The 41,775-nt window shown below is 42.1% G+C and carries 64 protein-coding genes and 1 other RNA gene; 52 read left to right on the top strand and 13 right to left on the bottom strand.

Translation table 11 applies throughout. The features are described 5' to 3' along the window. Positions 1 to 139 precede the first annotated feature (139 nt). From NIE32_RS13135 to NIE32_RS13120, 4 genes are all read right to left on the bottom strand, one after another. The gene (locus NIE32_RS13135) at positions 140 to 1,315 is read right to left on the bottom strand and encodes a tyrosine-type recombinase/integrase (RefSeq protein WP_253077353.1); all 1,176 of its coding nucleotides are present in this window, start codon (positions 1,313 to 1,315) and stop codon (positions 140 to 142) included. Between the two features lie 85 nt (positions 1,316 to 1,400). Further along, positions 1,401 to 2,039, bottom strand: coding sequence for a DUF4352 domain-containing protein (locus NIE32_RS13130; RefSeq protein ID WP_253077352.1), 639 nt, complete (start codon positions 2,037 to 2,039; stop codon positions 1,401 to 1,403). A gap of 89 nt (positions 2,040 to 2,128) precedes the next feature. After that, positions 2,129 to 2,542 carry an ImmA/IrrE family metallo-endopeptidase gene (locus tag NIE32_RS13125; RefSeq protein WP_253077351.1) on the bottom strand — a complete coding sequence of 138 codons (414 nt, stop codon included), beginning with the start codon at positions 2,540 to 2,542 and terminating at the stop codon, positions 2,129 to 2,131. Between the two features lie 5 nt (positions 2,543 to 2,547). Next, positions 2,548 to 2,976 (bottom strand): helix-turn-helix domain-containing protein, encoded by a 429-nt coding sequence (locus tag NIE32_RS13120; RefSeq protein WP_253077350.1) that lies wholly within the window; start codon positions 2,974 to 2,976, stop codon positions 2,548 to 2,550. A gap of 151 nt (positions 2,977 to 3,127) precedes the next feature. Here NIE32_RS13120 and NIE32_RS13115 point away from each other — a divergent pair, with 151 nt between their 5' ends. The 51 genes from NIE32_RS13115 (at position 3,128) to NIE32_RS12865 (ending at position 37,097) form a co-directional block, all read left to right on the top strand. Beyond that, positions 3,128 to 3,361, top strand: a complete 234-nt coding sequence (locus NIE32_RS13115; protein WP_253077349.1) for a helix-turn-helix domain-containing protein — start codon at positions 3,128 to 3,130, stop codon at positions 3,359 to 3,361. Continuing rightward, a complete protein-coding gene (locus NIE32_RS13110; protein WP_253077348.1) occupies positions 3,361 to 4,161 on the top strand; it encodes a BRO family protein in 801 nt (266 codons plus the stop codon). Before NIE32_RS13115 ends, NIE32_RS13110 begins: the two co-directional genes overlap by 1 nt. Beyond that, positions 4,158 to 4,346 (top strand): hypothetical protein, encoded by a 189-nt coding sequence (locus NIE32_RS13105; RefSeq protein WP_253077347.1) that lies wholly within the window; start codon positions 4,158 to 4,160, stop codon positions 4,344 to 4,346. Before NIE32_RS13110 ends, NIE32_RS13105 begins: the two co-directional genes overlap by 4 nt. Beyond that, the gene (locus NIE32_RS13100; protein ID WP_253077346.1) at positions 4,339 to 4,524 is read left to right on the top strand and encodes a helix-turn-helix domain-containing protein; all 186 of its coding nucleotides are present in this window, start codon (positions 4,339 to 4,341) and stop codon (positions 4,522 to 4,524) included. Before NIE32_RS13105 ends, NIE32_RS13100 begins: the two co-directional genes overlap by 8 nt. 135 nt (positions 4,525 to 4,659) lie before the next feature. Further along, positions 4,660 to 5,154: a helix-turn-helix domain-containing protein gene (locus tag NIE32_RS13095; protein ID WP_253077345.1), complete on the top strand. Its 495-nt coding sequence runs from the start codon at positions 4,660 to 4,662 to the stop codon at positions 5,152 to 5,154. Beyond that, positions 5,151 to 5,456: a hypothetical protein gene (locus tag NIE32_RS13090; protein ID WP_253077344.1), complete on the top strand. Its 306-nt coding sequence runs from the start codon at positions 5,151 to 5,153 to the stop codon at positions 5,454 to 5,456. Before NIE32_RS13095 ends, NIE32_RS13090 begins: the two co-directional genes overlap by 4 nt. Positions 5,457 to 5,791: 335 nt before the next feature. Then, positions 5,792 to 5,859: hammerhead ribozyme type II (locus NIE32_RS13085), an RNA gene on the top strand. A 233-nt stretch (positions 5,860 to 6,092) separates the two neighbouring features. Next, entirely contained in the window at positions 6,093 to 6,251 is a 159-nt protein-coding gene (locus NIE32_RS13080) for a hypothetical protein (protein WP_253077343.1), read from the top strand. A 12-nt stretch (positions 6,252 to 6,263) separates the two neighbouring features. Beyond that, complete coding sequence (locus NIE32_RS13075; protein ID WP_253077342.1) at positions 6,264 to 6,434, top strand: YjzJ family protein; 171 nt, start codon at positions 6,264 to 6,266, stop codon at positions 6,432 to 6,434. A gap of 80 nt (positions 6,435 to 6,514) precedes the next feature. Next, positions 6,515 to 6,991: a siphovirus Gp157 family protein gene (locus NIE32_RS13070; RefSeq protein ID WP_253077355.1), complete on the top strand. Its 477-nt coding sequence runs from the start codon at positions 6,515 to 6,517 to the stop codon at positions 6,989 to 6,991. 17 nt (positions 6,992 to 7,008) lie between these two features. Then, on the top strand, positions 7,009 to 7,947 hold the full coding sequence (locus tag NIE32_RS14395) for an exodeoxyribonuclease X C-terminal domain-containing protein (RefSeq protein WP_381450822.1): 939 nt from the start codon (positions 7,009 to 7,011) through the stop codon (positions 7,945 to 7,947). 160 nt (positions 7,948 to 8,107) lie between these two features. Then, positions 8,108 to 8,437: an HNH endonuclease gene (locus tag NIE32_RS13060; protein ID WP_253077341.1), complete on the top strand. Its 330-nt coding sequence runs from the start codon at positions 8,108 to 8,110 to the stop codon at positions 8,435 to 8,437. Positions 8,438 to 8,441: 4 nt separating this feature from the next. Further along, a complete protein-coding gene (locus NIE32_RS13055) occupies positions 8,442 to 9,314 on the top strand; it encodes a phage replisome organizer N-terminal domain-containing protein (protein ID WP_253077340.1) in 873 nt (290 codons plus the stop codon). Beyond that, positions 9,265 to 10,128 carry an ATP-binding protein gene (locus tag NIE32_RS13050; RefSeq protein WP_253077339.1) on the top strand — a complete coding sequence of 288 codons (864 nt, stop codon included), beginning with the start codon at positions 9,265 to 9,267 and terminating at the stop codon, positions 10,126 to 10,128. The genes NIE32_RS13055 and NIE32_RS13050 overlap by 50 nt, the downstream gene beginning before the upstream one ends. 146 nt (positions 10,129 to 10,274) lie before the next feature. Next, positions 10,275 to 10,556 (top strand): hypothetical protein, encoded by a 282-nt coding sequence (locus NIE32_RS13045; RefSeq protein ID WP_253077338.1) that lies wholly within the window; start codon positions 10,275 to 10,277, stop codon positions 10,554 to 10,556. Next, positions 10,553 to 10,828 carry a hypothetical protein gene (locus NIE32_RS13040; protein ID WP_253077337.1) on the top strand — a complete coding sequence of 92 codons (276 nt, stop codon included), beginning with the start codon at positions 10,553 to 10,555 and terminating at the stop codon, positions 10,826 to 10,828. Before NIE32_RS13045 ends, NIE32_RS13040 begins: the two co-directional genes overlap by 4 nt. Continuing rightward, complete coding sequence (locus tag NIE32_RS13035; RefSeq protein WP_253077336.1) at positions 10,821 to 11,195, top strand: hypothetical protein; 375 nt, start codon at positions 10,821 to 10,823, stop codon at positions 11,193 to 11,195. Before NIE32_RS13040 ends, NIE32_RS13035 begins: the two co-directional genes overlap by 8 nt. Further along, a complete protein-coding gene (locus NIE32_RS13030; protein WP_253077335.1) occupies positions 11,192 to 11,683 on the top strand; it encodes a dUTP diphosphatase in 492 nt (163 codons plus the stop codon). Before NIE32_RS13035 ends, NIE32_RS13030 begins: the two co-directional genes overlap by 4 nt. Then, positions 11,683 to 11,997, top strand: coding sequence for a hypothetical protein (locus tag NIE32_RS13025; protein WP_253077334.1), 315 nt, complete (start codon positions 11,683 to 11,685; stop codon positions 11,995 to 11,997). The genes NIE32_RS13030 and NIE32_RS13025 overlap by 1 nt, the downstream gene beginning before the upstream one ends. After that, entirely contained in the window at positions 11,994 to 12,437 is a 444-nt protein-coding gene (locus tag NIE32_RS13020; protein ID WP_253077333.1) for a RusA family crossover junction endodeoxyribonuclease, read from the top strand. Before NIE32_RS13025 ends, NIE32_RS13020 begins: the two co-directional genes overlap by 4 nt. Next, entirely contained in the window at positions 12,418 to 12,591 is a 174-nt protein-coding gene (locus tag NIE32_RS13015) for a hypothetical protein (protein WP_253077332.1), read from the top strand. Before NIE32_RS13020 ends, NIE32_RS13015 begins: the two co-directional genes overlap by 20 nt. 31 nt (positions 12,592 to 12,622) lie before the next feature. Then, positions 12,623 to 12,760: a hypothetical protein gene (locus tag NIE32_RS13010; RefSeq protein WP_253077331.1), complete on the top strand. Its 138-nt coding sequence runs from the start codon at positions 12,623 to 12,625 to the stop codon at positions 12,758 to 12,760. A gap of 36 nt (positions 12,761 to 12,796) precedes the next feature. Continuing rightward, entirely contained in the window at positions 12,797 to 12,967 is a 171-nt protein-coding gene (locus NIE32_RS13005; protein WP_253077330.1) for a hypothetical protein, read from the top strand. A gap of 62 nt (positions 12,968 to 13,029) precedes the next feature. Next, positions 13,030 to 13,488, top strand: coding sequence for an ArpU family phage packaging/lysis transcriptional regulator (locus NIE32_RS13000; RefSeq protein ID WP_253077329.1), 459 nt, complete (start codon positions 13,030 to 13,032; stop codon positions 13,486 to 13,488). Continuing rightward, entirely contained in the window at positions 13,485 to 13,859 is a 375-nt protein-coding gene (locus tag NIE32_RS12995; RefSeq protein WP_253077328.1) for a hypothetical protein, read from the top strand. The genes NIE32_RS13000 and NIE32_RS12995 overlap by 4 nt, the downstream gene beginning before the upstream one ends. Before the next feature lie 273 nt (positions 13,860 to 14,132). Further along, positions 14,133 to 14,375: a hypothetical protein gene (locus NIE32_RS12990; RefSeq protein ID WP_253077327.1), complete on the top strand. Its 243-nt coding sequence runs from the start codon at positions 14,133 to 14,135 to the stop codon at positions 14,373 to 14,375. A gap of 39 nt (positions 14,376 to 14,414) precedes the next feature. After that, on the top strand, positions 14,415 to 14,873 hold the full coding sequence (locus tag NIE32_RS12985) for a transposase (RefSeq protein WP_253077326.1): 459 nt from the start codon (positions 14,415 to 14,417) through the stop codon (positions 14,871 to 14,873). Next, complete coding sequence (terL, locus tag NIE32_RS12980; RefSeq protein WP_253077325.1) at positions 14,857 to 16,293, top strand: phage terminase large subunit; 1,437 nt, start codon at positions 14,857 to 14,859, stop codon at positions 16,291 to 16,293. Before NIE32_RS12985 ends, terL begins: the two co-directional genes overlap by 17 nt. Before the next feature lie 3 nt (positions 16,294 to 16,296). Next, a complete protein-coding gene (locus NIE32_RS12975; protein WP_253077324.1) occupies positions 16,297 to 18,120 on the top strand; it encodes a phage portal protein in 1,824 nt (607 codons plus the stop codon). Continuing rightward, complete coding sequence (locus tag NIE32_RS12970; protein WP_253077323.1) at positions 18,048 to 19,088, top strand: putative phage head morphogenesis protein; 1,041 nt, start codon at positions 18,048 to 18,050, stop codon at positions 19,086 to 19,088. Before NIE32_RS12975 ends, NIE32_RS12970 begins: the two co-directional genes overlap by 73 nt. 11 nt (positions 19,089 to 19,099) lie before the next feature. Further along, positions 19,100 to 19,354 (top strand): hypothetical protein, encoded by a 255-nt coding sequence (locus NIE32_RS12965; protein WP_253077322.1) that lies wholly within the window; start codon positions 19,100 to 19,102, stop codon positions 19,352 to 19,354. A 39-nt stretch (positions 19,355 to 19,393) separates the two neighbouring features. Beyond that, complete coding sequence (locus tag NIE32_RS12960; RefSeq protein WP_253077321.1) at positions 19,394 to 19,648, top strand: Gp49 family protein; 255 nt, start codon at positions 19,394 to 19,396, stop codon at positions 19,646 to 19,648. A gap of 76 nt (positions 19,649 to 19,724) precedes the next feature. Continuing rightward, on the top strand, positions 19,725 to 20,126 hold the full coding sequence (locus tag NIE32_RS12955; protein ID WP_253077320.1) for an XkdF-like putative serine protease domain-containing protein: 402 nt from the start codon (positions 19,725 to 19,727) through the stop codon (positions 20,124 to 20,126). 2 nt (positions 20,127 to 20,128) lie between these two features. After that, on the top strand, positions 20,129 to 21,634 hold the full coding sequence (locus NIE32_RS12950; protein WP_253077319.1) for a DUF6582 domain-containing protein: 1,506 nt from the start codon (positions 20,129 to 20,131) through the stop codon (positions 21,632 to 21,634). 13 nt (positions 21,635 to 21,647) lie between these two features. Next, complete coding sequence (locus NIE32_RS12945) at positions 21,648 to 23,192, top strand: hypothetical protein (RefSeq protein ID WP_253077318.1); 1,545 nt, start codon at positions 21,648 to 21,650, stop codon at positions 23,190 to 23,192. Positions 23,193 to 23,410: 218 nt separating this feature from the next. After that, the gene (locus tag NIE32_RS12940) at positions 23,411 to 24,205 is read left to right on the top strand and encodes a head-tail connector protein (RefSeq protein ID WP_253077317.1); all 795 of its coding nucleotides are present in this window, start codon (positions 23,411 to 23,413) and stop codon (positions 24,203 to 24,205) included. Then, positions 24,202 to 24,711, top strand: a complete 510-nt coding sequence (locus NIE32_RS12935) for a hypothetical protein (RefSeq protein WP_253077316.1) — start codon at positions 24,202 to 24,204, stop codon at positions 24,709 to 24,711. Before NIE32_RS12940 ends, NIE32_RS12935 begins: the two co-directional genes overlap by 4 nt. Continuing rightward, positions 24,698 to 25,123, top strand: coding sequence for a hypothetical protein (locus NIE32_RS12930; protein ID WP_253077315.1), 426 nt, complete (start codon positions 24,698 to 24,700; stop codon positions 25,121 to 25,123). Before NIE32_RS12935 ends, NIE32_RS12930 begins: the two co-directional genes overlap by 14 nt. Continuing rightward, a complete protein-coding gene (locus tag NIE32_RS12925; protein WP_253077314.1) occupies positions 25,120 to 25,359 on the top strand; it encodes a hypothetical protein in 240 nt (79 codons plus the stop codon). The genes NIE32_RS12930 and NIE32_RS12925 overlap by 4 nt, the downstream gene beginning before the upstream one ends. A gap of 63 nt (positions 25,360 to 25,422) precedes the next feature. After that, positions 25,423 to 25,938, top strand: coding sequence for a hypothetical protein (locus NIE32_RS12920; RefSeq protein WP_253077313.1), 516 nt, complete (start codon positions 25,423 to 25,425; stop codon positions 25,936 to 25,938). Beyond that, complete coding sequence (locus NIE32_RS12915; protein ID WP_253077312.1) at positions 25,935 to 26,318, top strand: hypothetical protein; 384 nt, start codon at positions 25,935 to 25,937, stop codon at positions 26,316 to 26,318. Before NIE32_RS12920 ends, NIE32_RS12915 begins: the two co-directional genes overlap by 4 nt. An 11-nt stretch (positions 26,319 to 26,329) precedes the next feature. Beyond that, positions 26,330 to 26,512 carry a hypothetical protein gene (locus NIE32_RS12910; protein ID WP_253077311.1) on the top strand — a complete coding sequence of 61 codons (183 nt, stop codon included), beginning with the start codon at positions 26,330 to 26,332 and terminating at the stop codon, positions 26,510 to 26,512. Between the two features lie 3 nt (positions 26,513 to 26,515). Continuing rightward, positions 26,516 to 28,885 carry a phage tail protein gene (locus tag NIE32_RS12905; RefSeq protein WP_253077310.1) on the top strand — a complete coding sequence of 790 codons (2,370 nt, stop codon included), beginning with the start codon at positions 26,516 to 26,518 and terminating at the stop codon, positions 28,883 to 28,885. Continuing rightward, positions 28,882 to 29,640: a distal tail protein Dit gene (locus NIE32_RS12900; protein ID WP_253077309.1), complete on the top strand. Its 759-nt coding sequence runs from the start codon at positions 28,882 to 28,884 to the stop codon at positions 29,638 to 29,640. The genes NIE32_RS12905 and NIE32_RS12900 overlap by 4 nt, the downstream gene beginning before the upstream one ends. After that, positions 29,640 to 31,259: a phage tail protein gene (locus tag NIE32_RS12895; protein WP_253077308.1), complete on the top strand. Its 1,620-nt coding sequence runs from the start codon at positions 29,640 to 29,642 to the stop codon at positions 31,257 to 31,259. Before NIE32_RS12900 ends, NIE32_RS12895 begins: the two co-directional genes overlap by 1 nt. A 5-nt stretch (positions 31,260 to 31,264) precedes the next feature. After that, positions 31,265 to 33,226 carry an SGNH/GDSL hydrolase family protein gene (locus tag NIE32_RS12890; RefSeq protein ID WP_253077307.1) on the top strand — a complete coding sequence of 654 codons (1,962 nt, stop codon included), beginning with the start codon at positions 31,265 to 31,267 and terminating at the stop codon, positions 33,224 to 33,226. A 24-nt stretch (positions 33,227 to 33,250) separates the two neighbouring features. After that, positions 33,251 to 33,541, top strand: coding sequence for a hypothetical protein (locus NIE32_RS12885; protein ID WP_253077306.1), 291 nt, complete (start codon positions 33,251 to 33,253; stop codon positions 33,539 to 33,541). Between the two features lie 71 nt (positions 33,542 to 33,612). After that, a complete protein-coding gene (locus NIE32_RS12880) occupies positions 33,613 to 34,311 on the top strand; it encodes a GDSL-type esterase/lipase family protein (RefSeq protein WP_253077305.1) in 699 nt (232 codons plus the stop codon). Between the two features lie 551 nt (positions 34,312 to 34,862). Next, on the top strand, positions 34,863 to 35,171 hold the full coding sequence (locus NIE32_RS12875) for a hypothetical protein (RefSeq protein WP_253077304.1): 309 nt from the start codon (positions 34,863 to 34,865) through the stop codon (positions 35,169 to 35,171). A gap of 52 nt (positions 35,172 to 35,223) precedes the next feature. After that, complete coding sequence (locus NIE32_RS12870) at positions 35,224 to 36,525, top strand: GH25 family lysozyme (RefSeq protein WP_253077303.1); 1,302 nt, start codon at positions 35,224 to 35,226, stop codon at positions 36,523 to 36,525. A gap of 128 nt (positions 36,526 to 36,653) precedes the next feature. Beyond that, positions 36,654 to 37,097: a phage holin, LLH family gene (locus tag NIE32_RS12865; RefSeq protein ID WP_253077302.1), complete on the top strand. Its 444-nt coding sequence runs from the start codon at positions 36,654 to 36,656 to the stop codon at positions 37,095 to 37,097. A 585-nt stretch (positions 37,098 to 37,682) separates the two neighbouring features. On the opposite strand, the gene NIE32_RS12860 is transcribed toward NIE32_RS12865, so the two are convergent. From NIE32_RS12860 to NIE32_RS12845, 4 genes are all read right to left on the bottom strand, one after another. Continuing rightward, positions 37,683 to 37,919: a hypothetical protein gene (locus tag NIE32_RS12860; protein WP_253077301.1), complete on the bottom strand. Its 237-nt coding sequence runs from the start codon at positions 37,917 to 37,919 to the stop codon at positions 37,683 to 37,685. 88 nt (positions 37,920 to 38,007) lie between these two features. Continuing rightward, entirely contained in the window at positions 38,008 to 38,241 is a 234-nt protein-coding gene (locus NIE32_RS12855; RefSeq protein WP_253077300.1) for a hypothetical protein, read from the bottom strand. Positions 38,242 to 38,402: 161 nt separating this feature from the next. Next, positions 38,403 to 38,762 (bottom strand): YolD-like family protein, encoded by a 360-nt coding sequence (locus tag NIE32_RS12850; protein WP_253077299.1) that lies wholly within the window; start codon positions 38,760 to 38,762, stop codon positions 38,403 to 38,405. Further along, positions 38,759 to 38,932, bottom strand: a complete 174-nt coding sequence (locus NIE32_RS12845; RefSeq protein WP_253077298.1) for a hypothetical protein — start codon at positions 38,930 to 38,932, stop codon at positions 38,759 to 38,761. The genes NIE32_RS12850 and NIE32_RS12845 overlap by 4 nt, the downstream gene beginning before the upstream one ends. Positions 38,933 to 39,035: 103 nt before the next feature. Between NIE32_RS12845 and NIE32_RS12840 the strand changes: the two genes are divergently transcribed. After that, the gene (locus NIE32_RS12840) at positions 39,036 to 39,236 is read left to right on the top strand and encodes a LexA family protein (RefSeq protein ID WP_290443620.1); all 201 of its coding nucleotides are present in this window, start codon (positions 39,036 to 39,038) and stop codon (positions 39,234 to 39,236) included. 374 nt (positions 39,237 to 39,610) lie between these two features. Here NIE32_RS12840 and NIE32_RS12835 read toward each other — a convergent pair whose 3' ends face one another. The 5 genes from NIE32_RS12835 to NIE32_RS12815 form a co-directional block, all read right to left on the bottom strand. Then, the gene (locus NIE32_RS12835; protein WP_253077297.1) at positions 39,611 to 39,853 is read right to left on the bottom strand and encodes a hypothetical protein; all 243 of its coding nucleotides are present in this window, start codon (positions 39,851 to 39,853) and stop codon (positions 39,611 to 39,613) included. Next, positions 39,841 to 40,809, bottom strand: a complete 969-nt coding sequence (locus NIE32_RS12830) for a ParM/StbA family protein (protein WP_253077296.1) — start codon at positions 40,807 to 40,809, stop codon at positions 39,841 to 39,843. The genes NIE32_RS12835 and NIE32_RS12830 overlap by 13 nt, the downstream gene beginning before the upstream one ends. Before the next feature lie 40 nt (positions 40,810 to 40,849). After that, complete coding sequence (locus NIE32_RS12825; RefSeq protein WP_253077295.1) at positions 40,850 to 41,182, bottom strand: hypothetical protein; 333 nt, start codon at positions 41,180 to 41,182, stop codon at positions 40,850 to 40,852. A 196-nt stretch (positions 41,183 to 41,378) separates the two neighbouring features. Further along, a complete protein-coding gene (locus tag NIE32_RS12820) occupies positions 41,379 to 41,561 on the bottom strand; it encodes a hypothetical protein (protein WP_253077294.1) in 183 nt (60 codons plus the stop codon). Between the two features lie 20 nt (positions 41,562 to 41,581). Then, on the bottom strand, positions 41,582 to 41,775 hold a 194-nt coding region (locus NIE32_RS12815; protein ID WP_253077293.1), incomplete at its 5' end, for a hypothetical protein.

Genomic DNA, 41,775 nt, shown 5'->3' with positions numbered 1-41,775 from the left:
TGAAAACTGTAAATATCCATGACAACACGTGACACACAGACTATATTTTTAAGCACTCTTTTTATTTATGGAAATACTCATGTAACACTATAAAAATTAAACAATACTCAAATTCTGCCCCAAAAATTGCCCCAAACCATTATTGCTTTCCTTTTGCTTTTTTCTCTTGAAGGAACTGATCAAAATGCTCGACTGCGCCTTCATCTGCTTCTTCAAGAAAGTGACCATATACATTCATGGTTGTTTGAATGTTTGAATGCCCCAAACGGCTGCTGATAATTTTTGATTGAACATTTTCGTTAATCAGGAAGGTTGCTGATGTATGGCGCAGATCATGGAACCGTATATGGCGCAATTTATATTTTTTGGTAAAACGACGCCACCATTGTGAAATACTGTCTGGTCTTATCGGTTTTCCATATAGATCAGAGAAGATAAACAGATGCACTTTTCCGTCGCCAATGTCATAGGGGACGATGTTCTTTACTTTAGTTTTGCGTTTATGATATTCGTCGAACAGATCAGAGAGGGCTGTTGGCATCTTAACTATTCGATCACGATCTGTCTTTGTTGTATTTTTAAGGGACAATCCAAACTCATCAGATAGTGATTGCTCAATACGGATCGTGTGATTTTTTGTGTCAATATGTTTCCACTCAAGCGCAGAAATTTCACCCTCACGTGCACCGACTGTGAAGGCGATCATGATTAATAGTTTCCATCTTTGCTGTACGTGTTCAAGCGCTTCAATCATAGCGATAATTTCTTCTTTTGAATACACGTCCGTTTGGCTCTTGCCAAGTTTCGGAGGTTTAACGCCATCAGCAGGGTTTTCCTTAATCACTCCCAGGTTAACAGCACATTGCAAAATGCTATGAAATGTTTTGTAGCAGTTGCGCACTGTAGAAGCACTGAGTTTTCCTTTTTTCTTATCCATGCGTCGGCCATCTTTTTTCAATTCATTCACGAAGTTGAAAATATGCATCGGTTTAATTGTAGACAACTTCATATGACCGTATTTAGGAAGAATACGGTTGTCCATAATTTGTTCATTACTTGCCCGTGTTGCCGGAGTTTGAGCGCCTTCAATATATTCTTTCCATTTAGGATGGAATTGTTTTAACGTGATGTCTGTTGGCTTGAGATAATGTCCTGAATTGACTTCTGCTTCAAAATCAGAAAGAATTTTTCGTGCTTCTGTTATGTTCTTGGCTGTTACTGTTTTTCGTTCACGGATGGCATAGCCTTTTTCATCTGTACCAATCGTGACGTTTAATCTAAATTTTCCTTTACCACGAGGTTCAACGTAGGACATAAATAGTACCTCCTGTTTTACGAATATATGTTCTTTTAAAGTGTGAAAGAAAAGCCGCATGAGCGGCTAATAAAATTTTTGTTTATTATTTCAAATTAACGTTTCCAGTTTGTGTTCCCCATGATCCAGTCTGTACTTGGAGAACAAGGTCTTTTGCATTAGCAACTTCTGGAGCAACATCAAACACAACTTTTCCTTTCATTTCAGAATCTGGGTTAAGATCCTGCATGAAAAAACTATTATCAATATTTCCGTCTTCACCCTGATTTGCTGACATACTAGCATCAGCAGCGGCTTCATATGTCTTTGATCCACGTTTCAATTTGAAGAAACTTGAATCAACAGTTACTTTCTCATTACCATTATTTTTTAGTGATAATTCAATTACTATAAATTTACCGTTAGCTTTATCAGGAAGAGCAGAAGGTCCAACTTGTGTTGCTGTCTTTTTGCTCAAAATGGTATATTCCATATCTCCGACTTTTATTTTGTCACCAATGCCATATGATTTTTTCTCTTTCTTTGCTGGCTTTGATTCCTTTTTAGAAGTTTCCTTTTTTGGAGTGTCTTTTTTGGCATTGTCGGCCGATGTTTTTTGACTAGTTCCCTTTGATGATTCGTCATTTCCACCCATATTTGCACCAATTGATATAACAATGATAACAACTAGTACCCAAAACCACCAACGTTTAAAAATTGGTTTCTTTACTTTTTCTTTTGCCATTATAACTTCTCCCCTTAAAACATTTTATATATGTAACTCCATTGTTGGAGAAACAAACGTTTATTTCATAATCACTTTTTTAATCAACTTCAAATAAACCGTTCCATTTCAATTGGGATACCACATAATTGTAAAAAATGGCGTTTTGTCATCCATGGTTCAAAGTTGTGATTAAAAGCCAATAATAGGGTTGCGAACTTATTTGCTTGTACTTCAATTTTATTGATTGATGTAAGTGTAGTTTTTCTAAGAAATGATGTATTGCATAAGGGGTATTCAATTGCATGCCCGAGCTCATGGGCGCAGACGAAGCGTTTAATGTGGTGGTTCATATCTGAGTTGAGAGTGATAAATTGCGTTCTTCGTCTCATCATGTAAAATCCGAGTGTTTCACCAAGTGGTGACTCGGTAATGATAATTCCTTTTTGACTAGCAATCTCAAACGGATTGCTAGTTTTGTACGTTGTGACAGTATCCTTTACACATCGAGAGACATAATCCAAGAAGATCACTCCTCGTTACGATACTTTTTAGGGGTGAATTTCTTTTTTGCTATTTGTTTTGCCATTCGAAGATTAGATTCAATGGCTTGTGCGACAAGGCGCTTTGTTTCTTCATCCATTGGTTCACCATCGAAGGCAAGGGCACTATCGCTGTTTAATTCATTAACCAGATTTTCCATGTCTTTGGCGATGTCTTTTTCGTCTTTTTTGGTGAGATCATAATAATGACGTTTGTCTGTCCTTCCATATAAATAATCAACGGAAACATCATATAAATCTGCAAGTTTCATCAATGTATCTGGATCAGGAATGCTAACGCCATTTTCATATCCACTCAGCGTTTTATTGTTGATATTTGTTCTTTCTTTAACCTGTGTTTGTTTTAAATTCTTTCTTTCCCTTGATTCTTTTAATCTATCAGATAGAACAGACATTTGTCTCACCTCATTTCTTAGATTATATCCATTTTCCTAGCATTAAAGAAAATATTCCTAGAAAATTAGAATATAATGTTGACATCTTAGATAATAAGAATTATATTATGTATATAGAGTTCTTAGAAATTAAGAACACGGAGGTGATACAATGAAAATCAATAATCGTATTCGCCAATTCATCGAAGAAAACGGTTTGAAATTTGGATTCGTCGCTGATCGTTCAAATATTGATGATTCTAAGTTTTCAAGAATGATGACCAACCAACAGGCTATAAAAATTGATGAATACGAAAAGATTTGTCAGGCGCTTAAAGTACCAACGGCATATTTTTTTGATGAAAAGTTCTTAGATACAAAGAATTATAAACAGGAGGCGATATAATGGCTGATCTCATTAAGTCAACAAAGTTTGGAGCTATTACTTGCGACATTTACGAAACTGAAAGAGATTTTGTAATGACAAGAAAACAAATTGGTGAAGCACTTGAATATTCAGAACCACAAAAAGCAATTGATAACATCCATTCCAAACATCAAAACAGATTAGACAAGTTTTCAGATACCCTCGTTCTGAGGGGAACTGATGGGAAAGCATATGAAACAACGGTTTATTCCGCTAAAGGTATTTATGAAATTTGCCGTTGGAGTCGTCAACCAAAAGCTGATGAATTTTACGACTGGGTTTATGAACTTCTTGAAAATCTTAGAACAGGAAAATCAGAGATTGTTAAAAACAACTTTAAAAATTTAAGTCCAGAAATGCAGATGTTCGGAAACCTTTTTAAAGCCGTTGCAAATAACGAACTCCGAACAAATGAACTTGCTATAAAGGTTGATGGAATCAAGAATGTCGTCGCTCTCAATTCAATTCAATGGCGAAAGGACTCTACTAATCTAATAAACCGAATGGCTCGCAATCTTGGAGGCTTTGAAGCTCATCAAACAGTTCGTCATGACATTTACAAAGAAGTTGAACGTCGTGGTGGATTCAACCTTGAAACTCGGCTCACAAACAAACGTCGTCGTATGGCTGATGAAGGTGTCAATAAGTCGAAAAGAGACAATCTCAGCAAACTTGATGTTATTGCCGATGACAAACGCCTTATTGAAATTTATGTAGCTGTCGTCAAGGAATTCGCCATTAAGTTTGGTGTATCGGTGCCGAAGGAGATGGCAAAATGACGAGAAACTATCCGGAAAATATAGATCAATTCATTTCCAATCTTAAAAAATCAGGCATTGAAATGAACAAAGATGAAGTATTCGAAAAAATGGTTGAATACAACATGATAAACGAGCAGGGCCAACCAACTGAATACGCATTGAAAAATGGACTTATGACGTTTGAAGGTGATCAAAATGCATGATTCAGAACGAATGACAGCCCAAGAAGCTGCTGATTATATCGGGTGCCACAAAGAAACAATTTACCGCATGGCACGACGAGGAGAAATACCACACTGGCGTATCGGTCGCAATGTCCGTTTTTCTAAATCTTCACTTGATGAATGGAAAGAACATCAGGAATTGCAAAGTGTTATTTAAAAAAGCCGGATTTACCAGATCCGGCAAGTAAGGGATAACCGATAACCGTGTAGCCTTATCTGACTACTATTCTATTAAACCATGAAACCGATTCACAACTAAATATGTGTGTTGTGAAGAAGGGAGGTGGATCAAATGTCGATTGGTGAAAAGATGCTTGACTACCGGCTTAAATCAAATCTTAGTCAACGCCAAATAGCTGAACAAATTCCTGTTGATCGGGCGTTAATTTCAAAGGCAGAAAGAGGATTGTATGAGTTTCCAGCTTCCTACGATGCCAATATTTCTAATCTAGATTGGACACTAGCCTTGGAAGTCGGAGAAGAACGGACAGCTGGTTTTGTTCCTAATGTACTGAATGATGGACCACGATTCAGCTTAGACCCTGCAGCAATAAAAGAACGCGTGATGAAGGAGACATCAGAACTTATGGATTTCTTCTCAAAAGTCCCAATGTTCGGTAAAAAAGTCAAAAAAGAAGTCGGTGTTCGGCTATGGCATGAAAATCGTGATGCTCTGGAGTGGCTTTTAGTCAATCAAGGGAAGATCGAAGAAACTTTTGGCCTAGATGGGAAACGGATGGCAAAGGAACATGAATCAAAAAACCAGCGTGAGGAGGAAAGCGAATGAACACATTCACTGAGCAAGCCAAAGCAAAGGTCCGTCTGAACGATCAACAGATGTTGAAAAAAGAATTAGATTGCATCGCTATCCTGCAGCATCGAATTGAATTAGACCTTGCTCTTGGAAATATTGATGACGCAATTGAGCATGAAAGTGACATGCTGAAAAGCCTTAAATCAATCAAGCAAATGGCTTACAACAAGGAACTTGATGATGTAGTCATGACTACTAAACAGTATGTAGAGCTTTTGCAACGGCTAAAGTCGGTGAAGGTTGTTGAGTTCAGAGGTACGTTCCCATGGGGCTGACCGTAGGAGCATGGATGGCGATTGTCGGAGCGATGGTTGTACTTACGATTTACGCGTTCGCAGATGAATGGTGGGAAAAAAGAAAATCCTCACGGCAATGAGGATCTGTTAAATGCTTATCAATCATTAGAATATACGTCTATTTTACCGCATGGAGATGGAATGGACAAGGGAGGTCATCGATTGATTGATTATGATGATTGGCTGAAAAGCTATGAAAAATTCAAACATGTACTTTTTCTCGAAAGTCACACATATGGCGTGTTCCGTTTTCAGATACCACCAACAAAAACAAACAGCAAGGTCAGATCGTTGAGGTTACTTCCTCCTCGACAAGCCGAAACACCGGTTCATCCGGTGTCTACCGTGAGTGGTGTCACGGTACTGAAGATGGCAGCCACACGCTAAATCAATAGAAGGAGTGGAATAACCCCCTACATCTTCCTGATAGGCGTGAAAGTCAAATAAAAAATGAAAAGAGGTGAACAGTCTCCTTTCTTCTTAATCGCTATTTCGCCAATCACATATTTGTTTATGCGCAGGTATCGGTTTTACTCACTCATACCTAGCGCCAGGCGTGCTAACTCCCCGGTACGTCTGGCGGTGGGTATGAGGACACCAGGAAGGAGGATAGATATGCTACTAAGCAGATTTAGAGATCCTGAGCCAAAGAGCAAATCATGTTTGGTTGAAGAGTTTGAGAACAAGCGTGCAGAACGTGATTTGTTGCAGGACAAGCTGAACGAGATGGACGCGGTGTTGGAAGAAATGCAGGATGAAATCAATCACACGTGAGGAGGAAACAAGATGCGTAACTATCCATTCATGCAAGACATGACAGCACAGAGATTATTGGTCGAACACGGTGGAAGTATTGGCTATGACGGTAGAGGACGACCGGTATTCAAGTTTCGGGATTCAAGAAGCTATGAAACATTCATTGAAGCATTTCAGGAAAGCAAAAAGACCACCGCGTGAGGGTGGAGGTCTTGTACAAATCAAATTAAACTATGTTCCCATTATAGCATGGGCGAAAGGGGTTAATCAAATTGCCTACGATGTACGATTTGACTGACAAATACAGACAGCTTCTAGACATTGCTGAAGACGTTGATAGCGATCTTTTATCCGACACTTTAGAAAGTATCCATGATGCGATTGAAGTTAAAGCAGAATCAACAGCGGCTGTCATAAAGGAAATCGAGAAAGATGTGACCGGATTGAAGTCAGAAATTGATCGGTTAACCAAACGAAAACAAGCCTATGAAAACAATGTGAAGAGATTAAAACAACATCTTCTTGAGTCACTTGAAAAAGCAAACATTCAAAAAGTTAAGGGCCATAAATTCACGGTAAGCACACGATTTAACGCTCCGCACGCTGTTATAACAGATGAAAATATGATACCAGTACAATTTATCAAAACTGTGGAAACGATTGATAAGAGCGGTTTGACGGCACTTTTAAAAACGTCTGAAGGAAAGAACGTCAAGGGTGCTTATCTCCAAAAAACTAAGTCATTACAAATCAGATGAAGGGGAGATTGATTAGTATGATGTCAGAAACAGAATTACAGCCACAAGCAAATCCACTGTCACTCATAGATGAAATTGACGTTGGTTCCGTCCAAGGAACATTAAGTAAGATTGCGCGTCTCCAAACGGTTATCCAAAGCACATTGAAGTCTGGTCATGATTATGACGTTATACCTGGGACAGGCAAGCCAACGCTTCTCAAACCAGGAGCAGAAAAGGTCCTCATGTTGTTTGGCATCACAAGTGAATATGACCTTGTGGAAAAGATTGAGGACTATGAAAAAGGCATTTTTGCTTTCACGTTCAAGTGCACGCTGTTAAAAAGTGGTCAAAAGATCACAGAAGGATTAGGAAGTTGCAACTCTAAAGAGGATAAGTACCGTTGGCGACTGGTTAAAGAAGAAGATGTTCCGTCAGGAATAGACCTTTCAACACTAAAGTCACGCACAAATAATTATGGCCAAAAGAAGTACCGTATCGAAAATGACGACACCTATAGCCTTGCCAACACGATTCTAAAAATGGCGAAGAAACGTGCTCAGATTGATGCAACATTGACCGTAGCTAGCCTGTCAGAAATCTTCACTCAAGATATTGAGGACATGAAACAGTTTGCACAAGCTGAACATACAGAGAACATGACGGTTGAAGATGCTGGAAATATTCAGCTTAAATTTGGAAAGCACAAAGGTAAAAGTTTGAAAGATTTGTTCCGTTCTGAAAGAAGCTATCTTGAATGGTTAGCAGGGACTGATCGAACTGATCCGATTATCAAAAAGGCAATCAATATCATTTTCGATGCTTCTAAGAAAACTGCTGAAAGCAATCGCACACAAACAGAGCAGAAAAAAGAAGATCCAAAACCAGTGGAAACACAGCCATCTGCAGAAAGCAAAGATCCATTCGCTAATGATGGTAAGCCAATTGATATTAGCGACGATGATCTTCCATTCTGATGGAATACCACATCAGCATTCCTTATAACTTTTGGTCATTACCAAGTGACCAATTCAAAGAAGTAGTTGCAAACTATATCAGAAAGATGGACCCGGACTTAAAACCAATCAGAATACATCGTCCTTACTGGATTGTATGTGAAAAGAGGGAGTGAAACCAATGGGGATATCCGTGCCAAAACCGAAGCATAAGAGATTAAAGCCAACATGGGGTGCTAGATCAGAGTTCAGCAACCGTGTACGGAATCAAATAAGAGAACGAGACAATGATGAATGCCAAATGTGTGGAAGTCATGTAGGCTTGCAGATCCACCACGTGAAAGGACGTGGACAAGGTGGACGAGGAGTGTATACCAACGGAGTGCTGCTCTGTTGGATATGTCATCAAAACGTGCAGACGCACCAAAGATTGATCAATGAATGGCAACGGAAGTTTGAAGAACGGTACGGTGCTAACTACTACAAAGATCAATGGGATGAGGGGGCATGATTTCATGTCCGAAATAACCTGGATCAAATTAAAAACAGACATGTTTGACAATGAAAAGATCCGATTGATTGAATCATTGCCAGATGCAGACACAATCATAGTTGTCTGGGTGAAATTGCTTGCCTATGCAGGAAGAGCAAATGCCGGTGGATTCATTATGCTGACTGAAAATGTTCCAATGACAACAGAAGAAATGGCAACAATCTTCAATCGCCCTTTGAATACGGTTCGGTTGGCTCTTGAAACGTTCAAACGATACCAAATGATCGAAGTTATGGAAGATGGAGCAATTCATATTAAAAATTGGGACATTTATCAGAATATCGAGGGTATGGAACGAGCAAAATTGCTTCATCGAAAACGGCAAAAAGCCTATAGGGAAAGGAAAAAGCAGATCGATAAAACAAAAAGTGACGTCACTGTGACGTTGAGTGACGATACAGATATAGAAAGAGATATAGATATAGATATAGATAAAGAAAGAGATAAAGAAAGAGATAAAGAAAGAGATAAAGAGAAAAAAAGAAAAGATAAAATATCTTTCTCTGAAAAATATATGCAGGAAGTTAGAGAAATAATCACTTATTTTAACGAACAAACAAATTCAAAACTTCCAATAGCAGCAGAAACAAAAGGCTGCAAGTATCGTGAACGAAAGATAGCTGAAAGATTAAAAGAAGGCTATACGGTTACTGATTGTAAGAATGTCATTGATCTAAAAAAGGCTCAGTGGTTCAAAGATAATAAAATGAAGCACAATTTGAAGCCTGAAACGTTATTTGCTGATCGCCACTTTGAGAATTATTTAAATGAGGGAGCGATGACCGATGGACCTAACCGAAACTTTGCCAGAAAAAATACAATCTTCGATTTCTAAAAGCCAAAACGTATGCCACAAACATCCTCATCCAGTCATCATGATGCACACACCTGCCGGAGAATTTTGTCCAGAATGTGCACGGGCAATCATAGAAAAAGAGAACAACGAGTTGTCCCTTAATGCCTATCGTATGCAGCGCCTAAGAAAAACATACGGGGTACTTGAAGAAAGAAGTTTGATTCCTGATCAAACGCTGCTTGATGCCACATTTGGAAACTACGAATCCACTCAAGAGGAGCAAGAAGATAACAAAAACCTAGCAATCAAGTGTTTTCAGCGACTAATGCAGGGTGAGACCATGAACTTATGGTTAGCAGGCGTACCCGGAGCAGGAAAAAGTCATTTAGCCATGAGTATTCTTCGTAACATGAACGAAAAAGGAAAATCACGGTTGATGCGCGCAGTAGACGAAAGTAACGATCCAGAACATGCCGGATATCAGTGCTTATTCATTGATTTTGATGACATGCTTCGTGAAATCCGTGGCAGTTATCGAGATATCAATAAAGGTGATGCAGAGCAAAAGTACGTTGATCTGCTTTCTAATGTTGACTATCTAGTGATTGACGACTTAGGAGCGGAAACAGGTGCTATTGGCACAGATAAGCAAGCATCAGACTTTGTGCATCGTATTCTCCGAGCAATATCAACAGCAAGACAGGATAAGACAACGATCATCACAACTAATTTAACAAGTGATCAGCTACAGAAAATGTATGACGGAAAAGTAATCAGCAGGTTCAGTAGGAACATTGTTCAAATTGTGTTCAAAAATACGAAAGACCATAGATCAAGTACGTTGGAATTTTGATGGTTGAGGAAAGGGTGATCCAATGAACCAAGCCCACTACCTAATGCCTGGTGTCATTCAGGTTACAGGAAACGGACCAATAGTTGAATGTGACGATGCAAAATGGCTTGCTGATCTAAAGCAGGAAATAGAGGAGTGTGTTGCTCATGGCGATGGTCGAATCAGACGAACTAGCTAAGAAAAGGATTGAAGCAGCGTGGTTAAAGAATAAGCGTGATGAAACCTACACCGCGTTGGATGACGGAATCATTAATTTTCAATGGTCTAAGTCAGAGGTGAATGAATTTATCAAAATGTGGAATGATGGAGCATCCATTATGCGTCTATCAGGGCACTTTCACAGGCCACAGAAGGATTTAGGAATACTCATTATGGATTTGAGTTTAAAACGGCGTATAGAGCCACGAGAAAAGGGGCTATGGGGATGAAGGGATTTATTGAAATACATCTTGACAAGCAAACAAGATTAATAAATATCAATCAGATTTGCAGTGTTCGAGCAGATGAATTGGAGGAAACAGATACTCAAAGCACAGTCCATACTTTTGATCAACGCTGTATCTACTGCTCTGAATCCTATGACGAGATCAAACAGAAGATTGAGGAGGCACAGCGGCAAACAATTGTTAAATATGACCAGTTGCCATGGGAACAAGATTTGATGCATCCGAACGCGGAAGGGAGCAAGAGCGATGAGTGAAGATGTGTATCGACTGAAAAATAAAGTGTCATGTGATGCATTGGCAGAACTGAATGACCGTGATAAATGGACGGACATAGATGCCAAAGTTGACATGGTAGATAACTTGTATCGCGCCATTGATACAAGTGACGGTGAACGGATTACGATTGATCAAATTGAGAATTGGATCGCCGCACTGCAAAGTGGCAAGAAGATCGTCAATCCGATGTCGCCGAGGGAAGAAATGGAAAAGGCGTATAAATCATTCGGAACTAAGTCAGATGTTGGCGTTGCAACTCGTACTGGCATTCTATTAGCTATTGAAATAATCGCCAAAGAGTATCCTGACGTTGCGGATTGGCTCAAGGAGAGTGATAAACAATGAATCTAACAAACTTGTTTAAAGAGCAAGAGGAACTGGACAGTTACCTCTTTGCGAAGAAAGGCATCAAGCACGAAGACATCATACAAAATCAGATTCTTGCTTTGTTTGTCGAAGTCGGTGAGCTTGCTCAAGAGGTTCAACCACATTGGAAGTACTGGAAAGAACATTCATTAATTGATCGAAGCAAAATGGTTGAGGAACATTCAGACGGGATTCACTTCATCCTGAGTTTAGGCAATGTGCTCGGCTATCACTTAACCGAAGTCTATCCGGACGAATTGACCGAACGAACCATCATGCAGCAGCTGAACGCGGTATTTCAATCAGTCGGAGCGTTTACATACACCCAAGATTATTCATCATACATCACGCTGTTTACAGAGTTTATCAAGCTCGGTCACATGCTCGGCATAACGGACAATCAAATTGAAGTTGCTTACTTTGCAAAACATGAGAAGAACCACAAACGGTGGGAGGCGAATTACTGATGCCTAAACCATTCCATGTTCGCGGCAAATTAGTAGACGGTGAACTACTCAAACAAATGGAGCAGAATCATCTGAACCAAAGCAACGTGAGCAACCGTGTAATCGTGCAGCACTGGACACTAGAAGAAGCAGTAAGCACACCTAAAGGGGAAGGCAGAAGAACAAATAAACGACCGTTTGAACGGCATCTGAGCAAGGCAAATGGCGAGGTTAAAACTTACTTTATGGATCTGGACGAATGCCATAAGAAATATGGACCACCCGGAAAGGTAATGTATCCCGAACGTCTACGCCAAAAGGAGTGGATTCAGTGATTGAATTAACCATCCCCGGTGACTATCACGGGCAAGGGCGTCCACGAACTGTTACAAATAAATTTACACATAAGACAACGACCTACAACCCAAATGCCAAAGAAAAGAAAGACATGCAAAAACTCATTCGATTTCTAACGCATCAGGAGCCGTTATCAGGGGCGATCAGTGTTAATCTTACAATCTATCGAAAGATGCAAAAGAGCCTTAGCAAGAAGGAGAGAGAAGCCAAATCAAAGGGAATGATTCGTCCGACGGTTAAGCCAGATATCGACAACAAAATAAAGCTAATACTCGACGCCATGAACGGAATCATTTGGGAAGATGACAATCAGATTGTGGAACTGAATGCCAAGGAATATTACAGCGACGATCCACGAATTGAAGCGAAAATCTTTGAATTGGACGAGGTGATTACCTGTGAGCCGGAGAGTGGTTGAACACCTCAGCAGGACGTCAGAGAACGAGTTATTGACAGTGATCACAGTATTTGAAGATGGCATAAACAAGCAGACAGCACGGCAACTGGTGCCGTACAGTAAGCGGCATGGGGTGCTGATATCCAGTGGTGATGGGTACGAGTGGCGCGGTTGACAGCTAATGTGAAAAAAGGAGTGAACAGGAATTGATTAGTGTTTTTGGTATTGATAAGAACGACATTCCAAGAGGATTAGAGATTGAAATAGGAACGGTGGAAAGTGTCAAGAAAGACCTTGAAGAAGATGGTTTTACCATTCTCTATATCAAAGAAAAAAATAATTAATTCGCAATTCGACACTATTGCGAAGGAGAGATAAGAATGGATCATATTTGTCCTAATTGTGGTGAAGAAATGGAACATTGGAATCAAGGAATATATGAATGTCCCTCATGTGGCTACATGGCAGATGGCGAAGTTTTAGAAGAATGTGAAGAACCATTTTTCAAAGGATATAGACCAACGTTTTACTTTGATTCAGACAGAAAATAAAAAAGATCGGATCCCTCCGACCGTAGCTGATACCTAATTTTACCACATTAGGAGGGATAACCGTGAAACTGATAACAGCTTATGAACTATTTCCAGAGATAGATATAAAAAAGACAAAGAACAAAATGGAATCCTTGCTCGAAAAGTACCAATGGATGCGATTAAGGGAACCAAATATCAGACAGCCAAAAATTACCGTGTCCTGGAGTCTCACACCGCCGTCCTACACGAATGGATTTCATTCTGATACGGAAACATGCGCCACTCATAATGTGGATGAGAGAGCGCGTAGGAAGGAAATCATCGAAAAAGTAGAATATGCAAAGAGTCAGCTGTTTCCGGAAGAACAAGAATTGATTATCGCACGGTACATGGCACCTACGGACTGGAACGATAAGATGACCTACATCAATATGGGCATGAGCGCATCGACGTACAAGAGAAAGAAGAAAATCATTCTTGTGAAGATGGCTGTGTCACTGAAGATGGAAGAATATCAGGAAGTGAGGGAGTATGCATGAAAATAGAAAATGATCCATTCAACATGGTCGGAAGAACAATTACTTTCATCGATGCAGGCAAGTATGCAGATCAAATAACAATCGCAACTGACGATGGTCACATAATGATGGCAGAGTTTGATTATGATGAATTAGAAGATGAAGATCCTACAATTCATGTATTGAACAAGTACAACGTTTTGCAAAGATTGAGTAGAAGCACTAATAGCCGATTGGTCGAACGAATGAAAAAGGAGGGGTTTGATCTTCGAGAATTTGAAGAACGAGAGAAAAAACTTCGCGATGAACGTATGAAGAAATTAGAAATTGATAAAGAAAAGCAAGAACGTATGCAGTATGAACGGCTGAAAGCAAAATATGAAGGAAAATGACACTTTTTTGAACCATTTATGAACCAATATTGAGCTCTAGTGGTAAGAAAATCCTGTTATGATGATAGTAGACGAAGTACGGACTGGGACGCTTAGGCGTCCTTTTTATTTTGCACAAAGGAGGGCATGGCATGAAGATTAAAGATCCGGAACATGGATGTAAAGGCTGTTTGTGGTTGGATCGGGAAGGGCTGTGCCCGTTCCTGAGGTGCATAAAGAAAAATGGGTGGAAGGCAGAACACTAAACCGTTCTTTATTTGAGGAGATGGTAGCGTGGCAAAGAAATTTTCTGAGTTGCTCATAGACAAGTCACAGGCTGATAAGATAACACCATTGATGATTGCTCAAAACATTATGGATGCAGTTAAAAGCGGTGAAGTGAAAAATATCATTGCTGTAATGGAGAACGACGACAACCAGATACATTATGTCAATAATACGATGCCATATCCTCGTGCTGTTGGCTTGATGGAGATGGGCAAAGACAAATTGATTGAGGATGCTTACGAATTCTGATTAAACAAACGAAGGTTATCCGGAGGTGGGTGACGTGAAATGGCTAAAGGAAAATATCAGGAGTGGATAACTGAAGAAGGGTTAATAAAAATTCAGGGGTGGGCACGTGACGGTCTGTCTGATGAACAAATTGCACATAACATGGGCATCGTGCCATCCACTTTGTATGAATGGAAGAAGAAACATTCGGAGTTATCGGAGGCCTTAAAAAAAGGTAAAGAGGTTGTTGACCGAGAGGTTGAAAATGCATTGCTTAAATCGGCATTAGGGTTTCGTTACATGGAAGATGCTGTTACAAATAAGGGCGATGTTGTTGAAGTTGAAAAGTATGAGAAACCAAACGTCACCGCGCAAATATTCTGGCTGAAAAATAGAAAGCGTGATGTTTGGAAGGATAAGCAAGAGGTTGAACATAGTGGTAGCATGAACAACCACATCGATTTGTCTGGCTTATCTATTGATGAACTGAGGCGACTCGCCCATGAAGATAACGAGTGATCAGCGCTATGCTATTGCTGCTTTAGCTAAGAAAGAGCTTTGCCGGCGCTCCTATCGAGACTATGTGGAATTTGTCCATAGAGGGCACTATCAGCACTACAGGCATACAGAACTCATTTGTAAAGAGTTGCAACCCATATCAGACGGCAAACAAAGGTACATTATGATTGAAATGCCTCCTCGGCATGGTAAATCGATGACGGTAACTGAATCGTTTCCGTCTTTTTTTGTTTCCAAAAATCCAGATAAGCATGTGATTGTGGCATCGTATTCGGATTCGTTGGCTCGAAAGTTCGGACGGCGAAACCGTGAGAAGGTTGTAGAGTTTGGCAATGACCTGTTTGGCGTGGAACTATCTCAAGCCAATGCAGCGAGCAATAACTGGTCACTATCCGAACATCGTGGAGGCATGTTGTCGACTGGTATTGGAGGATCCATCACCGGTGAAGGTGCCGACCTGATGATTATTGACGACCCGTTTAAAAACGCTGAAGAAGCTAACAGCAAGACGATTCGTGACAAGGTGTGGGACGAATGGGAAAGCACCTTGTCAACCCGTCTGCACAAAGGGGCATCTGTCATCGTCATTATGACACGTTGGCATGAAGATGACATTATTGGTCGTCTGCTCAATAACAGCCCTAGAAAGTGGATTAGGCTGCGTCTACCAGCTATTGCAGAGGATAACGATGATTTGTTGAATCGTAAGCCGGGAGAGGCTCTGTGTCCGGAACTCGGATACGACGAGGAATGGGCAAAAAACAAAAAAGTCGAAGTTGGCTCGCGTACGTGGGCAGCCCTTTTTCAACAGCGCCCTTCACCCGAAAGTGGCAATATCTTTAATCGTAAATGGTGGAATTATTATAAGTCACTACCTGGGAGTTTTGAAGAGATTGTAGAGTCTTGGGACTGTACATTCAAAGACAATGCAGACAATGACTATGTTGTTGGCCATGTTTGGGGACGTTCTGGAGCAAATAAATACCTGATCGATCAAGTCCGTGACAAAATGGGATTTCCAGCAACAGTTCAAGCAATAAGGAACTTAACAGCTAAGTATCCAGAGGCACACGCCAAGTACATTGAAGACAAAGCCAATGGATCAGCGGTTATTCAGACGTTACAGTCGGAAATCAGCGGCATCATCGCTGTGAATCCAGAAGGTGGTAAGGTTGCCCGGGCATCCGCTGTGAGTCCGGACGTGGAAGCCGGTAATGTTTACTTGCCGGATCCATCTATTGCACCATGGATCAATGATTTTGTGGAGGAAGCCACTGTATTTCCGAATGGTCTTCATGATGACCAAGTCGATGCAATGACGCAAGCCATTAATCAAATGAACAAGCGAGGTCAAGGCCTAGCATGGATAGAATACATGAAAGCAGAAGCAGCTAAGAAAAAAGCCGAGGAAGGAGGTTAACCGATGGGATTTAGAGAACGGATGAGTCAAGCGCTTCTGAAAGCAGCGAATAGAGTGGCACCAACCGAATATGATCCGAAAGCGCCAGGAAGTATGAATGTCGGGAGCAATCCACCTACTTCAGATGTAGAACAGGCACTTGACCGTCAGGGGATGGAAACGGGTGGACCATTTGCACCGGGTCGTCCACTGGATCAGTTCTTCCCACAAGGCGAGAAGCCAAGGCAATGGGATTATACAACCGGCTATAACATTGCAACACGTCCACGTGCCGTAGAAAGCGGCATGTCGTTCGATACAATGAGAGAGTTGCTTCAGTCTTATGATGTAGCCCGACTGTGCATTGAACGCCGTGAGGACGAAATCAGAGGGCTTGAGTGGTCAATCATTCCAGATGAGACAGTCAATGATAAGGAAGATTTGACGTCACAGATCAAAATGGTGACGGACTTCTTTATGTGTCCTGATGGTCAGACGCCTTTTGACCAGTGGCAGAATGCTTTTTTGGACGACGTACTATCGTTCGACGCTGGTGCCATTTATGTACGCAAGACGCGCGCCGGAAAAATAGGAGCACTGGAAGTCGTAGACGGCACAACGATTGCACCACTGATTGACTTTTGGGGTCATGCTCCGGATCCTCCTGCGCCGGCTTTTTCTCAGTATGTTCAGGGTATTCCGAGTGTGTGGCTGACGCGCGACGAACTGATTTATAATCCGTTCCGTTCAAATGCACGGTCTCCTTATGGCACACCACCAGTAGAATGGCTCGTGATGACCATGAATACGGACATACGTTGGCAATGGAGTTTCTTGCAATATTTCACTGAAGGAACTGTACCGGATACGTTCATGGAAGCACCTCCAGACTTTAAGGATGCAAAGCAGATTCAGGAATTTCAGGACCTGTGGGACGCTACAATGGCTGGCGATCAAGCCATGAAGCATAAAGTCAAATGGGTGCCTAATGGAGCAAAGCCGATTCCTGCAAAAGACACCAGCTTTGATACCAAATTCCCTGAGTTTCTGCTTAAAAAGACGTGTGCAGCGTTCAAGGTAACTCCGGAAGAAATCGGATTTACTGAGGATTCGAACCGAGCATCTGGTGAACTTCAGGAAAACATCATGTATCGAGCAAGCTTACTTCCTTTGACGAAGTATCTTGCCGGCATTTACACACGAATCATTAAGAAATATTTCGGTGTACCACTGAAATTTCACTTCAATGTTGGCGAGAAGTCAGACAAGCTGATTGAAGCACAGACACATCAAATCTACACGCAAATCGGTGCTGAATCAGCAGACGAAATCCGGAAGAACATTCTCGGACTGGATCCGGATCCCAACATGCCGGTAGGAAGATTCATTCAAACAAACTATGGACCTCTTCCGATTGACCAGATTGGCAAGATGATTCCGTATATGTGGATCCCATCTCAAGATGCTGGTATTTATCAGAAACGTGGAACGCCGTTGATGCCGACCACTAGCGTGAGTGTGCAACCACCACAAGGACCAGATGAGCCATTTGCCCAGAGAGCCACTCAGGAGGCTCAGAGAGCGGTTGATGAAGCAAACCGAAACGATGAGCAAGTGGAAAATGACGGTGTTGAAAAGGCTATAGCACCGTCAGATGATGATGTGCTAACTGAACTAAAGCGTTGGAAACAAAATAGTAAGCGCCGAGTGAAGAAGGGTCGGGCAACACGTCAGTTTGAATCTGACATTTTGCCTGACGGCATACATGATCAAGTGTGGGAGCGACTCCAAAGCGCTACGAACACCGAGGAGGTGGATCGGGCTTTCCGGGGCCCTTTTTTCTGGTAAGCCGTCCGGTTCAAAAAGCGAATACGGGCGGCAATGACGGTGGAAATGATGCGGCAGCAGACTTGGCTACCGGAATGATTATTACTCAATCAGTTTCTTCAGCAAAACCAGGACCACCGTCTTTAAACTGGACAGAAGAGGACTTGGATATAGCTGACACGAACCGTCTGAAAGGAAAACAGCCGGACAATCGAGCATGGGTGACACCGGACGTGCATAATCAGTCTTTGAAACAGGCAAGCGATGGCATTTTTTATGCAATCCAGTCATTTTTTCGCCAACAACTTCAGAAGTTGAGAGGTATCTTTCTGAAACAGCCGGAGCCGAAAGACGACGATTGGGAAAAAGCCATTCACAAGGCGATGCAGGAATATGACTGGACTCCTTGGAGAGAGGTTCTAAGGCCTCAAGTCATGAGACAGGTTGAAGATGCTTTTGAACAAGGTGCGCAGGACGTATGGCAAGTGCTCAGGCAGAAGGGAATTAACCTTTCTTGGGGTACGGTATCCTCTTATGCAAGGAAATACGGCATGGAGAGATCAGCTGAACTGGTTGGGATGAGTGTTGACGATGAAGGAAAACTGATAATGTCAAAACATCCGAAGATGCGAATTGACGAAGACACCCGAAGGAACCTTCAAGAGTGGCTCAAAAATGAGCTGGAATCAGGGAAAGATTGGGTGAACATTGCTGATGATTTGTACAATCAATCCGGTGAGATTGGTTTCCCGTTCATGAGCGACTGGCGAGCACGTCGGATTGCTCGGACAGAAGCATCTATGTCGTATAGCAGAGGGCAGATTGCAAGCGCGAGAGACGCTGATGTGACAAAAGTAGAAGTCTTGGATGGAACACAAGATGAAATATGTGCTCCAGTAAATCATGAGATATGGACATTGGAAGAAGCAGAATCAAATCCGGTCGGTCATCCGAATTGCAGTAGGCAATTCTTATTTGTGATTGAGTGAGGTGAAAAAACATGACTAAAAATGAACTTATCGAAGTATTTAAACGGGCTAAGAAACAACGATTTGATTATGTTGGTGTACAGATTCATATGGACGGTTATCCGGAAAATGAGTTGATCGTAAACAAACAAGAAAACTTCGATTCAAAACTGAACTATTATCTTGCAACCTACGATGATGAACTTAATCACAAATATGCAAAAGGCATATACATCGCAGATGCAAAACCAGCCCACTTCCTAGCTGAGTTTGCAGGCCTATTTTAAGCCAGATATTTTCGAGAAAACGTATGAGAAGGTGGTTAAATGAGCACAAACATCGTGACTCAAGAACACATCGATGATATATTCAAACATTCTGAAATAAAAGTTCAAACGGTTTTTGATAAAACGACGGTTGTTTCAGCAAAACTGCCGAATGGGTTTGTCATTGTCGAATCGACAGGGTGTGTGGATCCTGCGAACTACAGCGAGGAAATAGGGAAAGAGATTTGCATTGAGCGAATCAAAAATAAGATATGGGAACTTGAAGGATACCTTTTACAAGACAAACTTGCATAAGGAAGTGATCCGTTTTATATCTCGTCCGGAGCCAACGTTAAGGCTCTTTTTTATACCCAAAAATCGAGGTGAGAATATGCAGACAGCAAAATACAGCGTCACGAAAGCAGCTGAGGAACAGCACTACACGCTCGGCGTTGCTTATCCGGCGAACGAAGTGGACGCACATGGCGAATATACGACACCAGAGGAACTGGAAAAAACAGCGTGGCAGTACATGGCGAACCATGGTGGTATCGGTTTACAGCATCAAGATGGGACGCTAGGACATGGCAAACCAGTGGAGTCTTACATCTATCGCGGTCCTGATTGGGAAATCGGCGACCAAGTCATTAAAGCTGGTGATTGGATGCTCGGCGTTGTATGGGATGATGCAGCGTGGACTCTGATCAAGGGTGGCATTCTCACTGGTTACTCGATTGACGGTGAAGCATACCGAAAACAGACGGCTCCACCAAGTGAGAAAGGGGGTGAATGAACATGGATGATGAACTGGAAGAAGAAAAGGTCAATGAGATGTACGACCTTAACGTGAATCATGTTGACGCCGTAACACAGCCAGCATCCGGGCGAAAGTTTCTTGTTATTAAGTCAGAAGACGGTGAAAACGGCCCATCACTTAATGAGTTACTTGATGCAGCCAAAGTTGCCAAGTCAAAAGAGAATGACCAACTTCATGAACAGGCAGAATCCCGTGCGAAAAAGTACGGGATTTCGTTTAAGGATGGAAAAGGACATCTAGACCCACCAAAGGGAAAACCAACCGATCCGGATCAGTACGCAGATCCGGTCAACTATGCGTATCCGATTGATTCGGAACACATTCAAGCGGCCGTCAGCTACTTTAACCACGACGGACAGCGAGAAGCAGGAGGCTACACCTCAGAAGAGTGGGAGAAGATTGGCAAGCGCATCGCATCTGCTGCAGGTGATGGCTATTCTTACCAAAACGGCAAGATTGAAACACCAAATAACAAAGGTGAAATCAAGAAGGGGGTGGATGAGGTGGACGGAGAGCAAACCAATGACCAAGTAATCGTGCCTGGATCTCAGGAATGGGAGCAACACGATGCTGGATTGATGCAACAAGCAACAGCCGGACTTGTAGCCTTGAAAGGACTAATCAAAGAGATTATGAACCGAGAACAAGCTGAAGTAGCTGCCGGTCATGGTGATGACAACGAACAGGTTTATGGTCTTATGAATGCACTAGATGGCATTGCAAATGCACTAAAGGAGGTAGCAGCAGTGACAGCAACCGAACAAACGGAAACCGTAGAAAAAGCCAAATGCAAAATGACCAAAGAAGAAATGAAGAAAGCCCACGACACGATGATGAATCTGTGCAAGACAGCAGGGTATGGAAATTTAGACGAATTCCATAAAGCGTGCAAGTCGATGGGGTGCTGTGATCCTGATGATCCGGACGACGAAGTGGCTCCTGAAGCAAAAGACGTTGAAGAGTCCAAGAAGCCGACAGAGAAAGCCGAGGGAGACTTACCGGATACGGACAAGACAAAGCCTAAGGAAAACGTTGTGCCGAACGGAGACAAGCCACAAACGAAGCAAGATGCACCAAAAGCCGAAACCAAAAAGTCGGTAGACAGTGAAGAAACTGAAGAAGTTAAGAAATCAGCCACCAGTGAGACTCTGGTGGCTGAATCTGTTCAGAAGGCACTAAAAGCGGCTGGTCTGGACCAGTTGGGTGACAAACTCGGGGAGTTGCTTAAAGTAACGAAGTCTGTTGGCTCGTTAGAGGAGCGGCTCAAGAAGATTGAAGACCAACCGATGCCAGGCGGACCAATGCTTAGAGGTGCTGCTCAGAACAATGATTATTATGTCGTGAGAAAAGGACAAGGACCTGATCTGAACAATCCTGACGTCCTATCACAAGCTGCACAGCAGGTACAGGATCCATATATTCGTAATGTCCTGCAACGTGAAGTCGCTAAATCAATACATCCTGCAATGCAAAACAACCAATAAGGAGTGACAATCAATGCCAGATGCTATTAATTCCATCACAGCAGAAACGCTGTCGATGATGAAACCAGCCGTCAAGAAGGCCCTCACACAAGGATTTACTGTGGGTACAGGATTGACGGGGTATGAACTTGAAGAACCATCGAAAAAACTATTCCCGGTATGGAGCCCATTCCGTAACCGAATTCCGCGCGTACACGCAGGACAAGGTAGTGCGGCAGCGCATTGGAAAGCAATCTCCCGGATTAACGCGACGCGTCAACGTCCATCCGTTGCCTTCGGTGCAGCAGGCCCACTCGTGTCAACCGAAGAACTGGACTTCCAATCGAACTATTACCCGATCGCACTTGGTGACAGCGTACAAATGGACGCTCAGATGCTCGCTCGTGGATTTGAAGATCTGCGTGCAACAGCCGGTATCAACTTGCTGTATGCTCAGATGATCGAAGAGGATCGTTTCTTACTCGGTGCTCAGAACTTTGCAACACCGCAACCACCAGCTCCGGTACTGGCTGCATCAGCTACGGGTGGTTCCATCCCAAATACGACAACGGTACATGTGCGTGTTCGGGCTCGTAACCATGAAAACTACTATTTTGGTGGTGGTTCACTTCCTTCTGCAGACATCAGTGCGGTAACCGCAGGAACAGACCCGACCAACTCGGTGTCAGCATCTGTTCCTGTTGTTGACCAATATGGCAATTTCAATCCTGCGCTCGCCGGTGTTGTGGCGTATGACTGGTATGTATCAAGCAACGGTACTGATTATTTCTACTATGGGACAACAACCGTTAACTCAATCACGGTTACGGATATCCCATCGTCTGATAATCCGGCTCCAAGACTTCCGGAACTGGCTGACCCTGACACATGGGCAAACGCTCAGGCAGATACCAGCGCAGATCCTAACACGTTCAACGGTCTGCTTGGTACACTGTCAGGTGCTTACCTAAACGGAACGTTCGTATCTCCAGGAACACCGGGATCTAAACCGTCAGGAGCGCTCTTCCAATCTCTTAATGGTAGCAAGCTTCATGCAAGTGCCGGCCGCATCGTGGAAATTGACAATGCCATCCGTCAGATTTGGGATAACGTTCAGTTGTCACCAACTCGCATTCTCGTATCTGGTGAACAAATGCTTGATCTCACTGCAGGTATCGTTAAGTCCGGTCAAGGTGGCGGTGGAACATACAAGTTCATCGGTAACGACCCAGCCGAAGCACGTTCTCTGCACGCTGGTTATGCGGTTATCGATTATACGAACCCGATCTTCCCAAGCCAACCGATCGCAATCGAAACGATGCCACACCTGCAACCAGGTACGATTATCATTCTGACTGAAGTCCTGCCTTACCCGAACAACCAAGTGGCTAACGTCCTTGAAGTTGAAACGCAGCAGGAATACCAACAGCTTGAATATGCGATGAGCCGTCAGAGTGGTAATAACGGTGGCCCTCGATATGACTTTGAAGTGCGCGCTATCGAAACATTCAAGAACTATTTCCCGGCTTCGATGGCTGTTATTCAAAATATTGCTTCAGGCGAACCAATCATTTCCTGATGTTGATCACAACGCAAGACAATACGGCAAAGACCTTGGCAGTGGGTGCTGATACGTACGACGCGAAAGCCCCGGGAGTGTTTGAAGTTCCGGAACACATCGGACGTGCACTAACCGCGTTTCCGCACTTCAACGTGGCTCAGCACCCACTGTCACATTATTTGCCGGATGATAAAAATGTAAAAAGAAGGAATTACCAACGAAAGAAGGCGTGATGTATGGGAGCATCATATGCAAGCGTGCAAGATGTAGCATCAGCATTAAACTTAACCCCAACAGCAACCGTCACTCAGTCAGCAAATGCGGGTGATATACAACTGTATGTGGATAGACCGGTTAGTTTGCCTGCAAATGCATTGATTATCGTCGGTTATAAAGGGCAGGGAAGTGAACTTGCTACAGTAAAAATCGCGTCTCAACAATACATCACCCTGCAGGATCCGCTGTCGGCAGCGCATGGGGCCGGTACGATCCTGTTAGATGCGACGTTATTTCCTGATGTTGTGGAGGCAGCAAGCCGATTGGTAGACGACTTGACGTTGACACCGGCTGAAGGATGGACGTATGAAAGTGTATCTGCAGAAACACACAAGGTCAAGGCGGATAAAAATGGAGACCTTACCTTTTCACTCAACAAAACACCGGTCAATGCGATCCAGGCAATTTCCTATCAGGGTATGCCCTTCGATGATGTGTATAATATTGCCCCTGAACGTGCCTGGTTTGATGATGGAAGCTATATCATCCACGTGTTTACAGGCCGTGATGTTCCATCTCTGCCACTAACAATGGCAAAAGTAACGGTGACTTATACCGGAGGTTACACGCCAGATACGATGCCAGCGGATATCAAACGATCCACGGCAATGCTCGCAGCTCGGCTGTGGAAAGAAAAGGATTCGGGTTATTCGGATGTGATCGGAAATACAGACTTTGGTATTCTGCAATATACTCAGGCTGCGCCTAAGGACGTTCTTGCCATGCTTCAACGGCATAAGAGGGTGAGCCTGTGAGTTTCAGAATCGTTAACAAGCCGGATTTTAATGGACTGGCTCGGGCAGCCATAGAAGGCGGTGTGAAAGGCGTTCGCCAAGGATTGAATATCCTGCAGAGGGATGCGGCAGAGACCATTCGCACCAAACGATTTGCAACTGGACAATTGGCACAGTCGCTTCATTCTGAAGTACTACCTCCAGATGGAGATAATATCATGGGCGTTATGGGTGCTGAAGCACCGTATGCACCATTTGTCGAATATGACACCCGGCCACACATAGCCCCTATAGGCGCATTCAATGGATGGGCCACTGTGAAAGGATTCCGATCAACCGGACGCTCTTTCGTTCGAGGGAGCGTCGCTCATTCAAGCTTAGCAAAAGCAGGCTGGATAGCAGTTAAGACAAAAGGAACCAAAGGTATTCATTTCATGAAACATGCCTATGAGGAAAAAGGCAATGAAGCACAGATGAAAGTTGCCGAAAAAGTAAAGGGGGAAATCTCTGACTATGCCGGTAACTAATATCATTCATCAACTTGCACAAATTGAAAAGAGTGTCATGCCTGGTGCAACTGTCTATGAAAATCTTCCGGAATCGGTCGGAAGCCTACCCGTTGTTTTGCATTATTTGTCCAACGGAACGATTCCTTTTGGTGATCGTGACGTGACCTATAATGTTACTCACAACATAGAGGCAAGAATCTTATTCAGTCGTATGGATTTACCGTCATCTGATGCCGAAGCAAAAAGATGGATTGAGCCGATGCGAGCAGCAATCGATAAAGATTCACAGCTTGGAAAAACAGCTTTTAATAGTGGGCTAACGGGATATCGCTATGGACAGATGGAGTACGCAAATACCACTTATGTGGCACTCATTTTGACGATACAAGCTATTGAAAAAGTCGTAGCCGGGGAGGTGCCAGAAAGTTGAGTACTTACAAGGTGATTAAGCCCGGAAATGAAGTTGTTGTTTCGGGCAAGAAGTACCCCTACGGAGAAGAATTTGAAGCAGAACCTGAAACGGTCAAGGGGGCTTTAAGAGTAGGCGTTGTAAAAGAAGCGAAGGACATTCAGGGGCCTTCTCAGAGCGCTTCTGTTTCTCCTAACACAAATCCATCTTCACCATCGAACGCCGCTCAGAGCAATGCTGTAGCATCTACAAAATAATCTATGAATCTATCTAGTCGTCTACTGGGCGACTTTTTATTTTGACTAAAAGGAGTGAAAGACATGCCTGTAAATATTCAAAACATCATAATTGGGGCTTGCTCAAGTTTCAAGTGTGACACGACAGATGTTGGCGGTACTGATGGTGGCGTATCGATTAACCCACGTGATACCTTCAAAGACATTCAAGTCGATCAGATCATTGGAGTTGTTAAGAAAACACGTACGAACCGTGTCGTTCAGATTGTGACAACCATGAAGGAATCCACACTGGAAAATTTGAAACTGGCATTTAACTTAAATTCTACAATCACCACTGATGGAACATCTGGTGACAAAACACTCGGCATCGGGGTAGACACATCCACGACTGAACATACACTGCAATTTGTTGGCCCTGGTCCAGATGGATTTACCAGAACCTTTAATGTGAATAGAGCAATCGGCTATGCAAGTGGAAATTACCAGATTCGCAAAGACCAAGAATCTGTGGTTCAGGTGACTTTCGATTGTCTACCTGATATGTCTAAAACGGCAGGCCAAGAATACGGAACGATTGTGGAGAGTGACGGAGTATGAGTAATCAGAATGATGTCATTACCATCGGCGGCAAAGAGTACATCGTGAAGGCTGTCCCGGTTGGAAAAATTACAAAGATGTTTAAGGGCATGAGTGAAACGATCAAAGAACTATCTAAGACTGATCCGAAAAAGATCGACGATGCGATTACCATATTGGCAACACAGTTCGGTTCTACGGTTGAGACGTTTCTCAGGACCTTTGCTCCGACTTTGCCTGAGGGCGTTATGGATGATGACGAGAATGGAGCGACCATTCCCGAATTGGTGGACGCCTTCAGCGTGATTTCAAAGGTGAATCGGTTGGACAGCTTGCTAAATTTTACGAAAAGCCTGGGCCTTCCTCAGGCAGCACAGAAAGCACTCCAATCGACGAAATAATCGAATTTTGCGTGGAAACGTATGGAGAGACGCCTGAGTATTGGCTTGATGTCAGTTCTTGGGCGTCTGTTATGTATTTATTAGACGCACGTTCTCGGCGAATGGAGAAGCAGAAAGAGCAGGAAGAAAGCAACGGTGAGCAAGGCGACATGCTGAACCAAATCGGGGACCATCAATGGGGATTGGGGGTGTAATCAATGGGCGAAAACATGGATCTTGTCATTAGGATGATTTTAAATGCAGCAGAATTTGCATCGGAATTGAGTGCCGAACAAGCGCGATTAGATGAATTCGATGCAAAGAAGTTGGATGACAAAACAGTCAACGTCGATGCAGACACAGCAGCTGCTTCAGCTAAGTTGGATGAGATGAACGCCAAGCATATGGATGATAAGAACATCGATGTGGACGCTGATACAGCTGCAGCAAATGCAAAAATTGACGCTCTTAAAGCCAAACTTGATTCACTTTCCAATCACGATATGGGTTCATCTCATTCTGGCGAAGGTATTGGGCTATTGCCAGCTTCCATTATGACCGGTTTGCCAATGCTTTCTCCAATGCTTGCGGCGGCAGCAGGTGGAGCAATGGCATTGTCTTCGGGACTAGCCGCAGCAGGAGCCGGTGCAGTAGGATTTGGCGCTGTTGCAGTTCCAACACTGTCAACTGTGATTAAAGCGGCTAGTGGTGGCAAAGATGCGATGAAAGGATTAGATAGCGAACAACGAGCAGCTGTTGGATCATTACGCTCCTTTCAGTCTTTTTGGAAATCATTTACTGCTTCTTTTCAAAGTCCGGTACTGAATATGTTTACCGGTGGGCTAAAGGCATTGCAAATGATTTTGACGGGTCTCAGGCCTGCAATTCAGGGAGCAGCAAACGCATTTTCTGGTCTGCTAAAAGACTTGAATCGCTCATTAGGCTCACCTCCAGTCAAAGCTTTTTTTGATTATCTCGGAAAAATGGCAGGACCCATGATTACCGCGTTTGGTCGTATTACTGGAAATGTTATGCTCGGGGTCATGAATCTATTAAGAGAATTTGGTCCATTGTCTACACAGATGGTCAACGGACTTCTCAAAATGTCGCAAAGATTCGCTCAATGGTCATCTCGCATTGGTTCATCGAAAGGGTTCCAGCAGTTTATCCAGTACGTTCGTGAGAATGGGCCAGTAGTAATTTCGATTATCGGAAACGTTGTAAGCGCTGTTGGTCATATTCTTGTCGCGCTCGCTCCGATGGGTGCTGCCATGCTAAGAGTTGTCCAAGCTGTCACGCAATGGATTGCGTCATTTTCAAAAGCACATCCTGCCATTGTCCAATTGATCGCGTCTGTAGTCGCAGGGATTGGCGTGGCACGTCTAGTATCCCCTATTCTCTCTGCGATTGGCATTGGGTTTACAGTTCTTCGTGGTGCTGTGATGGCGTTTTCTTCCGGTGGGATCGTGGCTCTAAGAGCCTTTTTTGTGGCCCTGATGGGGAATCCGGTAATAGCGATCATCACAATCATCGTTGCTGCTATTGTTGGAGCGACATTACTAATCACGATGCACTGGAAACAGGTTAGTTCATTCCTAAATTCCACATGGCATGCAATTTCATCAGCGGCACAATCTATTTGGAATGGAATTAAAAGTACTTTATCATCCATTTGGAATGGGATTAAATCAGGCGCATCAAGCATTTTTAACTCCATTCGCTCTGTTATCAGTTCTGTGTGGAATGGCATTCGGAGTGTGACCAGTTCGGTATGGAATGGAATTAAAAGCGCAATTAGTAGTGCATGGAATGCGATTCGTTCGGTTATCCGATCGGGCGCTTCTACTGTGAAATCCGTACTTAGTGGAGCGTGGAGTGCGGTTAGGTCGGCTGCAACATCTGCTTGGCATGCTATTTCAAGCGTTGTCTCCTCGGCATTTAGCAGAGTAAAAAGTGTCATTAGATCAGGCGCTTCGGCTGTGCGATCCGTGATGTCTGCCGCTTGGAATGCAATCCGATCAGGGGCATCTAGTGCGTGGAATGGCATTACTGGTGTTGTTAGGAGTGGCATTAGCAGGGTTGGATCGATTCTGCGTAGCATCGGAGGTTCTGCATTTAGTTGGGGTGCGAATCTAATCAAGATGTTTGGCAATGGTATCCGGAGTGCTATTGGTGGCGTGGCAAACGCTGCTAAGAGTGCCGTCAACTCTGTGAAGAAATTCTTGGGATTTCACTCACCTGCTGAGGAGGGTCCTGGCGCGGACGCCGATGTCTGGGCGCCTAACCTCATGAAGATGTTTACGCATGGCATTGTGGAAGGTACGCCAGCGTTGCAAGGCGCACTGAGTAAAGCAATTACACCACCAACAGCTGTTAAAAGCCCGAATATTAGCCGGTTAGTCAATGGTATTCCGGTGACAAATGGGGCGCCAATTTCAACATCCACTGCTGATAATAGTACGCAATATAACGGTCCGCTGATCGGACAAGTCATCGTGCGAAACGATCAAGACATACAAAAGATTCAACAAGCAATTTACAATTCTCAGGCGAGCGCCCGACGTGCGAAGGGTGTGAAGGGCATATGAAAACACCTAAGGGCATACCAGGATTCTCATATGGGGGCATACATTCCAACGATTATGGTGTTTATTTGTCTAGCAAACAACCGGACTGGCTCCCAAAAACCCGCGATTACGAAATGGCTATTTACGGAATGCCGGGAATAAAAGACTTTGGTACTGATTTGGACATGCGCCCTCTAACAATTAACCTGACGATGGAAGGATCAGATCGAAGAGACTTAATTAATAATATTCTAGCTTTTGCTTCTTTGTTTAATCCGGTTGAAGGCTATCAACGTCTCGTTTTTGATGATGATCCAGGACGATTCTACATGGCAAAATACACATCAGCCGTAACCGAGTCACAAATAAAATTCACACCAACAACAGCGGATTTTCCACTCGGATTTAAGTGCGATGATCCGTTTATTTATGCGGTCCAAGAAAAAACAGTAGAGTGGGTTTCTGATGGGGAAAGTAGTACATCACTGCTAAACTACGGAACTTATGAGACACCGATTATTTTAACTGTTACTGCCGATAGTGAAGTATCAGATTTTACGCTGTCTTTAAACGGTATTGACATGGCTTTTACAGGAACACTCGACGATGGTGATACATTAGTCATCGATACTGGAGAAATGACCTACAAATTGAATGACGAGAATGCCATCCAATATTGGGATGGAGATTTTCCTAAGCTGCAACCGGGTATTAACACGTTATCGTCCAGTGAAGCTTTAAATCTGTCTGTTGCTTATCGGGAGAGGTGGTTATAATGCTTGATTACCCACAAATCTATGACAGCACAGGCAAGCGTCTAGCCATACTCAATCAAGCGACAGATGTCATCATCACTGATCAGATCATTACTGATACAAATGGACAGTCGACTCTGACGTTTAATCTCCCGTATGACGATCCAAAGCTCGACCTTTTCGATGTTGAAGATCAGGTACAAGTCGCCGGTATGGTCTTTGTCATACGCACGATGCAAAATGGTTGGGACAGTCAAGGCACACTGAAGGCTCAGATTTATGCTGAAGCGCTTTGGTATGATCTAGCTGAGTATGACCCTATTCAGCCTGTTACAATGACTGGTGCGACCGCTCAATCGGTATTAGAGACTTTACTTGCCACATCTGATTGGACGGTCGGAACAGTACAAATAAACAATACTGTGGAGTTTGTTCTTACAGAAGTAACAAATCCACTGGCTGCTATTATGTCATTACCGTCGATATTCAGTGGCGAATTGCAGTTCGACACGGTAGAAAAGACCGTTTCACTCCTCACACAAGTTGGGGAGGACAACGGTCTTTTATATGCCTACAGTAAGAATCTGCAGAGCAATCAACGGACGGTAGACAGTCGGTACCTCTATACTCGTATGAGGGCATATGGAGCCAATGACGCTGACGGTAATCCAATCACAATATCCACTGCAAATGGTGGATCTGACTTCATAGAGAACTATCAGTGGTATGATGCTACTGGAAAATCTCGCAAAGTGAAGTGCTATGAGCAGACTAATGATCAAATCAGTGATCCAACAGCATTGAAACTGTGGGCCGTAAGTGTTTTATCCGTGCTTTCGATGCCGAGAATTACCTACATCATGCAAGTGATATTGGATAAGAAAGACGGGATACCACTGATTGGTGATGTTGTTCGGGTGTATGATCCGAAACTTAAGGTCACTTTGGCGTCACGGCTTGCACAGAGGACGTACAATGTGCTTCAACCATGGCTGTCCACTGTACAGTTGTCGACGGCATTGTACAGTCTGACGGATCAATTGACAAGCCAATCCCAAACAACTACTCAACAAATTAATAATGTCGTTCAGACATCTTCTGCTGGATTGGATCTGCTCAACCAGGTCACGACTGCGAGTGGAAAACTAGATCTGGCCAAATCCGAAGGACGTTTGCCTGATAGTCAGTGCAGCGTGGGACCGAATACGGCATTTTCAAGCGGTTATGATCCAACCCAAATACTGACCAATCTATCAAAAACAGGATTACAGACGCTGCGCACATGGTTATGGGGGCAAAATTCTGGAGGCGGACCAGATGACCACACGGAGCAATCAGGCGGACCAGATGCTATTTATTTCAATCCGGCCGTTCTAAATCCGGTCTATGCGTCTGATGGAACATTATCTGAAAACACGGTTGAATTATTAGACGCAATCCTTCAGGCCATACGCTCCGATATTTGGCAACTTAAAAAAGACGATGAAACCACTGCAATTTTAAGAAACTGGTTGAGCAGTAATGGTTTGGACAATATATACAACCCAACCGTAACCGATCCGGCTAATCCCGGATCAACTCAGGCGTTAAATAATGTTTTATCTAATTTCGAGCAACGTATCACAGGGCTTGGAGGCTGATCAGCATGACAAATAAACTTTTTAATCTTGTATTAGATTTATCGGGTAGAGGGATTGTTCCTCACATAGAGATTCGCCGGAACGACTATGATTCGAATGTTTTCTCGGTGCAGGTCACGCAAAACGGCCTGCCTTTTGATTTTACGGGGATGAATCCGATCTTTGAATGTCTGACACCGGACGGGCATTACATCCGTGACGATGGCACACAGTTTGGCACGATCAATGTTATTGATGCTGAACAAGGTAAATTGGAATATACACTCGTCAATGAAATTTTTGCTGTTCTTGGTCAAATCGATGTGGCTTACTTTGCCTTTGAAGAGCAGAATGCCGACCTACAGAACCCAACAAATCGAGTGTCTACAGGTAACTTTACGTTTAATGTGATTGCAGATGCGCTAACAGGGACAACAGCGGCACAGGACTACATGAGCGACGTGACTACTCTTATTCAGCAGATTAATCAGCTCAAAACAGATTACGATACGCTCAATCTCGATAACTTCGTCAAAGTGGTTGATTACAACGCAAATAACGATTCAGTTGCTGCGCAGTTGGCGGATATTGCGTCTCATACGATTAACAAAACACGTAGAAAATTATTAAATAAAGAGCCTGTTGTAATTGTTTGCTTTGGCGATAGCGTGACTTGGGGCTATCGTACAGGAGCAATACAAACTGCAAATAATTATCCTGCGGTTTTGCAAACGAAACTTCAATATATTTATGGATATAGTGGTATTACCGTTGTAAATAAAGGATATCCAGGTCAAACTTCAAGTTATGGCTTGGCTAATTTTGATGCAAATGTAACTAGTCAATCGCCAGATTTAGTTATCATTATGTGGGGGCTAAATGATCACAACGGTGTCAATGATATTGATTATGACACCTACGTAAGTAACTTGCGATCAATGGCTAGGAAAGCTAAAGCATCAGGAATTGAAGCCATTTTAATGTCACCTACCGCAAGTATAGATCATGCGAACGATGCAACAAGAAACTATGATCTTGTTAACCGAAATTATGCAAAGGCATGTGAATTTATCGCAAAAGAGCAAGGACATGAGTATGTCGATATGCAAGAAGAGTTAATACGGTTATGGAAAAATAACACAATTAATAATTCCTTTTATGATGGTACCGTTCACCTTGTTGATTATTCTATACTTGCAGATATTATTATTAAAGACGCACTCGCATTTCTTTATAAAGCAGATTTTAATGACAAAGATTTTATTTCATTCACCGCTCCTTATGTGTTTAACAGTGCATCAACTAAAACAGACTTTACGAGCAATGCACTTTTAAGAACCTATTATAACCTAGATAATTCAAAACCAGCGGAAAAAATAGCCTTTTTATTTTTCAATGACAAAGTAGGTACAGTTCTCAACATATTTGGTATGGAAGGAACTACTTATGGCAATATTACTATACAAAATTTTGGTGTGGATTTAGCAACTATAAGCGGTACAACGGGAAATACTAGAGATGTCATTGAAACCTTAACTCTTCCAGGTATTGGATTATATTTCATAGAATTTAGTGCAGCAAAAGTGGATGCTGGGAAAATATACTATGTGAGTGGAATTAAAATAGCTAAGACTATTTCGGGAGAAACGGTTGATAAAAGTCCTCAAACATTAAGTCTGCAAAATTCGTGGGTAAGTAATCCATCTGGATTGTTTGATTCAGCAAAATGCTTTAAAAAAAATGGCGTGGTATATTTAGCGGGTTTAATTGCAAATGGGACATCAGCCGAGGGAACTGTCATAACAAACTTACCTCAAGGTATGAGACCTTTAAGCCCATTACTATGCCCTATTGTCTCATTTGACATAACTAATTCCTTGCCTGTTTCTGGGTTTTTAAAAATTGATATTAATGGAGACGTGAGCATTTACAAAAACGTCAAGAATACGTATGCAACGTTAAATGGAATCTACTTTAGTGTGCAATAATCTATTAGAAAAAGGGTGATAAAAATGGCATTAAAGAAATCTGTGAGCTTAAATGTTTACGGACAAGATATTACATTTGAACAAGCCTATCATCAAATTGACTCCATAAACGGAAACAAAGAAACCCTGAATATTGTTGTTTTTGTCTACAGCGATTCAATGAAAGAAAATTTTATTAAGCAGAAAACATATTCTTTTGTACCTAGCATATCGGATCAATCTGCTAATTTTTATAAACAAGGGTATGAATATTTGAAAACGGTTGATGATTACAGTGATGCGATTGATATATTGGAAGAAGGACAAGCTGCATAAACAAAATTTATAATTTATTGAAAATAAAACGTGGTAAAATAAGGGAAAACATTAAAAAATGGGGCTGAACTGTGAAAAAATTAAAAGTCTTACTTATTTTGTCATTAATTTTTAATTTAATATTTGTACTTGGTGGCACTGCATATGCAATAAAAAAATTTAATACGACAAGTAAGATTGATGTAATTTATGCAACACATTATCACAGGACTTCTTTATTTAAACTTCTCCCAATCAAAAAAGACAATATAGTGTTTGTTGGAGACAGTATTACTCAGCGATGCGAATGGGATGAATTATTTAACAATAGCAGTATTAGAAATCGTGGCATTGATTATGATACAACTGGAAATATACTGTCTAGAATTGGTGAAATAACTAAAGGTAAACCAGAAAAAATTTTCATTATGGCAGGGATAAATGATTTGCAGAGAGGGGTATCAAAAGACAAACTTTTATCAAACTATAAATATATACTCTCTATAATAAAAGACAAATCCCCAAATACAAAAGTATTTGTTCAAAGCATTCTACCAGTCAACACGGATACAAATACATCATTTATATTCACGAACAATGATATTAAAAACGTGAATAGCCAGTTGCAAAAAATTGCTGGTGGTTTCGGATATAAGTATATAAATCTTTATAAGGTTTTTGCTGACAATAAAAATCAGCTCAAACCATATTTGACAAAAGATGGAATTCATTTAGCTGGTGAAGGATATCTTTTGTGGAAGAAAGCAATAATTAATTATGTTAACCAGTAGGACGCAACTGCGCAGCAACTCAAAATATCTTTCCATCCTAACAATATGGATTTAAAATCGGGTTATCAGGATGGGGGATGATCTCTTGTTTGACCGTGAAAAAGAATTTAGAAAAATGTTTTGGTGTTTAAAAAGGTGGGCAAAATCTCCTTCAACGCTAAGTTATACCAATGGATATAGCGCTGGAAATGGAACAAAGAACCAGCAAGTAAAATATATGCCTACATTTTGCAGTTGCAAAATAATAAATCGACCAATTTCGAAGAAAAGGTAAACTATTTGTACTCGTTTTTGGATGCCGGAGCAAATGATATAAGACCGTTTTCAGGACATAGTTTTTACTTTAATTTAAGAGCGTACCTCATAAGATCTAAACGTGATATCGAAAACGGTAAACCTGTTCAAACAAGAAGAAAATAAGCAGTAACTGAGAGCCTTCGGGCTCTTTTTATTTTGTCGTTTTTAGTTGGTAACTTATCCCACAAAAGGAGATGATCCATTTTCAGACCGGAAACGGTCTTTTTATTTTGCATAAAAAGGGGGATGACAGGGTGGATACAACAGAGAGACTGGAGAATCATGAGAAACGAATTGAGCAATTGGAGGGTGGTCAGGAAAAACTCGATGCGAAAATACAGAAACTTTCTGATCAAATTTTGGATGGCAATGCCCGTAATGATGAATCAAACAAGTTTCTACGTGAGCAGAATTCGAAGATGCTGACCATGCTTGGGGGTATTCAGCAGAAGAAGCAAGAAGCCCATATCTGGACATGGAAGGCAATCGGTAAAATCGCTGTAACGGTCGGCGGTGTTGCCAGTGTTATCAGCATTATCGTCAATTATTTCTTTAACAAGTAAGCGTCCAAATGGGCGCTATTTTTACATATACCGAAAGGAGGCGAATTCAAAAATGGGAAAATATCATAAAAGGAAGCGATTAGCTTTGAAAAGATTACTAAATGGATTTGTTTCCGGAGCACTAACGATTGCGTTGGTGCTCTCTTTTATTGCGCCGGTACACGCAGCACCAAAAGTAGATTTTATTGATGTGTCTCATCACAACTCCAAAAGCGGCTTACCTTTGTCGTTTTATCAAACACTAAAGGCGAGTGGAGTAGATGGGGTTGTCGTAAAGGTTAGTGATGGTACCAACTTTATTGACCAAGCTGCCAGTGTCAATATTGCCAATGCATCACAAGCAGGCATGTCGGTCAATGCATATCATTTTTTTAGATCGGGTACAACTTCGGGAGCAAAAGCAGAAGCTGACTATTTTAATCAGCAATTAAAGTATGTCGGTTTTGACAAGCTAAAAGATGGCATCGTCGTAGTGGATGTTGAAATCAAGAAGTCGAATCGCGACCAAATGACTGTCGCTGTTAATGCGTTTATCAGCCAGATGCACCAGCTTGGATATCCGATCGTGGACCTTTACTCCGGATCTAGCTTTTATAACAGTAACCTTGATCCTAGCAAACTCTCAGTCTCTGATCCGTGGTTGGCAAGATACAACGGCGGCACTAAAGAACCACAGTGGTACAAAGGTATCAAGGGTTCTTGGCAATGGTCCTCAAGCTACAAGTTTAAAGGTATGAGTGGCTATTTTGACGTGTCGCAGGACTACGCCGGCAAGTATAGCGACACCAATATCGCTCCAAATTCTACACCTACAAAGGTCGTTAAAAAGATTGGCAGCATAAGCCTTGTTAATTGGCTCAAGCAGCATAAAAAGGCATGGAGTTATTCAGCACGTGCGACACTGGCCAAGTCTTACGGTATTGCAAATTACAGTGGTACGGCTGCACAGAACCTTGCCTTGCTCTCTAAACTGAAATCCGGAGTTAAGCCTGCACCTGCAAAAGTAATCAAACAGGTTACAAAAGTGCCTGTTAAGAAAACTGTGACATCAACATACACAGTTAAACCAGGCGACACACTGAGCGGTATTGGCAAAGCACATGGCGTAAGCTATCGCACGATCATGTCGCTCAATGGATTACATTCAACTGTTATTTATCCAGGACAGCACCTGAGGCTGACAAAAACAGCATCTAAGCAAACTGTTAAGCCATCGACACATGTTTATAATGTTCGATCAGGTGATTCACTGTGGTCGATCTCACGTACTCACAAGACAACCGTTGCACATATCAAATCTATTAATCATTTGCGCTCTGACCTGATTCATCCGGGACAGAAACTAAAATACTAATCGTCTGATTTTCGTACGATAATCGGACGATTTTTTTAATGGGGACTGAAGCCATAATTAGGGGCGAATGCAGCTGTGCAGACCGGAAGGGCAAGGCACACACCATTATTATTTGAAGGAGTGATCTCATGGACATTTCAAATTATCTCGATACAGCAATCTTTGCAGTTATTGCCGCATTGATCGGTACGACCGTCAAATACGGCTTTTCTTTTGCGGTTGACTTAATTCTAAAGTCACATGCTTTGACCCTTGTTAAGGCTGCCGAGAGCATCTACAATGGCAAAGGTCTAGGCGTTGCAAAGTATCAGTTTGTTGCCGATGCTCTGGTTGCTTTTGCGGCAAAATTCCACATTAAATTGGATGCAGAGCGCGTTAAAACTTACATTCAGGCTGCTGTAACTGATTTACACGCTGCTCTTGGTGTGGCTGTAGATCAAGCTAAGAAACAAATTCAAGCAACTGTTACGGCAGCTGCTCCACAATCTAACACGTACAATGTAGCTGATCTTCAGAAAGGCATCCAGAACGCCTTAGAGAACGCCAAAGCACAGCAAACACCTAAATCTTGACATAACGATCATCAATATATCATAAGCCCGGATTGCTCCGGGCCCATACATATTGTGGTATAATATAAGTAACAGGGCTGACTTAAACAGCTGCGAACCAGTGGTGGAATAGGTAGACGCTAGGTGCAAGAATTGAAACTGAGCCGAGGTAAGCGTAGCAGCAGCAAACGATTCTTTCTAGGCTTACCATTTATGGATGGTTTCTATGCAGGGTGCAAATCCTTGCCTGGTTTGTTAATTGTGCTAGCGGAAACCTGCGACCTGAAATCGCAAGGGCGCCAAAGATCAGCTGATCACAGCGTAAACCGTACCGCGCTACGACCGACGGCGCGTGACAATGGTTGGTGATCATTCAGACGGATAGCCGTTTGAATGTGTGTTCCAATATGCAAACAGAAAGCAGCCCACCTTTCACGTGGGTGTCATCGGAGTGATCCATGGCATGATGGGGGCAGTACCCATCTTGGGGCATTTACCAGATGTGTTTAACTTTATATACTTCATTACAAAAAAGGGTGACTGCGAATGCGCGGGCACCTTTTTACATAACAAACCCCCAGCTATTGACCGGGGATATATATTTATTCAAATGTTAGGGAACTTGAATCCTTCGAGGTCACCTGGAATGTCATTATCGATTTTAAATAGCAATGAATCAATTTGTTTTCTTAAATTCACTCCATTAGTATGCAATGATCCAGCAGCTCGATCTATATTTCCGTTATGATCGTAAATTGTTTCGTTTTCAAGCTTTTTTAAAATATAATCGATTTCCGTCCACTCATACGCATACTTCTGCTTAATTGAGTTATCTTTTGACATATACATCATCTCCCTTACTTTTAATTCGACAAGCTATATCTCAACCCTTTTAATGAACCTTAATTTTTTTGTGTATCAAATCATTCTCTTATAATATGCTATCTTGGTCCTGTTCCCAGCCATTCAGCACTAGATCAACAACATCGTTAAGCTTCACGCGATCATTTAATCCAAAATGCCAAAGTATAATATCTTCGTATTCCAGTAAGAATTTTGTAGACAGATATCCTGCTTTTGATTGTTGCTCATTGAGCATTCTTTTCTCAAGTTCCAACCTTACAGCGTGCAAAAGTCGATATTCGATTTCAGTGTGTTTCATCATATCCCTACTTTCCATTGTTTTGTTCATATGTTAAGTAGAGATAACTTCAAAAAATGGTGAGGTAAATAAAAAATATTTGCATAAAAAATCCCCATGCAGATGCACAGGGAAGGAATAGAGGGATATATTAAGTATCGTCAAGTTTAGTTGTTATCAAACGATTACAATTCAGATTGTTTACTGCCTAAATGAACATCAATAACATCCTGAAAATCATACCTCCACTTAATTCCGAAAGAATCATGGACAATCAATTGTTTAGTGATTGGATCAAGTCGAACTGGATAACAAATAGCCTGTTTAATGAACCCATCTTTGTAGTGGCTTAATTCAATGAGTGAATGTTTCTCAATAGCTTCCTGCAGTGTGCGCCCGATCTGGTCCAACTCATCCTCAGCTAAAATGGGTCGAGCAATCTTTTTCTCATTTTCAAGGTCTTCATGAATCCGCGCTATGTGTTCCGGTAACATCATACGCATGCTTTCCCATCTCATATTGCTTCCTGGCGTCAATTTGTTCATAATCCTAGACCACCTTGAGATCTTGGTATTTCTCTAAGTTTTTTAATCGTTTCCTCGATTTCCTTTTTATCATGACCTGTTCGCTGCTCCAAGGCATCCATATTAGGTGAACGATCATATGAACGATCATTTAAAAGTATCTGCTTTACTTTGCGCTCGAAGTCACTCAATATCATAAAATCACTCCTTTTGTTATATTATACACGAACAAATGTTCTTTTAATACTGGAAAAGGAAACAAATGTTCGTTATAATAATTATGAGGTGATTGTTTTGAAAAGACGTGAAATGATTATAGATGCAATCAAAAAATTAACAAAAGAACAAGGCTATCCACCATCTGTTCGCGAGTTAGCTGATGAAGTCAATCTCAAATCTACAAGCACGGTTCAGGGACATTTAGAACGATTGAAAAAGGATGGGCGTGTCGAGTTTGAACACGGATGTCCGCGAACACTGAGGGTCGTGCCATGAAGATCGGCGATATCTTGGAGATCATTTATCAGGCGAAAAACGGCAATTTCTCACAGCGACATATTCGTGTGATCCAAGTAGGGGAGACGTATGTTAAAGCATATTGCTACTCAAAAAAACAACTCCGGATCTTTCAAAAAGAGGGTATCCTTGCCAGTCGTTTAGTAAAGAGCGCATAAAAATACCCATCCTTCACCCAAGGACAGGTATTTTTTATATAGGATTCCTCTTCGATCCTTCCCAACAACGTTATTATCTCTTGAATTAATAATTTGTGCAAATCAAACTTATGCAAATGTAAGCGATTAAACATATTCAAAAGTGTCTATTTTGTTTCAAACTGTGGAGATAACGGCGAAATTTTTGCTGTTTTACTAGAAATTATTTAAAAGATCATCAAGTCCATCAGTGACGGCATAGTCTGGTTTTTCTTTCTTCTCCAGTTTAAGGACAGGCTTACGCGAAACAAGCATGGACGGACGCTCTGCACGGTCAAACAAATATGCTCTTAGTGCTGCCCGAATCAAATCACTTTTGTCTTCATTTATATTCTCAAATGCTACACGTAAATCATCATCTTTTTTCTTGCGTAATCGGATGCGAATCACTTCAACCATAGCCGAGCACCAATTTTCCCATAACCACGAACATTAGCAAACTGTGAATTTTCGAGTACAACTAAATTTGGGAGATTGATGAAATCCTTAATTAGTGGGGCACAGCCACCGGTTAGCAGATACAGATCGTAGTAGGTTGATAGGCTATCAATCTCCAATAAAATCTGCTGTGCTAGTGCTTGGAAAGCCTGCTCAACGAGAGGACGAATGTCATATCCGGCATATTCACCTGATAACACGTATCGATCCATTTCAAATCGTTCAGGTGCGCGGCCAAGCTGATCAATGAGATAACCACGTAGAATATTGTAAGCTGTATCCACGCCCAAACCATGAGGTGATCGGCTGTTTTTGCCGATTTCCATTCCGATCAGTTCAAGAAGATCCAAAGTATAGTAACCGATGTCGATCACAAGAATAGACTTCTTTGCATCGCTCATTTTTTTTACGTTTCCTCGGTCGTCTAATAGATAATCCATCGCGCTGCCAAATGGTTGCGGCACGATTTTATAATTTGCGATCAATGGATTCGCCCGGACTTTATATCTGTTTCCGACCATCTCCAATTGGTACGGTCCTGATGTATTAAATCCATCGATTAACATTGCCATTGATTTTTTTTGCTTCATATAATAATCAACTGGAAGTCCTGTGAGAAGATTTGTAGGACCAGTAGGGGATAATGTGGCAAGACCAGATTTAAGAAGTATTTCAGTTGTCCAGGTTTCTGCTTTGTTTTCTCCCGTGCTGTTGTATCTTATCTTGCTCTGTCGCAATGCAAGACCACCAACAAAGAGCGATTTGTCGTCATCGTGGTAAATCAGATCTCCGTCTTTAGTTTGCTCATCCATCAGCGGCCGTGCATCGCCAACGACCGACGGTTCAAAAAATTGTTTTCCGGATCCAATACCTTTAGTCCAACCGTAACCTAAATCAATATAAGACAAGCTGTTCATGCTGATTCCTCCAATTTTGTGGTACATTGGACCACAGAATTTATAAATCCGTGTATGAGATCACCATTGCGTCAATTGGATTAGGTTCTTTCAGGTAATTTGTGACTAATCGATGCACGACATGACGATAGGGAAGGAGCCACTGTACTGACAACGTCTGCAGCATCTTAAAATAATCGTCTTCTAATTTGACGTGTATAAGCTCACCGTTTTTCGGGTAGGCTATTTTTGAATACATACGATATCGAACGAGTTCTTCCCGGACAAGCTTTGAACAAAATTGAGTCAACGATAGATCAGCATCATAAGCCATAAGCAACAATTTTCGTTTGTCGTCAATGTTCACAGCAAATTTGATGTCGTGTTTTTTCAAAATAAAAAGTCCACTCCTCTCTCTACCCTGTTCGCGCGTACGCGTGCGCGAGACGAAACAAAAAGTCAGGGTTTTTGGGTCAGCGGGCCGTATGGTTTATTGGTCAGATGGTTTCTGATCGGTTATAATACATACGTTGGCCCTTGTGCTGACGGGTAGGCAATCCGTGATCTGTGGTAGGGGATCGGATTGCCTTTCAATTTTTCTTAAGAGATATTTTTTTCTCTACTTCAATCTGATAATCATTTTCTACGTAATCATTCATCAAAACTTCCAAGACCTCATTCATGGAATTTCCATCTTCATCGCACTTCTTCCTAAATGATGTGTAGATCTTCATATCGATCGTCGTATTAAGATTGTGCTTTATCTTCACCAATAAAAAACACCTCCTTGACATCAATATACTGATGTAGGAGGTGTGATATGACCTAAATTTTGCTTAAAAAATAAAATATTGCCCCAAACCTGCCCCAAAGAGGTCTTATTTATAATAATTATTATTTTACGCAAAAGAAAAAAGCCTTTAATATCAAGGCTTTTCTGTATGTCCCAGAAGGGATTCGAACCCATGACCCACGGCTTAGAAGGCC

Source organism: Sporolactobacillus kofuensis, from assembly GCF_024125425.1.
Lineage (GTDB): Bacteria > Bacillota > Bacilli > Bacillales > Sporolactobacillaceae > Sporolactobacillus > Sporolactobacillus kofuensis.
This window is presented reverse-complemented; position numbering and strand designations above follow the sequence as displayed.

Coding starts and splice junctions, on each gene's coding strand:
- NIE32_RS13135 (WP_253077353.1), bottom strand. CDS start 1,315: ATGTCCTACGTTGAACCTCGTGGTAAAGGAAAATTTAGATTAAACGTC.
- NIE32_RS13130 (WP_253077352.1), bottom strand. CDS start 2,039: ATGGCAAAAGAAAAAGTAAAGAAACCAATTTTTAAACGTTGGTGGTTT.
- NIE32_RS13120 (WP_253077350.1), bottom strand. CDS start 2,976: ATGTCTGTTCTATCTGATAGATTAAAAGAATCAAGGGAAAGAAAGAAT.
- NIE32_RS13115 (WP_253077349.1), top strand. CDS start 3,128: ATGAAAATCAATAATCGTATTCGCCAATTCATCGAAGAAAACGGTTTG.
- NIE32_RS13110 (WP_253077348.1), top strand. CDS start 3,361: ATGGCTGATCTCATTAAGTCAACAAAGTTTGGAGCTATTACTTGCGAC.
- NIE32_RS13105 (WP_253077347.1), top strand. CDS start 4,158: ATGACGAGAAACTATCCGGAAAATATAGATCAATTCATTTCCAATCTT.
- NIE32_RS13100 (WP_253077346.1), top strand. CDS start 4,339: ATGCATGATTCAGAACGAATGACAGCCCAAGAAGCTGCTGATTATATC.
- NIE32_RS13095 (WP_253077345.1), top strand. CDS start 4,660: ATGTCGATTGGTGAAAAGATGCTTGACTACCGGCTTAAATCAAATCTT.
- NIE32_RS13090 (WP_253077344.1), top strand. CDS start 5,151: ATGAACACATTCACTGAGCAAGCCAAAGCAAAGGTCCGTCTGAACGAT.
- NIE32_RS13080 (WP_253077343.1), top strand. CDS start 6,093: ATGCTACTAAGCAGATTTAGAGATCCTGAGCCAAAGAGCAAATCATGT.
- NIE32_RS13075 (WP_253077342.1), top strand. CDS start 6,264: ATGCGTAACTATCCATTCATGCAAGACATGACAGCACAGAGATTATTG.
- NIE32_RS13070 (WP_253077355.1), top strand. CDS start 6,515: ATGTACGATTTGACTGACAAATACAGACAGCTTCTAGACATTGCTGAA.
- NIE32_RS14395 (WP_381450822.1), top strand. CDS start 7,009: ATGATGTCAGAAACAGAATTACAGCCACAAGCAAATCCACTGTCACTC.
- NIE32_RS13060 (WP_253077341.1), top strand. CDS start 8,108: ATGGGGATATCCGTGCCAAAACCGAAGCATAAGAGATTAAAGCCAACA.
- NIE32_RS13055 (WP_253077340.1), top strand. CDS start 8,442: ATGTCCGAAATAACCTGGATCAAATTAAAAACAGACATGTTTGACAAT.
- NIE32_RS13050 (WP_253077339.1), top strand. CDS start 9,265: ATGGACCTAACCGAAACTTTGCCAGAAAAAATACAATCTTCGATTTCT.
- NIE32_RS13045 (WP_253077338.1), top strand. CDS start 10,275: ATGGCGATGGTCGAATCAGACGAACTAGCTAAGAAAAGGATTGAAGCA.
- NIE32_RS13040 (WP_253077337.1), top strand. CDS start 10,553: ATGAAGGGATTTATTGAAATACATCTTGACAAGCAAACAAGATTAATA.
- NIE32_RS13035 (WP_253077336.1), top strand. CDS start 10,821: ATGAGTGAAGATGTGTATCGACTGAAAAATAAAGTGTCATGTGATGCA.
- NIE32_RS13030 (WP_253077335.1), top strand. CDS start 11,192: ATGAATCTAACAAACTTGTTTAAAGAGCAAGAGGAACTGGACAGTTAC.
- NIE32_RS13025 (WP_253077334.1), top strand. CDS start 11,683: ATGCCTAAACCATTCCATGTTCGCGGCAAATTAGTAGACGGTGAACTA.
- NIE32_RS13005 (WP_253077330.1), top strand. CDS start 12,797: ATGGATCATATTTGTCCTAATTGTGGTGAAGAAATGGAACATTGGAAT.
- NIE32_RS12995 (WP_253077328.1), top strand. CDS start 13,485: ATGAAAATAGAAAATGATCCATTCAACATGGTCGGAAGAACAATTACT.
- NIE32_RS12985 (WP_253077326.1), top strand. CDS start 14,415: ATGGCTAAAGGAAAATATCAGGAGTGGATAACTGAAGAAGGGTTAATA.
- terL (WP_253077325.1), top strand. CDS start 14,857: ATGAAGATAACGAGTGATCAGCGCTATGCTATTGCTGCTTTAGCTAAG.
- NIE32_RS12975 (WP_253077324.1), top strand. CDS start 16,297: ATGGGATTTAGAGAACGGATGAGTCAAGCGCTTCTGAAAGCAGCGAAT.
- NIE32_RS12965 (WP_253077322.1), top strand. CDS start 19,100: ATGACTAAAAATGAACTTATCGAAGTATTTAAACGGGCTAAGAAACAA.
- NIE32_RS12960 (WP_253077321.1), top strand. CDS start 19,394: ATGAGCACAAACATCGTGACTCAAGAACACATCGATGATATATTCAAA.
- NIE32_RS12955 (WP_253077320.1), top strand. CDS start 19,725: ATGCAGACAGCAAAATACAGCGTCACGAAAGCAGCTGAGGAACAGCAC.
- NIE32_RS12950 (WP_253077319.1), top strand. CDS start 20,129: ATGGATGATGAACTGGAAGAAGAAAAGGTCAATGAGATGTACGACCTT.
- NIE32_RS12945 (WP_253077318.1), top strand. CDS start 21,648: ATGCCAGATGCTATTAATTCCATCACAGCAGAAACGCTGTCGATGATG.
- NIE32_RS12940 (WP_253077317.1), top strand. CDS start 23,411: ATGGGAGCATCATATGCAAGCGTGCAAGATGTAGCATCAGCATTAAAC.
- NIE32_RS12930 (WP_253077315.1), top strand. CDS start 24,698: ATGCCGGTAACTAATATCATTCATCAACTTGCACAAATTGAAAAGAGT.
- NIE32_RS12920 (WP_253077313.1), top strand. CDS start 25,423: ATGCCTGTAAATATTCAAAACATCATAATTGGGGCTTGCTCAAGTTTC.
- NIE32_RS12915 (WP_253077312.1), top strand. CDS start 25,935: ATGAGTAATCAGAATGATGTCATTACCATCGGCGGCAAAGAGTACATC.
- NIE32_RS12905 (WP_253077310.1), top strand. CDS start 26,516: ATGGGCGAAAACATGGATCTTGTCATTAGGATGATTTTAAATGCAGCA.
- NIE32_RS12900 (WP_253077309.1), top strand. CDS start 28,882: ATGAAAACACCTAAGGGCATACCAGGATTCTCATATGGGGGCATACAT.
- NIE32_RS12895 (WP_253077308.1), top strand. CDS start 29,640: ATGCTTGATTACCCACAAATCTATGACAGCACAGGCAAGCGTCTAGCC.
- NIE32_RS12890 (WP_253077307.1), top strand. CDS start 31,265: ATGACAAATAAACTTTTTAATCTTGTATTAGATTTATCGGGTAGAGGG.
- NIE32_RS12885 (WP_253077306.1), top strand. CDS start 33,251: ATGGCATTAAAGAAATCTGTGAGCTTAAATGTTTACGGACAAGATATT.
- NIE32_RS12870 (WP_253077303.1), top strand. CDS start 35,224: ATGGGAAAATATCATAAAAGGAAGCGATTAGCTTTGAAAAGATTACTA.
- NIE32_RS12865 (WP_253077302.1), top strand. CDS start 36,654: ATGGACATTTCAAATTATCTCGATACAGCAATCTTTGCAGTTATTGCC.
- NIE32_RS12860 (WP_253077301.1), bottom strand. CDS start 37,919: ATGTCAAAAGATAACTCAATTAAGCAGAAGTATGCGTATGAGTGGACG.
- NIE32_RS12855 (WP_253077300.1), bottom strand. CDS start 38,241: ATGATGAAACACACTGAAATCGAATATCGACTTTTGCACGCTGTAAGG.
- NIE32_RS12850 (WP_253077299.1), bottom strand. CDS start 38,762: ATGAACAAATTGACGCCAGGAAGCAATATGAGATGGGAAAGCATGCGT.
- NIE32_RS12835 (WP_253077297.1), bottom strand. CDS start 39,853: ATGGTTGAAGTGATTCGCATCCGATTACGCAAGAAAAAAGATGATGAT.
- NIE32_RS12830 (WP_253077296.1), bottom strand. CDS start 40,809: ATGAACAGCTTGTCTTATATTGATTTAGGTTACGGTTGGACTAAAGGT.